The sequence below is a fragment of the Streptomyces sp. NPDC051105 genome (genome assembly GCF_040682795.1).
In the GTDB taxonomy this organism is placed as follows: domain Bacteria; phylum Actinomycetota; class Actinomycetes; order Streptomycetales; family Streptomycetaceae; genus Streptomyces.
Genome location: NZ_JBFBBR010000005.1, coordinates 171,671 through 227,027 on the forward strand (window position 1 = coordinate 171,671; position 55,357 = coordinate 227,027).

At 71.1% G+C, this 55,357-nt stretch carries 51 protein-coding genes, 7 tRNA genes and 1 pseudogene (2 of these 59 cut by a window edge); 19 read left to right on the plus strand and 40 right to left on the minus strand.

What is annotated here, in order from left to right:
* Both AB0N16_RS14370 and pgsA read right to left on the minus strand, forming a co-directional pair.
* Window positions 1–705, minus strand: partial view of a phosphatidylinositol mannoside acyltransferase gene (locus AB0N16_RS14370; protein WP_365796478.1) — the 5' portion only. Its footprint begins 204 nt before the window's first position; only the first 705 of its 909 coding nucleotides appear in the window; its start codon is at window positions 703–705; its stop codon lies beyond the left edge, outside the window.
* Window positions 702–1,379 (minus strand): phosphatidylinositol phosphate synthase, encoded by a 678-nt coding sequence (gene pgsA, locus AB0N16_RS14375; protein WP_365796480.1) that lies wholly within the window; start codon window positions 1,377–1,379, stop codon window positions 702–704. Before pgsA ends, AB0N16_RS14370 begins: the two co-directional genes overlap by 4 nt.
* Before the next feature lie 304 nt (window positions 1,380–1,683).
* On the opposite strand from pgsA, the gene AB0N16_RS14380 reads away from it, so the two are divergent.
* Window positions 1,684–3,882 carry an elongation factor G-like protein EF-G2 gene (locus AB0N16_RS14380; RefSeq protein WP_365796482.1) on the plus strand — a complete coding sequence of 733 codons (2,199 nt, stop codon included), beginning with the start codon at window positions 1,684–1,686 and terminating at the stop codon, window positions 3,880–3,882.
* Window positions 3,883–4,105: 223 nt separating this feature from the next.
* A complete protein-coding gene (locus tag AB0N16_RS14385) occupies window positions 4,106–5,749 on the plus strand; it encodes a hypothetical protein (protein WP_365796484.1) in 1,644 nt (547 codons plus the stop codon).
* Between the two features lie 159 nt (window positions 5,750–5,908).
* Here AB0N16_RS14385 and AB0N16_RS14390 read toward each other — a convergent pair whose 3' ends face one another.
* Window positions 5,909–6,472 carry an HIT domain-containing protein gene (locus AB0N16_RS14390; RefSeq protein WP_365796486.1) on the minus strand — a complete coding sequence of 188 codons (564 nt, stop codon included), beginning with the start codon at window positions 6,470–6,472 and terminating at the stop codon, window positions 5,909–5,911.
* Between the two features lie 67 nt (window positions 6,473–6,539).
* On the opposite strand from AB0N16_RS14390, the gene AB0N16_RS14395 reads away from it, so the two are divergent.
* Window positions 6,540–7,223 (plus strand): ion channel, encoded by a 684-nt coding sequence (locus AB0N16_RS14395; RefSeq protein ID WP_365796488.1) that lies wholly within the window; start codon window positions 6,540–6,542, stop codon window positions 7,221–7,223.
* A gap of 30 nt (window positions 7,224–7,253) precedes the next feature.
* Here AB0N16_RS14395 and thrS read toward each other — a convergent pair whose 3' ends face one another.
* The 3 genes from thrS to AB0N16_RS14410 form a co-directional block, all read right to left on the minus strand.
* Entirely contained in the window at window positions 7,254–9,230 is a 1,977-nt protein-coding gene (thrS, locus tag AB0N16_RS14400; RefSeq protein WP_365796490.1) for a threonine--tRNA ligase, read from the minus strand.
* A gap of 110 nt (window positions 9,231–9,340) precedes the next feature.
* Window positions 9,341–10,567 (minus strand): hypothetical protein, encoded by a 1,227-nt coding sequence (locus AB0N16_RS14405; protein ID WP_365796492.1) that lies wholly within the window; start codon window positions 10,565–10,567, stop codon window positions 9,341–9,343.
* Complete coding sequence (locus AB0N16_RS14410) at window positions 10,564–11,130, minus strand: DUF4365 domain-containing protein (protein WP_365796494.1); 567 nt, start codon at window positions 11,128–11,130, stop codon at window positions 10,564–10,566. Before AB0N16_RS14410 ends, AB0N16_RS14405 begins: the two co-directional genes overlap by 4 nt.
* 169 nt (window positions 11,131–11,299) lie before the next feature.
* Here AB0N16_RS14410 and AB0N16_RS14415 point away from each other — a divergent pair, with 169 nt between their 5' ends.
* Entirely contained in the window at window positions 11,300–12,025 is a 726-nt protein-coding gene (locus tag AB0N16_RS14415) for a 3'-5' exonuclease (protein WP_365796496.1), read from the plus strand.
* Between the two features lie 123 nt (window positions 12,026–12,148).
* On the opposite strand, the gene AB0N16_RS14420 is transcribed toward AB0N16_RS14415, so the two are convergent.
* Together AB0N16_RS14420 and AB0N16_RS14425 are read right to left on the minus strand one after the other, a co-directional pair.
* Window positions 12,149–12,565, minus strand: a complete 417-nt coding sequence (locus AB0N16_RS14420) for an ester cyclase (RefSeq protein ID WP_365796498.1) — start codon at window positions 12,563–12,565, stop codon at window positions 12,149–12,151.
* Window positions 12,566–12,702: 137 nt separating this feature from the next.
* Window positions 12,703–13,092: a MarR family winged helix-turn-helix transcriptional regulator gene (locus tag AB0N16_RS14425; RefSeq protein WP_365796500.1), complete on the minus strand. Its 390-nt coding sequence runs from the start codon at window positions 13,090–13,092 to the stop codon at window positions 12,703–12,705.
* A gap of 208 nt (window positions 13,093–13,300) precedes the next feature.
* Between AB0N16_RS14425 and AB0N16_RS14430 the strand changes: the two genes are divergently transcribed.
* Window positions 13,301–14,836, plus strand: a complete 1,536-nt coding sequence (locus tag AB0N16_RS14430) for a DUF488 family protein (protein WP_365796502.1) — start codon at window positions 13,301–13,303, stop codon at window positions 14,834–14,836.
* Between the two features lie 58 nt (window positions 14,837–14,894).
* Here the strand turns inward: AB0N16_RS14430 and AB0N16_RS14435 are convergent, their stop codons facing one another.
* A complete protein-coding gene (locus AB0N16_RS14435; protein WP_365796504.1) occupies window positions 14,895–16,022 on the minus strand; it encodes a TDT family transporter in 1,128 nt (375 codons plus the stop codon).
* Window positions 16,023–16,309: 287 nt separating this feature from the next.
* Between AB0N16_RS14435 and AB0N16_RS14440 the strand changes: the two genes are divergently transcribed.
* On the plus strand, window positions 16,310–17,344 hold the full coding sequence (locus AB0N16_RS14440) for a GlxA family transcriptional regulator (RefSeq protein WP_365796506.1): 1,035 nt from the start codon (window positions 16,310–16,312) through the stop codon (window positions 17,342–17,344).
* A gap of 20 nt (window positions 17,345–17,364) precedes the next feature.
* On the opposite strand, the gene AB0N16_RS14445 is transcribed toward AB0N16_RS14440, so the two are convergent.
* The 10 genes from AB0N16_RS14445 to AB0N16_RS14490 all read right to left on the minus strand — a co-directional run bounded on the left by AB0N16_RS14445 (window position 17,365) and on the right by AB0N16_RS14490 (window position 26,851).
* Window positions 17,365–17,769, minus strand: a complete 405-nt coding sequence (locus AB0N16_RS14445; protein WP_365796508.1) for a nuclear transport factor 2 family protein — start codon at window positions 17,767–17,769, stop codon at window positions 17,365–17,367.
* 145 nt (window positions 17,770–17,914) lie between these two features.
* Window positions 17,915–17,989, minus strand: a tRNA-Val gene (locus tag AB0N16_RS14450).
* Between the two features lie 39 nt (window positions 17,990–18,028).
* Window positions 18,029–18,475: an SRPBCC family protein gene (locus tag AB0N16_RS14455; protein WP_365796510.1), complete on the minus strand. Its 447-nt coding sequence runs from the start codon at window positions 18,473–18,475 to the stop codon at window positions 18,029–18,031.
* A 121-nt stretch (window positions 18,476–18,596) separates the two neighbouring features.
* Complete coding sequence (locus AB0N16_RS14460) at window positions 18,597–21,335, minus strand: Tat pathway signal sequence domain protein (protein ID WP_365796512.1); 2,739 nt, start codon at window positions 21,333–21,335, stop codon at window positions 18,597–18,599.
* A 93-nt stretch (window positions 21,336–21,428) separates the two neighbouring features.
* The gene (locus tag AB0N16_RS14465; RefSeq protein WP_365796514.1) at window positions 21,429–22,082 is read right to left on the minus strand and encodes a hypothetical protein; all 654 of its coding nucleotides are present in this window, start codon (window positions 22,080–22,082) and stop codon (window positions 21,429–21,431) included.
* A gap of 4 nt (window positions 22,083–22,086) precedes the next feature.
* A complete protein-coding gene (locus AB0N16_RS14470) occupies window positions 22,087–22,971 on the minus strand; it encodes a carbohydrate ABC transporter permease (RefSeq protein ID WP_365796516.1) in 885 nt (294 codons plus the stop codon).
* Window positions 22,941–23,903, minus strand: coding sequence for a sugar ABC transporter permease (locus tag AB0N16_RS14475; RefSeq protein WP_365796518.1), 963 nt, complete (start codon window positions 23,901–23,903; stop codon window positions 22,941–22,943). The genes AB0N16_RS14470 and AB0N16_RS14475 overlap by 31 nt, the downstream gene beginning before the upstream one ends.
* 11 nt (window positions 23,904–23,914) lie before the next feature.
* Window positions 23,915–25,201 (minus strand): extracellular solute-binding protein, encoded by a 1,287-nt coding sequence (locus tag AB0N16_RS14480; RefSeq protein ID WP_365796520.1) that lies wholly within the window; start codon window positions 25,199–25,201, stop codon window positions 23,915–23,917.
* A gap of 1,037 nt (window positions 25,202–26,238) precedes the next feature.
* Window positions 26,239–26,310, minus strand: a tRNA-Val gene (locus AB0N16_RS14485).
* Window positions 26,311–26,386: 76 nt separating this feature from the next.
* Complete coding sequence (locus AB0N16_RS14490) at window positions 26,387–26,851, minus strand: TIGR02611 family protein (protein ID WP_365796522.1); 465 nt, start codon at window positions 26,849–26,851, stop codon at window positions 26,387–26,389.
* A 191-nt stretch (window positions 26,852–27,042) separates the two neighbouring features.
* Between AB0N16_RS14490 and AB0N16_RS14495 the strand changes: the two genes are divergently transcribed.
* Both AB0N16_RS14495 and AB0N16_RS14500 read left to right on the plus strand, forming a co-directional pair.
* Window positions 27,043–27,456: an SsgA family sporulation/cell division regulator gene (locus AB0N16_RS14495; protein ID WP_004002642.1), complete on the plus strand. Its 414-nt coding sequence runs from the start codon at window positions 27,043–27,045 to the stop codon at window positions 27,454–27,456.
* A 271-nt stretch (window positions 27,457–27,727) separates the two neighbouring features.
* The gene (locus AB0N16_RS14500) at window positions 27,728–28,288 is read left to right on the plus strand and encodes a CGNR zinc finger domain-containing protein (RefSeq protein WP_365796524.1); all 561 of its coding nucleotides are present in this window, start codon (window positions 27,728–27,730) and stop codon (window positions 28,286–28,288) included.
* 157 nt (window positions 28,289–28,445) lie between these two features.
* Here AB0N16_RS14500 and AB0N16_RS14505 read toward each other — a convergent pair whose 3' ends face one another.
* On the minus strand, window positions 28,446–28,598 hold the full coding sequence (locus tag AB0N16_RS14505; protein WP_167450005.1) for a hypothetical protein: 153 nt from the start codon (window positions 28,596–28,598) through the stop codon (window positions 28,446–28,448).
* A 242-nt stretch (window positions 28,599–28,840) separates the two neighbouring features.
* Complete coding sequence (locus tag AB0N16_RS14510; RefSeq protein WP_365796526.1) at window positions 28,841–29,287, minus strand: hypothetical protein; 447 nt, start codon at window positions 29,285–29,287, stop codon at window positions 28,841–28,843.
* A 237-nt stretch (window positions 29,288–29,524) separates the two neighbouring features.
* Here AB0N16_RS14510 and AB0N16_RS14515 point away from each other — a divergent pair, with 237 nt between their 5' ends.
* The gene (locus AB0N16_RS14515) at window positions 29,525–30,046 is read left to right on the plus strand and encodes a DsbA family protein (protein WP_365796528.1); all 522 of its coding nucleotides are present in this window, start codon (window positions 29,525–29,527) and stop codon (window positions 30,044–30,046) included.
* A 37-nt stretch (window positions 30,047–30,083) separates the two neighbouring features.
* Here the strand turns inward: AB0N16_RS14515 and AB0N16_RS14520 are convergent, their stop codons facing one another.
* From AB0N16_RS14520 to AB0N16_RS14530, 3 genes are read right to left on the minus strand one after another with little or no spacing between them, the layout of a single operon-like run.
* Window positions 30,084–30,908: a GNAT family N-acetyltransferase gene (locus tag AB0N16_RS14520; RefSeq protein WP_365796530.1), complete on the minus strand. Its 825-nt coding sequence runs from the start codon at window positions 30,906–30,908 to the stop codon at window positions 30,084–30,086.
* 54 nt (window positions 30,909–30,962) lie between these two features.
* Window positions 30,963–31,784 carry an aminodeoxychorismate lyase gene (locus tag AB0N16_RS14525; protein ID WP_365796532.1) on the minus strand — a complete coding sequence of 274 codons (822 nt, stop codon included), beginning with the start codon at window positions 31,782–31,784 and terminating at the stop codon, window positions 30,963–30,965.
* Window positions 31,781–32,824, minus strand: a complete 1,044-nt coding sequence (locus AB0N16_RS14530; RefSeq protein WP_365796534.1) for a chorismate-binding protein — start codon at window positions 32,822–32,824, stop codon at window positions 31,781–31,783. Before AB0N16_RS14530 ends, AB0N16_RS14525 begins: the two co-directional genes overlap by 4 nt.
* A 178-nt stretch (window positions 32,825–33,002) precedes the next feature.
* On the opposite strand from AB0N16_RS14530, the gene AB0N16_RS14535 reads away from it, so the two are divergent.
* From AB0N16_RS14535 to AB0N16_RS14555, 5 genes are all read left to right on the plus strand, one after another.
* Window positions 33,003–33,075: transfer RNA gene (locus AB0N16_RS14535), tRNA-Gly, on the plus strand.
* 38 nt (window positions 33,076–33,113) lie between these two features.
* Window positions 33,114–33,187 (plus strand) — tRNA-Cys (locus tag AB0N16_RS14540).
* A 1-nt stretch (window position 33,188) separates the two neighbouring features.
* Window positions 33,189–33,260, plus strand: a tRNA-Val gene (locus tag AB0N16_RS14545).
* 53 nt (window positions 33,261–33,313) lie between these two features.
* A tRNA-Val gene (locus AB0N16_RS14550) sits at window positions 33,314–33,385 on the plus strand.
* Window positions 33,386–33,419: 34 nt separating this feature from the next.
* Window positions 33,420–33,491 (plus strand) — tRNA-Val (locus AB0N16_RS14555).
* Between the two features lie 94 nt (window positions 33,492–33,585).
* Here the strand turns inward: AB0N16_RS14555 and AB0N16_RS14560 are convergent.
* From AB0N16_RS14560 to AB0N16_RS14575, 4 genes are all read right to left on the minus strand, one after another.
* Window positions 33,586–33,888 (minus strand): zf-TFIIB domain-containing protein, encoded by a 303-nt coding sequence (locus AB0N16_RS14560; RefSeq protein ID WP_365796536.1) that lies wholly within the window; start codon window positions 33,886–33,888, stop codon window positions 33,586–33,588.
* 143 nt (window positions 33,889–34,031) lie between these two features.
* On the minus strand, window positions 34,032–34,955 hold the full coding sequence (locus AB0N16_RS14565; protein ID WP_365796538.1) for an aminoglycoside phosphotransferase family protein: 924 nt from the start codon (window positions 34,953–34,955) through the stop codon (window positions 34,032–34,034).
* A 441-nt stretch (window positions 34,956–35,396) separates the two neighbouring features.
* On the minus strand, window positions 35,397–35,573 hold the full coding sequence (locus AB0N16_RS14570) for a hypothetical protein (protein ID WP_046726640.1): 177 nt from the start codon (window positions 35,571–35,573) through the stop codon (window positions 35,397–35,399).
* Between the two features lie 207 nt (window positions 35,574–35,780).
* Window positions 35,781–36,056, minus strand: a complete 276-nt coding sequence (locus AB0N16_RS14575) for a hypothetical protein (RefSeq protein WP_365796540.1) — start codon at window positions 36,054–36,056, stop codon at window positions 35,781–35,783.
* Between the two features lie 196 nt (window positions 36,057–36,252).
* Between AB0N16_RS14575 and AB0N16_RS14580 the strand changes: the two genes are divergently transcribed.
* Window positions 36,253–37,575, plus strand: coding sequence for a protein kinase (locus tag AB0N16_RS14580; RefSeq protein ID WP_365797115.1), 1,323 nt, complete (start codon window positions 36,253–36,255; stop codon window positions 37,573–37,575).
* A gap of 6 nt (window positions 37,576–37,581) precedes the next feature.
* On the opposite strand, the gene AB0N16_RS14585 is transcribed toward AB0N16_RS14580, so the two are convergent.
* From AB0N16_RS14585 to AB0N16_RS14625, 9 genes and pseudogenes are all read right to left on the minus strand, one after another.
* Window positions 37,582–38,400 (minus strand): RNA methyltransferase, encoded by an 819-nt coding sequence (locus AB0N16_RS14585; protein WP_132889225.1) that lies wholly within the window; start codon window positions 38,398–38,400, stop codon window positions 37,582–37,584.
* A 202-nt stretch (window positions 38,401–38,602) separates the two neighbouring features.
* Window positions 38,603–39,832 (minus strand): annotated as a pseudogene (gene cobA, locus AB0N16_RS14590) (uroporphyrinogen-III C-methyltransferase); the annotation flags it as partial.
* Window positions 39,833–40,418: 586 nt separating this feature from the next.
* Window positions 40,419–44,171: a nicotinate-nucleotide--dimethylbenzimidazole phosphoribosyltransferase gene (cobT, locus tag AB0N16_RS14595; protein ID WP_365796542.1), complete on the minus strand. Its 3,753-nt coding sequence runs from the start codon at window positions 44,169–44,171 to the stop codon at window positions 40,419–40,421.
* Window positions 44,172–44,515: 344 nt separating this feature from the next.
* Window positions 44,516–45,742, minus strand: a complete 1,227-nt coding sequence (gene cbiE, locus AB0N16_RS14600) for a precorrin-6y C5,15-methyltransferase (decarboxylating) subunit CbiE (RefSeq protein ID WP_365796544.1) — start codon at window positions 45,740–45,742, stop codon at window positions 44,516–44,518.
* 113 nt (window positions 45,743–45,855) lie between these two features.
* On the minus strand, window positions 45,856–46,485 hold the full coding sequence (locus AB0N16_RS14605) for a GNAT family N-acetyltransferase (protein ID WP_365796546.1): 630 nt from the start codon (window positions 46,483–46,485) through the stop codon (window positions 45,856–45,858).
* A gap of 164 nt (window positions 46,486–46,649) precedes the next feature.
* Window positions 46,650–47,486 (minus strand): MetQ/NlpA family ABC transporter substrate-binding protein, encoded by an 837-nt coding sequence (locus AB0N16_RS14610; RefSeq protein ID WP_365796548.1) that lies wholly within the window; start codon window positions 47,484–47,486, stop codon window positions 46,650–46,652.
* Window positions 47,487–47,563: 77 nt separating this feature from the next.
* Window positions 47,564–48,274: a methionine ABC transporter permease gene (locus AB0N16_RS14615; RefSeq protein ID WP_365797117.1), complete on the minus strand. Its 711-nt coding sequence runs from the start codon at window positions 48,272–48,274 to the stop codon at window positions 47,564–47,566.
* 20 nt (window positions 48,275–48,294) lie between these two features.
* Window positions 48,295–49,338: an ATP-binding cassette domain-containing protein gene (locus AB0N16_RS14620; protein ID WP_365796550.1), complete on the minus strand. Its 1,044-nt coding sequence runs from the start codon at window positions 49,336–49,338 to the stop codon at window positions 48,295–48,297.
* Between the two features lie 320 nt (window positions 49,339–49,658).
* Window positions 49,659–50,306, minus strand: coding sequence for an HAD family hydrolase (locus tag AB0N16_RS14625; RefSeq protein WP_365796552.1), 648 nt, complete (start codon window positions 50,304–50,306; stop codon window positions 49,659–49,661).
* Window positions 50,307–50,375: 69 nt separating this feature from the next.
* Between AB0N16_RS14625 and AB0N16_RS14630 the strand changes: the two genes are divergently transcribed.
* Both AB0N16_RS14630 and AB0N16_RS14635 read left to right on the plus strand, forming a co-directional pair.
* Complete coding sequence (locus AB0N16_RS14630; protein ID WP_365796554.1) at window positions 50,376–50,735, plus strand: hypothetical protein; 360 nt, start codon at window positions 50,376–50,378, stop codon at window positions 50,733–50,735.
* A gap of 1 nt (window position 50,736) precedes the next feature.
* Window positions 50,737–51,156 carry a hypothetical protein gene (locus tag AB0N16_RS14635; RefSeq protein WP_365796556.1) on the plus strand — a complete coding sequence of 140 codons (420 nt, stop codon included), beginning with the start codon at window positions 50,737–50,739 and terminating at the stop codon, window positions 51,154–51,156.
* Window positions 51,157–51,451: 295 nt separating this feature from the next.
* Here AB0N16_RS14635 and AB0N16_RS14640 read toward each other — a convergent pair whose 3' ends face one another.
* The 3 genes from AB0N16_RS14640 to AB0N16_RS14650 form a co-directional block, all read right to left on the minus strand.
* The gene (locus AB0N16_RS14640) at window positions 51,452–51,949 is read right to left on the minus strand and encodes a GNAT family N-acetyltransferase (RefSeq protein ID WP_365796558.1); all 498 of its coding nucleotides are present in this window, start codon (window positions 51,947–51,949) and stop codon (window positions 51,452–51,454) included.
* Between the two features lie 44 nt (window positions 51,950–51,993).
* Window positions 51,994–52,500, minus strand: a complete 507-nt coding sequence (locus tag AB0N16_RS14645) for a sigma-70 family RNA polymerase sigma factor (RefSeq protein ID WP_365796560.1) — start codon at window positions 52,498–52,500, stop codon at window positions 51,994–51,996.
* 74 nt (window positions 52,501–52,574) lie between these two features.
* Complete coding sequence (locus tag AB0N16_RS14650) at window positions 52,575–53,753, minus strand: glycerophosphodiester phosphodiesterase (protein ID WP_365796562.1); 1,179 nt, start codon at window positions 53,751–53,753, stop codon at window positions 52,575–52,577.
* A 321-nt stretch (window positions 53,754–54,074) separates the two neighbouring features.
* Here AB0N16_RS14650 and AB0N16_RS14655 point away from each other — a divergent pair, with 321 nt between their 5' ends.
* Together AB0N16_RS14655 and AB0N16_RS14660 are read left to right on the plus strand one after the other, a co-directional pair.
* Window positions 54,075–54,746, plus strand: a complete 672-nt coding sequence (locus AB0N16_RS14655) for a lysophospholipid acyltransferase family protein (RefSeq protein WP_089103180.1) — start codon at window positions 54,075–54,077, stop codon at window positions 54,744–54,746.
* 162 nt (window positions 54,747–54,908) lie between these two features.
* Window positions 54,909–55,357 carry the beginning of a multicopper oxidase family protein gene (locus AB0N16_RS14660; RefSeq protein WP_365796564.1) on the plus strand. It continues 1,186 nt past the right edge of the window, so only the first 449 of its 1,635 coding nucleotides appear in the window; the start codon lies at window positions 54,909–54,911; the stop codon falls past the right edge of the window.

Below are 55,357 nucleotides of genomic sequence, written 5' to 3' on the forward strand. Positions count from 1 at the left end.
CCAGAGGGTCACCGGGAGCAGGTACGCGCCGGTCTGCTGGGCCAGCAGGGCCGGTCCGGCGGGCATCCGCGCGGTGTCGCCGAAGAAGTCGACCTCGACACCGGAGGCCGACAGGTCACGGTCGGCGACCAGGCAGATCAGGCCGCCGTCGCGGAGCCTGCGAGCGAGGGTGCCGAAGGCGGAGCCGCCGCTGTGCGGCAGCACCTCCATGCCGAGGCCCTCGCGGTAGGCGACGAAACGGTCGTAGAGCGTCTCCGGCTTGAGGCGCTCGGCGACCGTGGTGAACGGGGTCTTCAGCTCGGTGGTGACCCAGGCGCCGGCCAGGTCCCAGTTGGCCAGGTGCGGCAGGGCGATGATCACGCCCTTGCCGGAGGCGAGGCCGTCGGTGAGGTGGTGGACGTCCTTGGGCGCGAAACCGGCCCGGATCCGGTCCTCGCTCCAGGCCGGCAGCCGGAAGGACTCCATCCAGTAGCGCAGGTACGACCGCATGCCCGCGCGGGACAGCTCGCGCAGCCGCTCCGGGCTCGCGTCGGGCAGCACGCGCGCGTAGTTGGACTCCAGGCGCTCCACGCCCTTGCCGCGCTGCCGCCAGGCGAGGTCCGCGACGGTCCGGCCGAGGCGCACGGCGACCGGCTCGGGGAGTCTCTTGACGGTGCTCCAGCCGAGCCCGTACAGACCATCGGTGAGCCGGTCGGCGGCGGTCACTGCGCCGCCTCGCTCCCGTGGGAGGCCGTCTCCCGCTCGGCCGCGGCCTCCGCCTCGGCGGACTCCCGGCGGACCGTGACGACCCGCTGGACCAGTGTGACGAGACTGCCCACCGCGACCACCCACAGGGCGATCGGGAGCAGGATCTGGATGCCCGGCACACCGAACTTGTGGAAACCGGCGAGACCGGCCGCCACCAGCGAGATCACCAGGCGCTCGGCGCGCTCGACCAGACCGTTGACGGCCACCGGCAGCCCGATCGACTCGCCGCGCGCCTTGGTGTACGACACCACCTGGCCGCTGGCCAGGCAGAAGATGGAGACGGCGCACAGGACGTTGTTGTCGCCGTTGCCCGCGTACCAGAGGGCGAAGCCGCCGAAGATCGCGCCGTCGGCGACCCGGTCCAGGGTGGAGTCCAGAAACGCGCCCCAGCGGCTGGTGCGGCCCAGCTGGCGGGCCATGTTGCCGTCCACCAGGTCCGAGAACACGAACAGCGTGATCACGATCGTGCCCCAGAAGAACTCGCCCCGGGGGAAGAAGACCAGCGCGCCCGCGACCACTCCGGCCGTGCCGAGGAGCGTGACCGTGTCCGGGCTCACGCCCCGGCGGATGAGAAACGCGGCGAACGGTGTGAGGACACGCGTGAAAAATGCACGCGCGTACTTGTTCAGCATGGCCTTCCCGACGGTCGTTGCGCCGTGCGGCCCCTGCTGGCCACCCCGGCTGGCCCATCGTAGCCACGCGCGCGTGTGTGCGACGGCCGGGCACTCGCGGGAGGGACCGGTGGCGGCGCGCGGAGGGGCTCGGCGAGGGGCTCGCGGAGGGGCTCGGGGGCACGATCACGTCCTTCGTATGGACGCACCGTGACGGGAGTGGAAAGCTCGAATAACCGCGGGCGTCATCGGAGCCGCCGCCGCACGCGGCCCGGCATGCTCGCCCGCGCCCACACAGACCTCACCGTGCACGGGAGGCAAGGCCATGGGCGACAAGGTCAAGGAACACCCCGGAGCCGCCGGCAGGGCAACAGCGGCCGACCACCCCGCGTCCGTACGGAATGTGGTATTGGTCGGCCACTCCGGATCGGGCAAGACCACATTGGTGGAGGCTCTCGCGTTGACCGCGGGAGCGGTGAACCGGGCGGGCCGGGTGGAGGACGGCGGCACGGTCTCGGACTACGACGACATCGAGCACCGGCAGCAGCGCTCCGTACAGCTGTCACTGGTACCGGTCGACTGGAACGGAATCAAGATCAATATCCTGGACACCCCGGGATACGCCGACTTCGTCGGTGAGCTGAGGGCCGGTCTGCGCGCGGCGGACGCGGCCCTCTTCGTCGTCTCGGCCTCGGACGGGGTGGACGGCTCGACCCGGATGGTGTGGGAGGAGTGCGCGGCCGTCGGAATGCCCCGGGCGATCGTCATCACGCACCTGGAGGCCGCCCGCGCGGACTTCGAGGAGATGACCCGGGTGTGCGCCGAGGCGTTCGGCGCCGACGACCCCGACGCCGTACTCCCGCTCTACCTGCCGCTGCACGGCCCACAGGGGCCGGACGGGCACGCCCCCGTGACCGGTCTTGTCGGGCTGCTCACGCAGAAGCTGTTCGACTACTCGTCCGGGGAGCGCAAGGAGTCCGAGCCCGGGCCCGACCAGCTGCCGGACATCGACGAGGCCCGCAACCGGCTCATCGAGGGGATCATCTCGGAGAGCGAGGACGAGACGCTCATGGACCGCTATCTGGGCGGCGAGCAGATCGACCTCGAGACGCTGATCGAGGATCTGGAGCGGGCCGTGGCACGCGGGGCGTTCTTCCCCGTGCTGGCCGCCGCCCCGGCCACCGACGGCGCCCGCCAGGGGCTCGGCACGGTGGAACTGCTGGAACTGGTCACGGGCGGGTTCCCGACCCCGTTCGAGCACCCCACGCCCGGGGTCACCACCATCGACGGCGAGCCGCGCGACATCAAGCCGTGCGACACGGGCGGGCCGCTGGTCGCCGAGGTGGTGAAGACCGCCTCCGACCCGTACGTCGGCCGGGTCTCGCTGGTCCGGGTCTTCTCCGGCACCCTGCGCCCCGACGAGACGGTCCATGTCTCCGGGCACGGCCTCGCCGACCGCGGCCACGAGGACCATGACGTCGACGAGAAGATCGGTGCCCTGTCCACGCCGTTCGGCAAGCAGCAGCGCCCGGTCACCCATGTCATCGCCGGTGACCTCGCGTGTGTGGCGAAGCTCGGCCGCGCGGAGACCGGGGACACCCTCTCCGGCAAGGACGACCCGCTGCTCATGGAGCCGTGGGAAATGCCCGACCCGCTGCTGCCGCTGGCCATCCAGGCGCACAGCAAGGCGGACGAGGACAAGCTCTCGCAGGGCCTGTCCCGTCTGGTCGCCGAGGACCCGACCATGCGGCTCGAACAGAACCCGAACACGCACCAGGTCGTCCTGTGGTGCCTCGGCGAGGCGCACGCGGACGTCGCCCTGGAGCGGCTGCGCAGCCGGTACGGCGTCCAGGTCGACGTCGTACCGCACCGGGTGTCCCTGCGCGAGACGTTCGCCGGCCGGTCCGCGGGGCGCGGCCGGCACGTCAAGCAGTCCGGCGGGCACGGGCAGTTCGCCATCTGCGAGATCGAGGTGGAACCCCTGCCCGGCGGCTCCGGCATCGAGTTCGTCGACAAGGTGGTCGGCGGCGCCGTGCCCCGGCAGTTCATCCCCTCCGTCGAGAAGGGCATCAGGGCCCAGGCCGCCAAGGGCGTCGCGGCCGGCTACCCGCTCGTCGACGTGCGGGTCACCCTCCTCGACGGCAAGGCGCACTCGGTGGACTCCTCCGACGCCGCATTCCAGACGGCGGGCGCGCTGGCACTGCGGGAGGCCGCGGCGGATGCCCGGATCCATCTCCTCGAGCCGGTGGCCGAGGTGTCCGTGCTGGTCGGCGACGACTACGTGGGCGCGGTGATGAGCGACCTGTCCGGGCGGCGCGGCCGGGTCCTCGGCACCGAGCAGACCAGCGGCGGGCGCACGCTGATCAAGGCCGAGGTGCCGGAGTTCGAGATCGGCCGGTACGCGGTCGACCTGCGCTCCCTGTCGCACGGCACGGCGCGTTTCAGCCGCTCGTACGCCCGTCACGAGCCGATGCCCCCGCAGATCGCCGAGAAGATTCGCGAACAGGTGAAGGAAGCCTCGTAGTTGGCTTCATAGACGTCATAGTCGTCATAGGCGTCATAGTCGTCGTGGCCGTCGTGGGCGACAAGGTGTCACGGTCGACGACAAAGGTGTTCGGCGGACGGCTTCGGCCGTCCGCCGACGGTTGTCGGTGGCCGGGGATACTCTGAGTACCTGATCAACAGGTGTGCGGAGTACGGAAGTCGGGAAGGCCGCAGAAGCGGGACGGCGGCAAGTGGGGGCGGGAATGAGCTTCGAGGACTTCTTCGGGCCACAGGTGCCCAGGCCGGGCGGCGAGGCGCAGGCCCCGACCTACGCCCTGGCCTCGGCGGCCTACCGGGACACACCGATGGAGGAGATCAAGAAGGCCGACAACGAGTGGCACCAGTCCACGGTCAACGAGGGCCGCAAGTGGGCGAAGATCTTCCGGCCCAACTTCGGTGAGGCGTACTCCCAGGCGGTCATCGACCGCATGCTGGGCGTCGGCCGCAAACCGCTCATCCAGTCCTTCGGCAGCGAACCCCAGGTGGTCGTCGAGCACTGCCTCGCCGCCAACCGCATCCGCAAGGAACGCGACAAGCGCCTGACCGCCGTCATGTTCCTGTGCGGCGTGCTGTTCCTGCCTGGCCTGGTGGTCTGGCTGCTGGTCTTCCAGCTCCGCGCGTCCATGCTGAAGGCCGGCGACAAGCGGGTCTCCGGGCTCGGCAGCGCCCTGCTGGCCGCCGTCGGCGTGCTCGCGGTGATCTTCCTGATCCGGATGCCGCTCACCGGCTTCTGGGGCTGGTACGCGCGCGGCTGCATCGTGCTCCCCGTCGTCGGCTGGTACCTGGCCAAGCGGCTCTGCGAGCGCACCGCGAACGACCTGCGCGGCGCCTGGGGCGGTCTGCTCTCCGGCGGCAGCGTCGGCGCGAAGGTCCCCGAGGCGGTGCCGACCAGTCCCGACCAGGCCGCGGCCGAGCAGCTGCGCCAGTCGCTGGCCCGGCTCAGCGCCGAGCAGCAGTCCAACGCGGTCTTCTACGCCGGCTCCAAGGGCATACTCGGCATGGGCACCCGCTGGGGTTCCTGGGTGCTCGCGGAGGAACTGGTCCCCCTCGACCCGGTCAAGGGCGTCCACGAGTTCCGGGCCTGGACGGTCGTCCGGGAGATCGAGAAGGAGCTGAGCGTGCTGCACCGGCAGCACCTGAAGACCGGCGGCTTCCCGGAGCCCCAGGTCAAGCACTGGATCGTCACCCATGTCGGAGCGGACGCCAAGGCGGTGTCCAGGCCCGAGGGGACCGACTACAAGGTGGGGCCCGCCGACGTGGAGCGGATCTGCAACAGCAACCACTTCGACAAGGGCGAACGCCACTACCTGGGCGTGCAGTGGCCGTATCTGTGGAACGGCGAGCTGATCATCACGATGATGGCGACCGTGACCGTACTGAAGGAGACCCTCCGTATCGAGGTCACCGGACACGCCCTGGGCCCGGTCAACGGCCTGTTCACCGGCAAGCCGGAGGCTCCGACCAAGACGGTCGCCAAGACCGTGCGGTTCTGGGAGACCCGGACCGTCAAGCTGCCGCTGGTCACCGCCGACGAGGTGGTCCGCCTCACCGCCCGTGCCACCATCAGCTGGTACCCGCCGCTGCTGAAGTGGCTCGGCGGTTCCATAGGCCTGCCCGAGCCGTTCGGTCTGCGGCACGCCTGGGCGGACCAGCCCTGGGACCATCGCTTCATGGCCGACGACGCGCTGCGCGCGGCCACGCCGATACTCCGTGCCGTGCACCGGGCCGCGCTCAGTGTCCTCAAGGAGCACGACGTCGACATCGACAAGTTCACCTCGCGGGCGGGAGCGCTCAGCGGATCGGTCCAGGAGGCGTCACCGAAGAAGGCGGACAAGTACGACGCGTAGGCCTCCGGCGGTCCGGCCGAAGGGGCGAGGGCCGGGGGGTGGCGTCCCGGCCCCACCTCTCCGGCCGGTACGGCCTCGGCACCGACCCACGGGGAGTCCGGCTGGACGGGGAGCGCGGGGAGCGGACCGGCCCTCGCCCTCGGTTGCCCGACCGGCTGCTCAGTCCCCCGCCGACCAGGCCTCGGCCAGCATCTTGCGGGTGTCGGCCAGCAGTTGCGGCAGCACCCGCGTGTGGCCCACCACCGGCATGAAGTTCGTGTCGCCGCCCCAGCGCGGGACGATGTGCTGGTGCAGGTGGGCCGCGATGCCCGCGCCGGCCACCGCGCCCTGGTTCATGCCGATGTTGAAGCCCTGGGCACCGGACGCCGTGCGCAGCGCGGTCATCGCCTGCTTGGTCAGCTCGGCCAGTTCGGCCGTCTCCGGGCCCGTCAGGTCCGTGTAGTCGGCGACATGGCGGTACGGGACCGTCATCAGATGGCCGCCGTTGTACGGGTAGAGGTTGAGCACCGCGTAGACGTGCTCGCCGCGCCGGACGACCAGACCGTCCTCGTCGGATTTGGCCGGGATCGAGCAGAAGGGACAGCCGTCGTCGGCCCCCGGGCCGCTCGGCTTGTTCTCGCCCTGGATGTAGGCCATCCGGTGGGGCGTCCACAGGCGCTGGAACGCGTCCTGCGTCCCCACTCCGATCTGCTGCTCCGGCTCACTCGTCATGCTAGGCAGCATATTGCTTCGCCCGTTCGCGGCGTGTCGCCGGGGCCAGGGGAAGCCGGCCGGCGGCGAAGCTGGGCGGATGGACGACGACCGCCGCCTGGACCGCTGGAAGCGGGGGACGGACCTTCCGCTCGGCATCGCGTCCCTGGTCTTCCTGGGCGCGTACGCGGTGCGTGTGCTGGCGCCCGGACTGCCCAGGACCGTACACGACCTGTTCCTGTCGCTGACCTACGGGACGTGGGCGCTGTTCGCCGTCGACTACGCGGTGCGCTGGCGGATCAGCGGTGAGGGCCCGCGCTTCGTACGTCGGCAGTGGCTGGACACGCTCGTCCTGCTGCTGCCCCTGATGCGGCCGGTGCGGATCGTGCGCACCTACGAGGCGATGCAGCGCAGGCACGGGCATCCCCGGCTCGCGCTGCAGGCCCGCGTGATGTCCTACGCGACCCTGTCGATCGCCCTGCTGGGCTTCGCCGGTGCACTCGCCGTCTACCAGGCGGAGCGTGGTGCGCCCAACGCGACGATCCGCACCTTCGGCGACTCCGTGTGGTGGACCTGCTCGACCCTCTCGACCGTGGGCTACGGGGACGTCACCCCGGTGACCACGCTCGGCCGGACCATCGCGGCGGGGCTGATGGCCTGCGGGGTCGCCCTGCTCGGCGCGGTCACCGGCTCGTTCTCCTCGATGCTGCTGCAGCGCTTCGCCCTGGAGGGCGAGGAGGACGCGCTGGCGGGCGGGACGGAGAAGAGGCCCCCGGAGAACTGATCTCCGAGGGCCCCTCGACGCCGGGTGGGATCAGACCTGGGTCCGCTCCTCGACCACCTGTGCGATCTTGGCGATGGCCTCGTCGAACGGGATGCCGTTCTCCTGCGAGCCGTCGCGGTACCGGAAGGAGACCGAGCCGCCCGTCATGTCCTCGTCGCCCGCGATGACCATGAAGGGCACCTTCTGCTTCTGGGCGTTGCGGATCTTCTTCTGCATCCGGTCCGACGACGCGTCGACCTCGACCCGAAGGCCCTTCTTCTTGGCCTCGGCCGCGAACTTCTGCAGGTACTCGACGTGTCCGTCGCCGATCGGGATGCCGACCGCCTGGACCGGCGCCAGCCATGCCGGGAAGGCGCCCGCGTAGTGCTCCAGGAGTACCGCGAAGAACCGCTCGATGGAGCCGAACAGGGCGCGGTGGATCATCACCGGGCGCTGCTTGGAGCCGTCGGCGGCGGTGTACTCCAGGTCGAACCGCTCGGGCAGGTTGAAGTCGAGCTGCACGGTCGACATCTGCCAGGTGCGGCCGATGGCGTCCTTGGTCTGCACGGAGATCTTCGGGCCGTAGAAGGCGGCGCCGCCCGGGTCGGGGACGAGCGGGAGGCCCTGCTTCTCGGCGACCGCGCGGAGCGTCTCCGTGGCCTCCTCCCAGACCTCGTCGGAGCCGACGAACTTCTCCGGGTCCTTGGTGGACAGCTCCAGGTAGAAGTCGGTGAGGCCGTAGTCGCGCAGCAGGTTCAGGACGAAGGTGAGCGTCTTGTCGAGCTCCTCCGCCATCTGCTCCTTGGTGCAGTAGATGTGCGCGTCGTCCTGGGTGAAGCCGCGGGCCCGGGTCAGGCCGTGCACGACGCCCGACTTCTCGTAGCGGTACACGGTCCCGAACTCGAAGAGCCGCAGCGGCAGTTCACGGTAGGAGCGGCCGCGCGCGTCGAAGATCAGGTTGTGCATCGGGCAGTTCATGGGCTTGAGGTAGTAGTCCACGCCCTCGTCGAGCTGCATGGGCGGGTACATGCCGTCGGCGTACCAGTCCAGGTGCCCGGACGTCTCGAAGAGCTTCCCCTTCGTGGCGTGCGGGGTGTAGACGAACTCGTAGCCCTCCTCCTCGTGCCGGCGGCGCGAGTAGTCCTCCATCACCCGGCGGACGACGCCGCCCTTGGGGTGGAAGACGGCGAGCCCGGAGCCGATCTGCTCGGGGATGGAGAACAGGTCCAGTTCGCTGCCCAGCTTGCGGTGGTCGCGCTTCTCGGCCTCGGCGAGGAAGTCGAGGTACTCCTTGAGCTCGTCCTTGGACGGCCAGGCGGTGCCGTAGATGCGCTGGAGCATCGGGTTCTTCTCGCTGCCGCGCCAGTAGGCGGCCGCGTTGCGCATCAGCTTGAACGCCGGGATGAGGCGGGTGGACGGCAGGTGGGGGCCGCGGCAGAGGTCCTTCCAGCACAGCTCGCCGGTCTTGGCGTCCAGGTTGTCGTAGATCGTCAGCTCACCGGCGCCGACCTCGACGTCCGCGCCGTCATCGCTGGACGCCGAGCCCTTGAGGCCGATCAGCTCCAGCTTGTACGGCTCGTTCGCCAGTTCCTCGCGGGCGGCCTCGTCGGTCACCACACGGCGGGAGAACTTCTGCCCGCGCTTCTGGATCTCCTGCATCTTCTTCTCGATGGCCTTGAGGTCATCGGGGTGGAAGGGCTTCTCGACGTCGAAGTCGTAGTAGAAGCCGTCCTTGACCGGCGGGCCGATGCCCAGCTTGGCCTCGGGGAAGAGCTCCTGGACGGCCTGCGCCATGACGTGCGCGGTGGAGTGCCGCAGAATGCCCAGACCGTCCTCCGAGGAGATCTCGACACCCTCGACGGTCTCGCCGTCCTTCACCTCGTACGCGAGGTCCTTGAGCTCACCGCCCACACGCGCGGCGATGATCGAGCGCTCGCCGGCGAAGAGCTCGGCGGCCGTAGTCCCCGTCGTCACCACGCGCTCTTCCCGCTCGGAATCGCGTTGGATGATCACACGGACGTCTGACACCGGTCTCTCCTGCCTGAAGGTGAATGCGGCGCCATACCCGGAGCGCGCGCAATACCGGATCGTACCGACCCGGCCCCACCGACCGCTAAACGGTCACCGACAGTCCGCGGTCAGTCGCAGTCTTCCCCGCTGCACGCCTCCTCGAAGAAGTCGAGGTTCTCCTGGAGCGACTTCACCAGACGGTCCCGCTCGGCCTCGTCCACCTGCACCGGTACGACCCCGGAGGCGCCGGACAGCCGCCGGAACCCGCCCCGGCTCTCCAGCCGCCCGTGCACCCGCACCGGGAGCCCGACGAGGTGGGCCTGCCCGGCGATCCGGTAGTCCTCCTCGTCGAGGGTGACCCGGACGTACGGCACCTCGGCGCCGGCGATGACCCGCAGCCGTACCGCGCCCTCGCCGCGCGGCTCCGAGCGGCGCATCCGGACCACGGTGCCGGTGATCCGGACCGGTACGGAGGGTTCGTCGCGCAGGAAGCGGGCGCCGGCCTCGCGCAGCACGGGCAGGTCGCCGGGTGAGAACTCGACGGGCTCCGCGGTGGCCGCGCAGTCGTCGGGGACCCCGGCGCCCGGTGCCCACCCGACGGAGATCCGGGCACCCTCGGTGCCGCGCACGAGCGTGACCAGGGCGTCGGTGAGTTCGCGGCTCACACCTGCCTCGACTGCTCCGTCGAAGGCGTCCATACCGCCGGTGGCCCGCTGGTAGTCGATGGCCTCGCGGGCGGCGTACAGGGCCTGGTGGAGGCGGACGGCGAGGGGCCGCCCGGTGCCGACGGGCACGAAGGCGGTCAGGCTGCGGCCGCCCTCCGCCGAGCCGACGAGGACGGACTCCAGCAGGGCGGCGGCCGCACGCTTGTGCCGGGCGCCGTAGTAACCGGCACGCGCGCGCGTGGCGAGCGCGCCGGCCAGCAGGGTCCCCCGGGCCGCGGTGCGCAGCTGTTCCTCGACCGTCCAGGGCGTGACGTCCGCGGGCCCGCTCGGCACATCCCGCCACCAGCGGATCTCGTCGCTGGGCACCGCCAGCCCGACCAGCACCTCACGCGCGGCGGGAGTGCCGCTGCGCACGAGAGCCGTGAGCGCTTCCCCGAGCAGGTCGTCACTGTCCGGGAAGGCGCGGCTCTCGGGTACGAGCAGGCTGGTGCCGGTGTTGCCCGGCCCGGGCGGGGTCCAGCGGCCGTAACGTCCCGGGGCTCCGCCGCGCCGCTGCCAGCCGTGCCGGCGCAGCAGGGCGCCGAGCACCGCGGGGTCGACCTCGGTGGGCTCGGGAGGACGGTTCCAGTGGGGGTCCACCGGATGCGGCCGGACTTCCCTCAGCTGCTCCTCGTACGGACGGTGCCTCATGGTCGTCCTCCCGTCCCGACCCGCGTCATGATCTCGCAGAGCGCCCGGTCGTCGAAGACGCGCGAGGTCGGAATCCGCACGGTGGTGCGGTTCCGGCCGGTGATCGGGTGCCCTGCCAGGTTGACCCAGTAGCAGCAGTGGCGCAGATCGAGCCGGTCGTGGCTGGCGCGCAGCCAGTCGTCCTGGGAGCGCGGAACCAGCATCACCACGAGGATCTTGTGCACCGACACCGGTGTGCGGGCGAGCTTGCGCAGGTGGTCGTTGTCCAGCGTGAAGGAGAAGAAACGTCCCGGCGGGTTGGGTGCGATCTGGTACGTGCACTTGAGCTGCACCTTGATGGTCACCTCGTCGTCGACGGTGTGCCCGGGCGAGCCGTGGCTGACGTGCCAGTCGATGCCGTTGTCCGGGAACGGCTGCGAGAGCGAGCAGCCGGCCGCCGCTGCGACGGCGTGCAGATAACCCACCTGCAGAGTCTCCATGCAGGCGGTGGTGGCGAGTGTGCCGCGATGGGGGCCCGTGCGTTCGGGCAGCAGCCCGCCCCGCTCGGGCTGCGCTATCGCCATGACCAATAGCCTTCCCAGCCAAAGAGTTTCCCCGTGGCGGGCCGCTGAACTGCAAAGACCCGCACTCCTGTTGTGTCCTTCCGGCGTACGCCGCAAACGGCCCGGGTATCACCAAACGGGCAGAAGACGGAACGTCAGCTGCCGTGGGTGAACGAGGAGTTGTATTGGCATGACGTGCTGGTACGAGGGGCCCTTGGCGGCCTTCGACACGGAGACCACGGGCGTGGACGTGGAGACCGACCGCATCGTGTCCGCCGCGGTCGTCGTCCAGGACGCCCCGGGCACCCGACCCCGGGTGACCCGCTGGCTGGTGAACCCGGGCATACCGGTGCCGGAAGCGGCGACGGCGGTGCACGGGCTGACGGACGAACACCTGCAGCACAACGGCCGTTGGCCGGCGCCGGTGATGTACGAGATAGCCGAGGAACTGGCCGAGCACGCGGCGATGCACCGCCCGCTGGTGGTGATGAACGCGCCGTTCGATCTGACGCTCCTGGACCGCGAGTTGCGGCGGCACCGGGCGTCCGCACTGGACCGCTGGTTCGAGGCGAGCCCCCTGCTCGTCCTCGATCCGCGGGTCCTGGACAAGCATCTGGACCGCTACCGCAAGGGCCGCCGCACCCTGACCGACCTCTGCGCGCACTACGAGGTCAGCCTGGAGGGCGCGCACGACGCGGCCGCCGACGCACTGGCCTCACTGGATCTGGTACGGGCGCTGGGCCGCCGTTTCGCGGCCCGGCTGGAGCGCCTGAGCCCCGCCGAGCTGCACACGTTGCAGACGACGTGGCACGCGGCGCAGGCGCGCGGGCTTCAGGCCTGGTTCGCGCGCAGCGGCACACCGGAGACGGTGAACACCTACTGGCCACTACGGCCGGAACTGCCGACGGCAGCCTGAGGGGCGGGGCGCCGGCCATCCGGCGCCCCGCCACATCACGGCCTCACGGCTTCACGGCTTCACGGCTTCACGGCTTCACGGCTTCACGGCTTCACGGCTTCACGGCTTCACGGCTTCACGGCTTCATAGCGCGGCGAGGCCGAGTTGCCGCAGCATGCCGAGTTCGTCGCTGCTGCCCCAGCGTTCGACGAGCTTGCCATCACTGTCGAAGCGGCTGATCTGCATGCCTCGGTAGCTGACCTTCTTGCCGGTCGCCGGTCGCCCCATGAGCGGCCCCAGGTGCGTCCCGCTGATGACGTAGGCGAAGGCCAACTCGTCGTCGGTGGCCAGCAGATGCTCCACCTGGACGTTCAAGTCGGGGAAGGCCTCGCGCAACTCGCCGAACATGTCCTTGTACCCCTCGGGCCCCGGCCCCTGTCCGGGGGCGGGATCGTGGTCGATCGAGTGGGGGGCGACGATCTCGTCGAGGGCGTCGAGGTTACCGGAGACGACGGCCTCTCCGAAGGCGGTCTGCGCGGCGATGTTCGCTTGCTGAGCCATGGGCCCTCCCGGGCGTGTCTCGGGCGCCGGCCTGTTCGTCGGCTGAGAGGTCCGCATCCATGCCGTCCCCCGACCGTACCTCCGCCGCTCGCGGCCGGCATGTCCACCCCGCGGGCATCCGGCGACGCCGGTCCGGCTCACCACGGCCCAGGGGCGAGACGGCTGCGCAGCAGCGCCTGAGCGGTCCTTTCGGCGTCGGCGAACCTGGCGTGTCCGGCGTCGGTCAGGGTGACCTCGACCGTCCTGCGGTCTCCGGCACGTCGATCGCGTTCGATGAGTCCGGCCGCCTGCAAACCCTTGAGAAGAGAGGTAATCCGGCTTCCCGACTCCCGGAGGAAGGCCGTCAGCCGGGCAACGGGCACGGGGCCGCCCCCGGCCTCCGCGACGGCACCGAGAATGAGATAACCGTGGAGCGACAGCCCGTGCAGCGACCGCAGCTCGCCGTGCAGGTGCCCCAGGGTCAGCAGGATCGGTGGCAACTGCCGCCGGGTGGTGTCCGACGGATCACTGTCGCTCATGTCGCTCATGTCGCTCCGGGAGGCGGTTCCTCGGGCCGCGAACCCGCGGCCGGACCATCACAACCAGGCGCCGTACGACACCGATCGCGGGCCGAACGGACACGAGGCCCTCGGATCAGGACACCGGCCCGCACACCCCTCACAAAACGTCCGGACATACATGAAATGGACATTCCACTAGAATGCACTTACCGCAAGAGCCGCCGGAGCGTATGCCATGGCCAAACAGATCGTCTGTCGCGGAATCCACGGGCAACCGCCTTCCGAGGGCGGCGGGAGCGCCGAGCGGGTGCTGGTCGACCGCGCCTGGCCGGAGGGCATCGACCGGCGGGACGCGCCTCTCGACCAATGGCTGCGGGATGTCGCGCCGTCCGCCGAACTGCAGCGCTGGTACGGCCAGGACCCCCGCCGGTTCGGTGAGTTCCGTCGCCGGTACCTGGCCGAGCTGGACGATCCTGAGCACCGGAGGGCGGCCGCCCGGCTACGGGACCTGGCCGAGCACACCAGCCTCACTCTGCTGACCGCAGCTCAGGACACGGACCACAGTCATGCCGCGGTACTCGCCGAGTGGCTCACCGACCACGGCGCCCCTGACACCGAACGTCCCGATGCCGACTGTCCTGATGCCGACCCTCCTGACACCGAACGTCCCGGCACCGACCGTCCCGATGCCGGAGACGCCGATCCCGGCAGGCGCCCGCCTGGGCACCGGGCAGCCGCTCTCGCCGCCCTGGCCGACGTCAACGCGGGGGCGCTGGCCTTCGTCATGGGCACCGGCATCGTCTCCACCTGCCTGTACGCCAACGGTGCCGACGCCCTCTCCACAGCACTGCTCTGGGTGGCCCTGGCCGGCTTCGCGGTCCTGGTGCCCGCCTACGGCCTGCGGCTGCTGCGCCACCGGCAGCGGTTCGTCGCGGATCTCCTCGGGCCTCGTACCTTCGCTTTCCTCACGCTCGCCATCTCCGCCAACGTGCTGGCCGCACGCTTCGTCCTGGACGGCCGCACCGCGGTGGCCGGAGCGTTCCTGGCGTTCGGCGCGTTGGTGTGGCTGGTGTTGGACTACGGCATTCCGCTCGCGCTCATCACCACCACGCGGCGCGGTCCGGCGCTCGACCAGGTGAACGGCACCTGGTTCCTGTGGGCGGTGGCCTCGGAGTCGGTGGCCGTCGCGGCGGCCGCGCTGGCACGGGTGACGCCGGGACACGTGCTGCCCGTGCTGGCGGTGGTGTGCTGGGCCGTCGGGCTGATGCAGTACCTGCTGACCGCCGGGATCGTGCTGGCGAGACTGCTGGTCCGGCCGGTGCAGCCGAAGACTCTCATGACGTCGGTCTGGATCTTCATGGGAGCGGCGGCGATCGCCGTGCTCGCCGGCGTGCGGCTGGTCTCGCTTCCGCCGGGCAGCCTGCTGCTGTCGCGTCCGGTCGTCCTGGGGTCGTCCGTGGTCCTGTGGTCGTTCTCCAGTTGGCTGATCCCGCTCCTGCTGGCTCTGGGCGTGTGGCGGCACGCCGTGCGCCGCGTTCCGCTGCGCTACGAACTCGGCTGGTGGAACCTCGTCTTCCCGGTCGGCATGTACGCGGTCACCACCCACGAGCTGGGACGCGCCGCCGGAACCTCCTGGATGTCCACGGCCGGCCGCTGGGAGGTGTGGGTCGCCGCGGGGTTCTGGGCCGTCGTGTTCGCCGCCGTGGCGGCGACCGTGCTCCGGCCGCTCGCCACGGCACCCCCCCGGACGCCGTCTCGCGCGGCGGGTTGACGCCCGCGGGCGGGGAGCGCCCTCCGGTGGACGCACCCGGCACGGCGCCGGGGCGGTGTCACCGGCGGACGGCGTGCCGCAAGGAGTGCCAGGCCACCACCGCCCAGGCGACGACGAGCAGCGCGTACAGGACGACGGCGCTCCACACGAAGAGCTCAGAGCCGGTACGGGCGGCGAGGGCACTGGTGCCGGTGACGCAGGCGCCGAGCGGGAAGATGAAGGACCACCAGGTGGGCGCGAAGGGCAGCCCCCGCCGGACCTCCCGCACGGTCAGCGCCGTGGCGAGCACCAGCCACAGCGTGGCGAAGCCCCATATCCCGATTCCGCCCAGGAGGGCCGCTACCGCACTCCCGCGCGCGTACGGGGCCGGCAGCGTGCTCGGCGCCGCCGTGGCCAGCGCGCCCAGCGCCGTCACCGCCTGGTCCAGCGCCCCCACGCCGATCCACACCGTGGGCACCGTCGCACCGCTGGGCGCGTCGTGGTGCACCAGACGGCTGTACACCATGGCCAGCACCAGCAGGACCGCCACCAGCCCGAGGCCGAGCATCGCGTAGCAGCCCAGCAGCAGGGCCAGCCGCGGCTGCCCGGCCGGCGCCCGCGGGACGAGCAGCGCGCCCGTCGCGGCCGAGACCATCGGCGGCACCACCGGCAGCAGCCAGCCGCCGAACGCCGCGTCCGGCGTGAAACGGTGCCGGGTGACCATCAGGTACGGCACCGCGCAGGCGGTGGCGAGACCGAGCACCGTGCCGGCGGACCACAGCACCCAGTCCACGTCCAGCGCCGCCCGCTCCCCGATCAGCCGCCGGCCGAGCAGCAGCGTCCCGGCCCCGACGGTGAGCAGCGCCATCGGTGGCGCCCCGAAGAACTGCGCCAGCACCGGATCACCGGCGTGCACGCGCAGCATCCGCTGCCCGAGATACCCGGCGCCCAGCACGATCAGCAGCAGCGCGGCCGCCGCCCAGACCACCGTGGCGGCCACCCCGAGCCCGGGAAAGGTCCGCGGCAGGGTGGCAGCCGCGCCGGCCACGATCCCGGTGCCCATGACGGCCGCGAACCAACCGGGACCGAGCCGCCCTCTCCGGGTGCCGTGGGCCCCGCCCGGCCGGCCCCGGGTACGTCCGGAAACTCCCGGAACCGAGCCGTCCTGGGACGGGATCGCTGGGCTGGTACTGGAGTGGGGTGCCACGGCGTGGAGCGCCTTCTCTTCTCGTGTCGGGGTTCGTCACCGCCTCCGACCGGCGGCGGTGACGGGCCGACCGGCCCGTCCACGCCCGGCAGCTCGCGGGTCGCGGCCGAGACCGTCGGCCCGTTGGCGCTTCCGAAGGTAGGGCGCTGCACTGATCCCGCCACAGCGCAGCACGTGCCAGGACGCCCTCACTCCAGGACATCGGGGCACCGCCCGGTCAGGTGAATTGGGTAATCAAACCCACCGGGCCTACTGTGGAGCGAGTCCGTCCGGCTAGGAGGCGCACGATGAAGGACAGAGCGTCAGGCGGGAAACCCCTGCTGGTGACCGTGCTGCTCTTCCCAGGCGTTCGCCTGCTCGACGTCACCGGCCCGATCGAGGTGTTCTCGTCGGCCAACGACTTCGGCGGCCGCTACCGCGTGCGCACGGTGTCCCCGGACGGCGCCGACGTGGCCACCGCGTCCGGCACCGGCCTGAGCGTCGATCTGCCTGCCGCGCAGGCGCAGGATGTCAGCGACGTGCTGGTCATCCCCGGCGGCCCCGAGTGGCCCTCCCTCGTCAAGGACGACGCCCTGCTGGACACCGTGCGGGCGCTCGACGCACGTAGCCGCCGTACGGTGTCCATCTGCACCGGTGCCTTCCTGCTCGCCGCCGCCGGACTGCTCGACGAGCGCACCGCGACCACGCACTGGCGCTTCGCCGACCAGCTCGCCCTGCGGTACCCGCGGGTGACCGTGGCGGCCGACCCGCTGTTCGTGCGCGACGGCCACATCATGACCTCGGCGGGCGTCAGCTCGGGCATCGATCTGTCACTGGCCCTGGTGGAGGAGCACTTCGGCGCCGATGTCGCCCGGGCCGTGGCCAAGGACATGGTCGTGTTCATGCAGCGACCGGGAGGCCAGTCGCAGTTCAGCGTCCGCACCCGGACTCCGCTCGTGCGGCAGGAGATGCTGCGCCGGGTCCTGGACGCGGTCGCCGAGGACCCGTCCGCCGACCACACCCTGTCGGCCATGGCGCGCCGGGCGGGTGTGAGTCCGCGTCACATGACGCGCCTGTTCCGCGACGAGATGTCCACGACCCCGGCCCGCTATGTCGAGCGGATGCGCATGGAAGCCGCCCAGGCGATGCTGGAGGGCGGCGACGACCCCATGGCCACGGTGGCCCGGCGCACCGGCTTCGGCTCACCGGAGTCGCTGCGCCGGGCCTTCACACGCAACCTCGGCATCACGCCGGGGACCTACCGGGCACGCTTCCGCACCACGGACGCCACAGACACCACGGACACTGCGGACACCGCCGGCGACGTTGGGCCGCCCGGCTGACCGATCCGCGAGGCCGGCCGTCAGGCCCTCGTGATGGTCCGCCCCGGCATCGGCTCGGCGAGCGCGGCCCGCCAGGCCGGTGAGCCGAACGGCCCGGCGAAGTACTGCGTCTCGTGCACCACATGCCGGTCGGCGAATTCCATGATGCTCACCGAGTACGAGGGCACGCCGTCGTAGGTGATGACGCACTCACTCACCCACACCCCCGCGTGTCCGGTGATTCGCCGGACCGTGAAGTGCCGGTCGGCGGGGTGTCCGCCGCGTTGCGCGGCGATCGTCTCGCGCCCCCGGAAGCGCTCCCCCGACTGCGGGTAGTCCAGGATCGCGTCGTCGGCGTAGACGGCGTGCTCGGCTTCGACGTCCCCGCGTTCCGATGCCCGCCAATGCTCGTCGATCGCGGCCCTGATCCCGGAATCAGCGTCCATGGCACCACCTTTCCGCAGCGGTGACAGCCTAGGCACACCTGACCGCGGCGCGCCGATGGGCAGGCGGGTGCGGGCCGGCGGGTCCACCATTCGGCCGGGCCCATACAAATAAGGCCGGTCCGCACAGGCGGACCGGCCTTCCCGGTGGTGGGCGATACTGGGTTCGAACCAGTGACCTCTTCGGTGTGAACGAAGCGCTCTCCCACTGAGCTAATCGCCCGGGAACGCAGTGAACGATACAGGGACCGGCGGGCTTCGTTCAAACCGCTTGCAGGTGCCTGCACAGTCCCCGCCGTCCCGACCACATCATCAGCCGGTGGTTGGCGCGGAAGAACGGCCGCCCGGGGACGGCCAGTCGGCGCAGCAGCGGCTTGCCGACGTCGACGACCTGGTCGTAGCGGGCCAGGGTGCCGCTGCCGTCGGCGGTGACCGTCCAGCGGGCCCAGCCCTCGATGTCGCCGTTCATCGCGATCTCCAGCACGCCGGCGGCCGGGTCGCGCCGGATCTCGCGTGCGGTGAACGTCATGTCGTACGGCAGGACCGAGCGGATGGTGATGATGCCGGTGGTGTCGTTCAGCCGTGTGACCGCACGCACCTGCGGCCACCAGAGCGGGTAGTCCTCGACCCGCTCGAGGGCCCGGTAGACGGCGGCGCACTCGGCGGGCAACGGCCACAGGCTGCGGAAGCGGTAGTGGGTCCAGTCCATGGGCGGAGTCTGCCCACCTAATCGATCTGAGTACGCGTACTCATGCCGCAGGGAGTGACCTGGACCACACTCTTGGGTGCGAGCGCCGCCGCCCGTGCGACGGCGCTCCCCCTCTCACCTGCTACGACGGCATCCTGTCGCCCAGCAGGGCGAGGTTCTCGATGGCCGCGAGCCCGTACAGCGCGGTGTCGTTGGAGGACACCCAGCTCGCCTCGCTGCCCGCCACCAGAGTGACCGGCCCGGAGAGCGGTTCGGTCTTCCACGGCGAGGACTCCGTATAGCCGTCGGAGCTGTAGAACTTCGTCCACGCGCGCTTGGCGAGCGTCGCGTCACCCGTCTGCACGGCGGCGTACGCGTCGAGCCGGGAGTGGCCCTGGAAGAGCAGCAGGGTGCCGAAGTTGGCGCCGTAGCGTGCCGCCTGTTCGGCCTTGGTGGCGTTGAAGTAGCGGCAGTAGTCGAAGTACACCTCGTTGAACCTGGGCATGTCGGTCAGGTAGATGAGTTCGGCGCAGAGTTCGTTGAGGCCGAAGACCGCCGAGAGGTGGGACACGGAGACGACCGGGGTGGCGGCGGTGGCGAACTTGCCGGTGTCGAGGTCGTACAGGCCGCTGCCCTGCACGAATCCGTTGGGCTGGGCGGCGATGCCCTCCATGGTCGACAGCACGCGCGCCCTGGCCTTCTCCCACTTGGGGCCCTTGCGCTCCCACTCGGTCAGCCAGGCCGAGACGAGGCCACTCCAGTCGGTGCCGAAGCCGATGGAGAGAGCGTGCCGGTCGGGGGTGTAGGGGTCGGTGCGGATCTTGCGGAGCGGGTCGAGGACGAGGAAGGTCTCGTCGGAGTCGACGTTGGCGGCCATGAGGTCGCCGACGCGTTCGTCGGCGGTGAGGAAGTAGTAGAAGCGCCGGTAGGTGGTGTTGGAGATGCGCTGCTGTTTGGCACTGTCCGCGAAGTGCTGGACGCCGTGCCGGGTGCCGAGGCCGGCCCACTGGCCGAGGTGGTAGACGTCGACCTCACCGGTGTGCCGGGTGAGTGCCTCCGCGAACCGGAAGATGTCCGAGCGGCCGCTCCTGAGGTACGCGTACCAGAGCCACAGGTCGGGCGAGAGCTCGGAGTTGTCCCAGGCGTAGCCGCCGACGTCGTACCGCCATTGGTGGCGCACGGTGTCGTAGGTGTGCATGAAGTCGCCGTAGTCCCAGAAGCCGTACCAACGGCGTTGTTCCACCTGGTCCTTGTAGTAGGCGAAGAGGAAGTCGAGGTGGTCCTCGATCTTCGCCTTGGCGGCGGTGGAGCGGTCGGGCTCGGAGTAGAGGCCGGGGCCGAAGACCTTGGCCTTGATGAGCTGCCGGGGCGGGGCGGTGAGCTGCGGCAACGTCCTTACGGCCTGGACCTGTTCGGCCAGGGCGTCCGGCGAGGGGGTCGACTCGTTGGCCCAGAAGAGGAGTTCGGAGGTGCGGGCGATGCCGTACGGGGTGCCGAACTCCGGCTCGTAGTCCTCGTAGGTGATGTTGAGGCCTTCGAGCTGTTCGGCGTAGGTGTCCTGGCCCATGCCGTCGTGGTAGAAGCGCAGGTCCATCGGCTGGGCCTCGGGCGACCAGAGCCAGAGGGTGACCTCGGCCGTGTCGGTGTGGGCGTCGCGGATGTCGAGCTGCGCCGGGAACTTCTCCCAGAAGTCCCGCAGGCCGAAGGAGAGTCCGCCGCTCGCCCCGCCGACGTAACCGAACCCGGAGGCCCGTCTGCCGCCGCCGGCCGCGATCCAGCCGTACCCCTTCCTGGTGCGCTTGCGCAGGGTGAAGCCGTCGGCGGAGAGCTGGGCGAGGGTGTAGTCGCCCCAGTGCGGGATGTACTGCAACCGTGTGGTCACCCGCTGGTCCCAGGTGGACGGGTCGGCCAGCTTCTCCCCCGCGTACTGGGCCGCCTGCACGGCCGCGCCCGGGTCCCGGCGCAGCCCGGTGATGCCCTGGACGGCCTCCCGCAGCAGGCCGGTTCCCTCGCCGCCGATGCGGATGTGCCGGTCGTACGCCTCGTCGCGCATCGGCACGCTGAAGCGCACGCCGAGCCCGCGGATGAAGTCACCGCTCGCCTTGCCCGGCTCCTGGGTGCCGTCGTAGGTGATCGTGTGGACCATCCGGAAGGAGTCCGCGCCCGCGTAGAAGTAGAGACGGATCGAGAACGGCAGCCAGCTCCGGCTTCCCTTGCGGTGCTTGCCGTCGATGCGGACGACCGCGCGGACCGGACCCTCCTGTTCGACGGTCACGGCGTCGATCGCCCCGTTGAAGCGCTCGGTCTTGACCGTGCCCTGGTCCTCGTCCTCGATCTCGGGCTGGCGGATGAGGACGAGCCGCCCGTTCCTGGCGATCTCCGTCGAGCCGCGGGTGACCGACTTGACGAGCGTCGAGCCGTTCTTGCCGATCTTCACACCGATCACGCCGGTGGACACGTCGATCGTGCCGCCGCTCTTGTCGACGGTGACCTTCTGCGCGGGGGCGGCCGGGTCGCCCGCCACGAGCGTGAGCTTGCCGTTGCCCGAACTCACCGCGTGCGCGGTCCACTTGAGGGAGCCGTCCGGCCAGTAGCCGATCGGCCAGGACTGGACGGGCACGTCCTTGCCGTCCTCGTCCGTCAGCGCGAAGGTCTGGTCCTCCTGGAACGCGCCCATCGGCCAGGGCACCCCGACGGTCGAGCCGGGCGCGGCGCCGAGGCCGCCGTCCTCCAGCCAGTCCAGGGTCACCGGGTCCGCGTCGGCGGCCGCGGCTCCGGGCGCGGCCTGCGCGTCCTTGGCGCCCAGCGCCCAGCTGAACTGGGCGGCGGCACCGGCGACGGCGGCCGCCTTGAGAAGGGACCTGCGGGGGATGGGAGACATGGTCCGCCCTTCCTTTCCGTACGCATGCGGGTTATCAGGTGCATGACAGAGAGAGTTGCGACGCCGGAGGCGGCGCCCCTGGTGCGCGGCCGGTCAGCGGCGGCGCCGGAGGCGCTCCTCCACGGCGACGGCCGCCGCCGCGACGGCGCCCAGCACGGGCACCGCCAGCGGCGCGATCAGCAGGGCGGAACAGGCCACCAGGACCGCTCCCCCGACGAGCAGGAAGGATCCGCCGGGGTCGAGGACGGTACGCCGACCGGCCGCCGCGAGCAGGGCGCGCCAGCGGTCGCCGGGCGCCCATACGGCCGCCGCGCGCAGCCCCGCCACGGCGAGGCCGATCACCGCGAACAGACCGACGGCCCCGACGAGCGGCCCGCCCGGCAGCCCGGCCCGCACGGCCTGGACGTCCACCCAGGCGACGGCGACCGCACCCCACCCGGCGAGCCCGACCAGCCAGCCGCCGCGCAGGGCGATCCGGAAGTCCTCGACGAACTCCCGCCAGCCGCCGCCCACCTGGCCGGTACGGCGGCGCAGGTGCCGGGCGCCGGCGGCGAAGGCGGCCGGGTAGGTGATGACCCCCAGGGACGCGACGGCGATCCACACGCCGGTGAGGAGGCATTCGGCGAAGACGCCGAACCGGTCGGAGAAGGCGGTGGACTTCGCCCGTACGTCGTCGGAGAAGGCGGCGGACTTCCCCCGTACGTCGTCGGAGAAGGCGGCGGACTTCCCCCGTACGTCGTCGGCCACGGCCTCAGCCCTTCAGTCCGGAGGTCGCCATTCCGTCGATCAGATAGCGCTGGAAGGCGAGGAAGAACAGCAGCACGGGCAGCAGCGCGACCAGGGACATGGCGATCATCCCGCCGTAGTTGGCGGCCACGCCGTCGGAGTCGCGGAACATCATCAGGCCCAGCGAGACCGTGTACTTGCCGGGCTCGTTGAGGTAGATCAGCGGACCCATGAAGTCGTTCCAGGCGTTGATGAAGGTGAAGATCGCGCTGGTGATCAGGGCGGGCCGGCACAGCGGCAGCACGATCGACCAGTAGATGCGGAAGTGCCCGCAGCCGTCGAGCCGGGCCGCCTCGTCCAGTTCCCGGGGCAGGTTCCGCATGAACTGCACCATCAGGAAGACGAAGAAGGCCTCGGTGGCGAGGTACTTCCCGATCAGCAGGGGGGTGTAGGTGTTGATCCAGCCCAGCTTCTGGAACACCACGTACTGCGGGATCAGCAGTACGTGGTACGGCAGCAGCAGGGTGCCGATCATCAGGGAGAAGAGCAGATTGCGGCCGGCGAAGCGGATCCGGGCGAAGGCGTAGGCGGTGAGCGAGCAGGAGATCAGCACGCCGACGACGGCACCGAGCGCGTAGAAGAGCGAGTTCTGGAAGAAGGTCCAGATCGAGATGTCCGCGATGCCGTCGGCAAGGCCCTTGAAGTTGGACAGGATCGGGTGGGACGGCAACAGCTGGAGGCTGTTGATGATGTCCTTGCTGGGCTTGAACGAGGCGCCGATCACCCAGACCACCGGGTAGAGGATGACCGCGAGGATCAGCAGGGCGCCGAGGTGCCAGGCGAGCGAGCCGGTGTGCTTCCGGGAGAGAGCGGGGGAACTCATCGGGCGGCCTCCTCGTAGTGCACCCATTTCTTCTGGGACCAGAAGAGGACGGCCGTGACCAGGGCGACCGCGAGCAGCAGCATCCAGGCCATCGCGGCGGCGAAGCCCATCCGGGCGTTCTGGAAGCCCTGCTGGTACAGGTAGCAGGTGTAGACGAGCGTGGCGTCGGCCGGACCGCAGTACGTGTTGGAGACGACATAGGCCGAGCCGAAGATCTGGAAGGAGTGGATGGTCTCCAGGAGCACGTTGAAGAACAGCACCGGGGAGATCATCGGCAGGGTGATGTTCCAGAACTTCCGGAACGGCCCGGCCCCGTCCATCTCGGCCGCCTCGTACAGCTCCTTCGGCACCTGCTTCAGTCCCGCCAGGAAGATGACCATGGGGGCGCCGAACTGCCACACGGTCAGGGCGACCAGGCAGTACAGCACCCAGTCGGCGTTGCCGACCCAGCCGCCGACGTGCCAGCCGAAGAAGGACTGGGTACGGTCCACGATCGCGTCGTCGGAGAACAGCGACCGCCAGACGAAGCCCACCGAGACGCTCGCGCCGATGAGCGAGGGGGCGTAGAAGGCGGCCCGGTAGAAGGCCTGGCCGCGCCGGCTCTGGGCGAGGAGCAGGGCCACCCCCAGGGCGAGGAGCAGCTTCAGCGGGGTGCCGATGACCACGTACTTCGCGGTCACCTCCACCGACTTCTGCCAGCGGGGGTCGTCGAACATCGTGGTGAAGTTGTCGAACCCGACCCACTTCGGGGTGTTGAAGAGGTTGTAGTCGGTGAACGCGAAGTACAGCGAGGCGACCATCGGGCCCGCGGTCAGCAGCAGGAAGCCGGCGATCCACGGGGACATGAAGAGGTAGCCGGCGAGGTTCTCGCGCCTGCGGCCCGGCCGCCGCCCCGTCGTGGCGGAGGCGGCCGGACGCGTCCCGCGCGCTGCGGGCAGGGAGTCCTTGACGAGCGTCACGGCACGCCCCATCAGGCCTGGAAGGCGGCATCGGACTCGGTGAAGAACTGCTTCACCGCGTCCGCGACCTTCGTCTTGCCCTGTCCGAGGTCGCCGCCGATACGCAGGAAGGCGGCCTCGATGGTGTCGGCACCGGAGGGGTGCGGGGTGATCGTGCCGAGGACGCCCGCCTTGGCGGTGTCGTCCTCGTACTGCGCGATCTCCTTGTTCACCGTGTCGGTCGGCTTGAACGCCGCGTACTGCTCGGTGCTCGCGAGGATGCCCCGGTCGTAGCCCATGATCCTGCCGACCTCGGGGTCGTGGACCATGAAGTCGATGAACTGCGCGACCTCCTTGGGGTGCGCGGTACGGGCGGAGGCGCTCAGCATCAGGGAGGCGAGGTACTGCCCCGTGTGCTTGCCGTCCATGGTCGGGATCGGCGCGAGGCCGTAGGTGCTGTCGCCCTCCGACGAGTAGCGCACGGTGAAGTTGTCCCAGGTGAACTCCGAGGCGCCGTGGCCGGCGGAGAGGGAGGACTTGGGCTGGTCCTGTGCGACGACCTTCGGGTCGGTGACGAGACCGGCCTTGACCCGGTTGTAGCCGTCGGTCCACCACTCCGTCAGGTCGGCCTTGTCGAAGCCGAGTCCGTCGCCGGTGTAGAACGCCTTGCCGTTCTGGCGCAGGTAAAGGTCGTAGAGGTACATGATGGCGAAGTAGCCGGTGTCCCCCGCGACCTTGGTCTTGTCGTGGATGGTCTTCAGCGCCTTGAAGTAGTCGTCCCAGGTCCAGCCCGTGTGCGGTTCGACGCCGGCCTTCTCGAAGACCTTCTTGTCGATGACGAGCGCCATGGTGTTGGAGCCGACGGGGATCCCGAGTTGCTTGCCGTCGACCTCGCCGACCTTCGTGACGTCGGCCCGGAAGTGATCCAGGCTCAGATTGCCTGCCTGAACCTGAGACTTGAGGTCGAGGAGAATTCCTCGCTTGTCGTACTTCCGAAGAAAGGTGACGGCATTTTGGAAAACGTCCGGGGGATTTCCGCCGGCGGCCTGGGTCTGGAACTTCTCCCAGAACGATTGATATGTCTGGAAGTCCGTCTTGACCTTGATCTTCGGGTACTTCTTCTCGAAGAGCTTGATGGTCTGGTTGATCTTCGTGGCGCGCTCCTCGGCACCCCACCACGAGTAACGGATCGTCACCGCCCCGTCCCCGGAACCGCTTCCGCCTCCGCACCCTGTCGTCGCGCCGAGCCCGAGCGCGGCCGCCGAGGCCCCGGCCGCCTTCAGGACGGTCCGCCTCTCCACATTCCTGCTCGTTCCCACAGTCGGGCCCCTCCCCGCAGCGTCGCCGACGCCTGCATGAATCGTTTCAAGTAAGCGCTTGCTGGCACAAGTTACGGAGGGGCCGGTGAGGCGTCAATGATTCGGACAGGAATTTCTTGTGCCGAGGGGCGGCGGTGAGGCGGGGCAGGGCGCGGGCACGATGGCCGATGGGCGGGTGACGCCGCAGGTGGGGGGCGTGCAGCCGGTGGGCCGAACGTGAAGTGGCCTGCGGTGGCCGGGGATTACGGGTTGGCTTCGATGCGCGGTCCGGGGCGTTGACCGGGGCGGAGACCAGGCCGGAGACCGGGCCGGGACGAAGATCCGTTGCGTGGGTTCGCGAGGGAGCAGGTGGGCGCCGTGGATCTCCTTCCGAGCGGAGCGCTCGAGGCGGTCGGCATCGAAAGGGGGCACGGTGAGGGGCGGGCGGCTGGTGCGGGTCCATTCGAGGGTGGGACGCGGCGAGGGGCGGGCGGACGGCGCCGGTCCGAGTTGGTCGGCAGGGCCGATTCCTCCGACGACTGCGACCCTCGGGCACGACTTGTCATGCACCCGCCACGGCGGGCCAGCCCTGAAGATCGCCGTCCGCCATGGACGGTTGCTCGCCTGATGCCGTCAGCCGCCGACGGGTTCGGTGAGTGGCCTTGCACCCACCGCGTCCGCCCACGCCGCACAGACAGACGGATCCTCTCCGCATCGCACGGGGAATCACGGAGCGCGACAACGTCGACACCGACCGACACCTCTCACCTGCGCCGCTCCATTGCCGTCAGGCGCACCGGTGCGCGCCGCACGCCAGGCAGGCGCCGCGAAGCCGATCAGGCGCCGCACAGCTCTTCGCGCCGCCGCCTGGGCGCACGATCGCGCAGCGGCCTGCCCGCACGGTGCACGGGACGTCTCGGGAGAACGCCCGGCCGGAGCCGCACCAGCCGGCCGCAGGTATGCCGTACAGGCTGGGCGGCGGCGCCGGTGCTCGCGCCCCGGGGCCCTGAAACAACCGCGGCCCACCTGCTCTCTCGCAGGTGGGCCGTGGTTCCGGGTGGGCGATACTGGGTTCGAACCAGTGACCTCTTCGGTGTGAACGAAGCGCTCTCCCACTGAGCTAATCGCCCGGACGCAGGAAGAACATTACCCCATGTCAGGGGGTGCCCCCGACCAGTCGCCGGGGGTCCGCGGCCGTCGGCCGGGTCACTCCTCGATCTTCCAGGGCATCACCATGCCGAACTTGGCGAGGTAGATCCCGGCCAGACCGGCCACGATCACCAGGCCGATCGCCGTCAGCGTGATGTTGCGGCGGCGCACCTTGGGGTCGAGGGCCTTCTGGGCCGCCTCCGTGACCTTGCGTTTCGTCCAGCGCAGCACCAGCTGGGCCCAGACGAACTCGGTCGCCCAGATCGCCATGCCACCGAAGATGATCACCCAGCCGGGCCCCGGCAACGGCAGCAGGACGACACCCACGCCCACCACCGCCAGGCCGACCGCAAAGACCCCGACCTGCCAGCTCAGGTGCAGCATCCGGCGCGCCTTGATGAACTCGGGCGCCCGCGATCCGAGCCCCCGCTCGTCGCGTGCCCCGTCCGTCTCCGTCCCGTCCACCTCGCTCCCGTCCGAGGCCACGGCGGCCTCGCCCGGTTCGTTACTCCCCGTATTCATACGATCAAACCCTACCTGAGCGATTCCGGTCACCGGAATGGTCGTAACTCTCGCCTGGGTTCTCGGCCGGAAGAGTTACGTAAACACACGCAAAACACTCAGAGGGGTTTACAACGGCACCGTAGGTGGCATGTCGATTTCGCCGACGTGCGAATCCCCGAGCGCACACTGAGCGAAAGGCCCTGGCGCTTATGAACACCACGGTCAGCTGCGAGCTGCACCTGCGCCTCGTTGTGTCGAGCGAGTCTTCCCTGCCTGTCCCCGCAGGCCTGCGGTACGACACGGCCGACCCCTACGCCGTGCACGCCACCTTCCACACCGGAGCCGAGGAGACCGTCGAGTGGGTGTTCGCCCGCGACCTCCTCGCCGAGGGGCTGCACCGCCCCACCGGCACCGGCGACGTCCGCGTCTGGCCGTCCCGCAGCCACGGTCAGGGCGTCGTGTGCATCGCCCTGAGCTCTCCGGAGGGCGAAGCCCTGCTCGAAGCCCCCGCGCGGGCCCTGGAATCCTTCCTGAAGCGAACTGACGCCGCCGTGCCGCCCGGCACGGAGCACCGGCACTTCGATCTCGATCAGGAGCTCTCGCACATTCTGGCGGAGAGCTAGGGCAACGCCCCCTGCAAGCCGCCCGGCGCCGTCCACTCGGGGAGACGGCTCGGGCCTAGACAACCGCATACGGCAGCATCGGCGCCGCCACCGTGATCGGTCACGGGGGCGGCGCCGGTGTGCCCGTGCGCCCTGGGAACCCCCGCCGGCCGGCGCGCGTTCTACAGGGCAGCGACGAGTGGGGCTGAGCACGATGCGCCGGAGCAGTATGTCGCTACGATCGGCCACCATCGGCGGGCGCCCGCCCGACCCTCAGGCCAGGGAGCGAAACGTGCTGATCACCCACGACACCCGGTGTTCCCTCGACGCCGTGGTGGATCTGGTGAACACCGCGCCGGAGGACGACGCGGCGCCGGACGGGCTGCCCGATGTCGCGGCGCTCCAGGTTTTCGTACGAAACCACAACATAAGCGATGTGGGCGTGCTCTCGGAGTTCGACCTGGCGGCGGTGCGCAAGGTCCGCGGCCGGTTCGCGGGCATCTTCGCCGCCCCGGACGCCCGGGTCGCCGCCGGGATGATCAACGAACTGGTCGCGGCCGCGGGCACCACCCCCCAGCTCACGGACCACGACGGCTACGACTGGCATGTGCACTATTTCGCGCCCGGCGCCTCGGTGGCCGACCACCTCGCCGCCGACTGCGGGATGGCGCTCGCGTTCTTCGTCGTCGCCGGGGAGCAGGAGCGGCTGCGGCGCTGCGAGGCCCCGGACTGTCGGCGTGCCTTCGTCGACCTTTCCCGCAACCGCTCGCGCCGCTACTGCGACAGCCGGACCTGCGGAAACCGGCTGCATGTCGCCGCCTACCGGGCACGCCGCAAGGAGGCGGCGGGCTGATCCCCGACAGGCGGACCTCGCCGGGCCGCCGGGCCGGGCCGCCGTCGGGGTTCGCCGTCAGGATTCGCCGTCGGAGTTGGTCGTCGGAGTTGGTCGTCGGAGTTCCTCGATGCCGACGCCTGTCCCGGCGGGTGGCGCCGGGACGGGCGGGTACGGCTCACAGCCACAGCAGGTCGTGCAGCGCAGCCATGAGGAGCAGACACCCGATCACCGCAAGGAAGATCATCAGCGGTGGCTGGGAAAGGGCGAAGAGGCACCCGCGCGGCTCGTCCTTCGGCGGCGCGGCCTCGCTCTGTTTCGTGTCCAGCATCTCGCGGCGATGATGACCTAGTGGGCACCCGCCGCGCGATCAACACGCCCGGAATGGGCGGGAGTTCGCCGAATTCCGTGATGTCCGGTTCACTTCAGCCCGCCCCGTGAACGCTTCCGCGCATGCCGTAGACGCACTGTGTCGTTTCAATGCCTCATGTGACTGTCATATGCATCCGCCGCGGCCCGCCTGAACAGCGTCGGGCCCGCAGGACGGCGCGCCCCCGTCCCGCCGCGGGTGGGTCATATTCCGTGCTTTTTCAGGATGGCCTCGATGTCGCTGAAGTCCTCACCTGACCCGGTGCCGCGGGGTGCCGCCGCGGGCCTGGCCGCCGGGCGGGTGGCGGGACCCAGCGAGGGTGCCGAGGCGGTGGGAGCCACGGCGTCCCGCTTCGCATCCCGGGCGGCCGCCTTGCGCTCGGCGCGGGTGCCACCGCGCCGGCGCTCCACGGCACGCGTGGAGGTGAACAGGGCCCAGGCCGCGCCGAGCACACCGAAGCCCGCCCAGGCGGTGGGGCTGAACGCCGTGTCGGCGAGCCAGCCGACCACTCCCGTCATGACCAGGCCGACGGGCACGAGTGAGTAGGCGGCGATACGGGCCGCCGACAGGTACCGCTTGCGGTAGGCGGTCACCACGGCGATGCCCAGGCCGGCCGCGGACGCGGCGGAGCAGACTGTCTCGGCGATCATCCGGTCCTCCTGGCTGGCTCGGGCGGGGGGGGCGACGGACACGCGCTGCGTCGCGCCCCTTCCATCGTGCACCGCCCGGCCCGTGCGATCCATGCCCGGGCCCGACAATCAGGGGCATCTCGGGGTCCCCTCCGGGTCGTCTCCACCCCAGGTACGAGCGGTGACCACAGCCGGCCACCGGACGCCGCCCACCGTCACGATTGGGTCGATGGAGCCCGGCCTGGAAGACTGGTCGCCATGAACGACTCCCCCGCGCCCACCGACGCCCCGGTCCTCGAGGTCTGGTGCGAACTCCAGTGCCCCGACTGCCGCAGCGCCCTGGACGACCTCCGTGCCCTGCGGGCCCGGTACGGCGACCGGCTGGAGCTGCGGCTGCGGCACTTCCCGCTGGAGAAGCACAAGCACGCCTTCGCCGCCGCGCAGGCCGCCGAGGAGGCGCTGGAGCAGGGCAAAGGCTGGGAGTACGTCGAGGCGGTCCTCGGCCATGTCGAGAAGCTGGATCGCGAAGGCGAGCCGTTCCTGGTCGAGGTGGCCCGTGAACTGGGCCTGGACGCGGAGGAGTTCGACACCGCGCTGGTCGACGGCCGGCACATCCTGATCGTCGACGCCGACCAGGCCGAGGGGCAGGCCATCGGCGTGACGGGCACCCCGACCTATGTCATCGGGGGCGAACGCCTCGACGGCGGCAAGAGCCAGGAGGGCCTGCGCGAGCGGGTGACGGAGATCGCCGACCGGCTGCTGGCCGAGCGGGAGCAGTGATGCGCGCAGAACCTCGCAGCCGGTTTCGGAGCGGCTTTCAGAGCAGGTTCTTGTAGAGGTGGTAGGTGATCGTCTCGTAGCCGAGTGACTCGTAGAGCCGCTCGGCGGGGGTATTGCCCGCGAAGACGTTCAGCATGAGGGCGGGCCAGCCGGCCGCAATGGCCTGCGCCTCCGCCAGGAGCATCAGCGTGCGGCCGTGTCCCCTGCCCCGGTGGCGAGCGTCGGTCTCGACGTTGTAGACGAAGGCCCTGCCCTCCCGGACGCCCGTCCAGAGCATGCCGACCGCGGTCCCTTCGTGCTCCAGGACACTGAAGCCCATTCCCGGCGTGGCCAGACCCTCGGGCAGCGAGGTGGTGGTGTCCCGCAGAGCCTTGGCCCTGGCATCGGCCTCGGGCATCCCGCGCTCGATCCAGCTCTGCGCGTAGCTCTCCTGGTGCTCTTCCCGCCAGGGGCCGAACTCCGTTGGGGTCATGGGCCGCCCCCGGCTCCCCGCGGGCAGTCCGGGCGGGGTGTCGCCGAGCGGCTTCTCCATGTGGCGGTTGCGTACGAGATAGCCGAGGGCGGTCGCCGCCCTCAGTGCCGCCTCCGCCTCCGCGGGCACCGATGCCTCGATCCGCGTACACCCCCACCCGCGCAGCACTTCCTCCGCGGCGAGCGCGGCGACCGTGCCCCGGCCGCGTCGGCGGTCCGGCTCCTCGATGCGCAGGTCCAGAATCAGGCCCACCGAGTCGCCGAAGAGGGGGCTCATGCCGAGGTGTATCGCCCCGACGGGACGGCTGTTCACACACACCTGGTACCGGCGTGAACGCGTCCCGTCGACTTCGTGCTGAAGCGGCTCGGTCGGCCGCAGGGTCGTGGTCATCAGAGGTGTTCTACCCGCCACGGAACCCCACGTCAGCCCATTTAAACGGGGCTCTTACGGATCCAGGTCCGCCCCGGACCGCTCGTCGAAGATCCGCATCGCCTTGGCGGTGACCGGGCCGGGGGCACCGGGGAGTTCGCGGTCGTCGACCCGGTGCACGGCCTGGACGTCGCGCAGGGTGGAGGTGAGGAAGACCTCGTCGGCCCGCTCCAGGACGTCCAGGGGCAGGTCGGTCTCCTTGGCGCCGGTCCATTCGACGGTCAGGACACGGGTGATGCCGGCCAGACAGCCGGACGCGACCGGCGGGGTGTGGATCTCGCCGTCGAGGACGACGAAGACGTTGGAGCCGGTGCCCTCGCAGAGCTGCCCGACGGTGTTGGCGAACAGGGCCTCGGTGGCGCCGTGTTGGTGGGCGCGGGCCAGGGCCACGACGTTCTCGGCGTACGAGGTGGTCTTCAGGCCGGTGAGCGCACCGCGCTCGTTGCGGGTCCAGGGGACCGTGATGACGGCGGTGGAGTCGGCGCGGCGGCCGGTCTCCCCGAGGGCGACCACGAGGGTGGGTCCGCGGTCACCGCGGTCGGAGCCGAGCGGGCCGTGGCCGCCGGTGTAGGTGATGCGCAGCCTGCCCAGCGGCATCGGGTTGGCCGCCAGCACCGCCTCGCACGCCCGGCGCACCTCGTCGTGGTCGGGGTCGGGCAGGCCGAGGCCCCGCGCCGAGCGCGTCAGCCGGTCGAGATGCCGGGTGAGCGCGAAGGGCCTGCCCTCGGTCGCCTTCACCGTCTCGAAGATGCCGTCCCCCACGGTCAGCCCGTGGTCGAACACGGAGACACGCGCGGACTCGACGTCCTGCAGTCCGCCGTCCAGCCAGATCTTCACCCGAGACCCCCTTCGTTCATGTCGTACGTACCCGACGCTACCGCGAGCAGCCGGGCGGCCTTCAGCTCGGTCTCCCGCCATTCACCCTCCGGGTCGGATCCCCAGGTGATCCCGGCCCCGGTACCGAACCGCAGCACGCCCGCTCCCCGGTCGATCCAGAAGGTGCGGATGCCCACGGCCAGCTCACCGACGCCCCGGTCCGCGTCGACCCAGCCGATGCCGCCGCAGTACGGGCCGCGCGGCGCGGTCTCCAACTCCTCGATGATCCGCAGGGCGCTCGACTTCGGCGCGCCGGTGACGGAGCCGGGCGGGAAGGCCGCGGCGAGCAGCTCGGCCCAGCCGGCCCCCACGCGCAGCTCGCCCCGGACCGTGGAGACCAGATGGACGAGCCCGGGATGCTTCTCGACGGCACACAGGTCGGGGACGGTCACCGTGCCGGTGGCGCAGACCCGGCCGATGTCGTTGCGGACCAGGTCCACGATCATCACGTTCTCGGCGTAGTCCTTCTCCAGAAGGTCCGCCTCGGTGCGGCCGGTGCCCTTGATGGGTCCGCTCTCGACGGTCCGCCCCGCCCGGCGCAGGAACAGCTCGGGCGAGGCAGTGGCTATCTCCACGCCGTGCTCCGGCAGCCGAATCGTTCCGGCGTACGGGGCCGGGTTGCCGCGGGCGAGCAGCGCGGTCAGGGCGTCGACGTCGGCGTCCGGGTCGACCGGCGCGGACAGCACGCGGCACAGGTTGGCCTGGTACACCTCGCCGGCCGCGATGTGCGTACGGATCCGCCGTACGGCCCTCGTGTACGCGGCGCGGTCGAGGGACGACGTCCAGTCACCGGCGGCCGGGCCCCGCCACTGCCCCGGCACCGGCGCGGGCACCGGCTCCTCCCGCACGTCGCCGAACCGGGCGCAGGTCAGCCCACCCTCGAAGTCCGCGCAGACCGCCCAGAAACCGGTGGAGTCGAGGGCCGCGGGATCGCTGGTGACATCGAGGAGACCGGTGGCGAGACGGGTGCCGAAGCGGGCGAGAGGAGGGTGATGGAGCACGTCGTCGAGTCTATGGCGGGTGTCCTGGGGGTGACCCGGGCGTGTCGTCAAGGGGGCCCTGACCACGTCGTCTGCCGGGTCAGGCGCAGCACGCTGCGCAAACGCGTTTTTGTGCTGGCCGGGGAATCCGCTAGAGTTCAACACGTCGCCGGGCCGCGAGAGCGGACCGAAACGACAGGCGGACGTAGCTCAGTTGGTAGAGCGCAACCTTGCCAAGGTTGAGGTCGCGAGTTCGAGCCTCGTCGTCCGCTCGAAGGAACTAGGGGTCTTCCCGGTCCCCTACACTCCTGGTGGAGTGGCCGAGAGGCGAGGCAACGGCCTGCAAAGCCGTCTACACGGGTTCAAATCCCGTCTCCACCTCCAAGGACGATTAGCTCAGCGGGAGAGCGCTTCCCTGACACGGAAGAGGTCACTGGTTCAATCCCAGTATCGTCCACTGGATCTTCACCCGCTTCGTCGCTCGCGTCGAAGGACCGAGGATCTGATCCCGCGCGATTAGCTCAGCGGGAGAGCGCTTCCCTGACACGGAAGAGGTCACTGGTTCAATCCCAGTATCGCGCACGCAGTGCCCGTGATCTTCGGATCGCGGTCCCGAGGACGATTAGCTCAGCGGGAGAGCGCTTCCCTGACACGGAAGAGGTCACTGGTTCAATCCCAGTATCGTCCACACCGCAGAGAGCCCCGACCGTTGCGACGGTCGGGGCTTCCTCGTGTTCCAGGGGCTGCGCGTGCGCCCGGCACAGGTGCCGGGCGCGCCGGGCTCAGCTGGAGAAGAGCATGTGGGCCCAGCTCTTGTTGTGCCCGTGGTGACCGCCGTGGTGCCCACCGTGGCCGCCGTAGTGACCGCCGTGGTGCTGCTGCGGGGCGCCCCAGGCCGGCGCGGGCGGTGCCGGGTAGGCCTGCGGGGCCGGCGGGACCGGCTTCGACCACTGGGCCTCCATCTGGGTCAGTGCCTCCAGCTCGCCGTAGTCGAGGAAGATGCCCCGGCAGCCGCTGCACTGCTCGATCTGGACGCCGTTGCGGTTGTAGGTGTGCATCGGCGCATGACACTTCGGACACTGCATGGTCGGCTCAACTCCTCGCCGGTAAAAACTGCTTCACGTTCTCCCAGGACAGACTCCGTCCGGCCCCGGTCGGTTGCACCCTACTTCGGGAAATCGAGGGCCAACCGGGCGGGGACCGGGGGCGTTGAGGGACGGCGCCGGGGTCATTCCGGGGCCATCCGGGCACAAGCGTCGATCAAGGACTGCCCCACCTCGTCCAGGGCACGGTCCGCCGCGAGCGCCTTGGCGAGATAGCGGGCGGCGGTCTGGACGGTGAGGGCGCGGGCCGGCACGTCCAGGGTCGGCCAGGGGTCGCCGTCCTCCGGTACGGCCGGGCCGCCGGCCGCGCGGTAGGCGGTGAGGAAGCGGGTCCAGTCCTCGGCCGGAAGGAGGCCGCAGGCGTACCAGGAGGCGGGGCGGGCCAGGTCCCAGGCCGGGTCGCCGACGCCGAGGTCGTCGACGTCGATGAGCCGCCACGGGCCGTCCGGCGCCGGGTGCCGGACCAGCTGGCCGAGGTGCAGATCGCCGTGGCAGAGGGTGCGGGTGCCCGACATCGGGGCCTCGGCGCGGGCCCAGGCCGGCAGCGCGGACCAGGCGCGGAGGACGGGCGGGGCGGCGGGGTGCAGCGGTGCGGCGGCCAGCGCCCGGCGAAGGCGGACTATCGCCTGGGCGGCCTTGTGGGGGCCGCGCATCGGCGGCGTGGCGGTGAGCGGCGGAGTGCGATGGAGACGGGCGAGGAGGGTGGCGGCGGGTTCCCAGGGGGCGGCGTCCGGGGCGTCGGGGTCCACGGGACGGCCGTACGGCCAGAGGGTGACCGGGCGGGTGCCGAGCACGGTCGCCGGGGTGGCGGCGAGCGGAGCGAGGAAGACGTCAGGGAGGTGGGCGGCGGTGGCCAGGCGGCGGGCCAGAGCGGTGGGGTCGGTGCCGGGGGCGTGGGCCTTGGCGACGGTTTCCGCGTGCCGGAGGACCGTGGTGTCGGGGCGGTGGGCGAGGGTGGTGGTGGCGCCGCAGTGGCAGGGGGCCGCGTCCGGGTGGGCGGCTGCTCTGACCTCGGCGGTCAGCTGGGGTATCACGTCTGCGGTCGGCAAGGGTCCCCCGGGGTGTGCGGATGCATGTTGCGCCGAGCGTACGTGGGTGCACTTGGCCGGGGTTCACGGTGGGACGGGGTGGGGGCTGGGGTGCCGGGGTGTCGCTCGCGCGCGCTTACGGGGTGCCTCCCCCACTCTCGGCTCCGCTCGAGTGGGGGGACCCCCATCGCCCACCCGTGCCGCCTGGGGGCACCTCCCAGGCCCTCAAGGCACTGGGGGAGGCACGATTGCCCGCAGCTGTGTGGCGGGGGCGCGGGGAGCTGCGCGATCAGCCCCCGCCGGGCCGCAGGTGCACATCGGTCGTGCGCATCGCGAAAAAGCAATGCCGGCGCAGCTCCCCAGCTGCGCCGGCATTTTGCCGTCCGCCGCACCCCCGTCCCCACGGGGTTTCATGGGTGGATGTCCCCGCCCGGACCGCTCTTCCGGGCCTGGGGTCGCCGCTCAGCGCCCCAGCATCACTCCCACGGACGACGCCTGTGTGGCCACCGTCTCCCAGCCGTCGAAGACGAGCAGGAGCAGGGCCGCCAGGGGAAGGGCCATCAGCGTCGCCACCAGGGGGTGGCGGCGGCCCTGCCGGCGGGGGCGGGTGGTGTGTGTCCGCTGTGCCGTAAGAGCCATGGTCCCTCTCCTGACCGTTCAGTTGTCGTTGGCAGCGGCGGGTGTCTGACCTCGGGGGACGAGTGCTGCACCCGCCGCTTGACCTCAAATCTAGGCGCGTGGCACTTCGCGGACGTCATGCCCTCGTACCGAATCACGGGCCTCCGAGAGGATGAGCCGTGACCTGCGGTCTACTCCCCTGGGTGGAGACGGGTCCTACACCTCGTCCTAGGCCTCGGGGTCTTCCCGGAGGGGGTGCCCGCTCCTTCCCGGTTTTTCCGAGCTGTCCTCGCGGGGCACGGGCTGCTCGACAAGGGCCAGGACCCGGGTCGCCATGAAACGGGCCGTCCGGACAACACTGCCGTTTCTCGTGACTTCGCTCACTTCCACCACCCCCCGCCGTACCGCCGTCTCCACCCGGCGGCCCGCCCTGCTGGCCACCACCTCGTACGTACGGGTCGTGTCACCGGCGTCCACGACTATCTCCACTCGGTCACCCTTCACAGCCTCAATCCCCCTTCTGTGATGGCTTGTTGGAGCAGACGGGTACTCAAAGACGCCGATACCGGCGCCTTCCTGACCACTCCTCAAGTCTCGCACCCGGCACTGACAATCCGTCGGGCCGAGAGGGCGCGGCCTCTGCGCGCGGGCGGCCGTGGAAACGTAAGCTGTGCCACGTCACACGGACCGGGCAGCGGGGATGAACATGGCGATGATGCGCCTGAGGCGCGAGGACCCGCGCGTCGTCGGCTCGTTCAGGCTTCACAGAAGGCTCGGCGCCGGCGGGATGGGCGTGGTCTACCTGGGCTCCGACAAGAAGGGGCAGCGGGTCGCGCTGAAGGTGATCCGGCCCGATCTGGCGGAGGACCAGGAGTTCCGGTCGCGTTTCGCCCGTGAGGTCTCGGCGGCCCGGCGGATCCGGGGCGGTTGCACGGCACGGCTGGTCGCCGCGGATCTGGAGGCCGAGCGGCCGTGGTTCGCCACCCAGTATGTGCCCGGCCCCTCGCTGCACGACAAGGTCGCCGACGACGGCCCGCTGGGCGCGGCGGACGCGGCGGCGGTCGGCGCCGCGCTGTCCGAGGGCCTGGTCGCCGTGCACGAGGCCGGGGTCGTCCACCGGGACCTGAAGCCGTCCAACATCCTGCTGTCCCCGAAGGGGCCGCGGATCATCGACTTCGGTATCGCCTGGGCCACCGGGGCCTCCACGCTCACGCACGTCGGTACGGCGGTGGGCTCCCCCGGGTTCCTGGCGCCCGAGCAGGTGCGCGGCGCGGCCGTCACCCCGGCCACCGACGTGTTCTCGCTCGGCGCGACCCTGGCGTACGCGTCGACCGGTGACTCGCCCTTCGGGCACGGCAGTTCCGAGGTGATGCTCTACCGCGTGGTCCACGAGGAGCCGCAGCTGTACGGGGTGCCGGACGCGCTGGCCCCGCTGGTGCGGGCCTGCCTGGCGAAGGACCCGGAGGACCGGCCGAGCACGCTGCAGCTGTCGCTCCGGCTGAAGGAGATCGCCGCGCGTGAGGCGCAGGGGCTGCCCGACGTACGGCCGCCGGCACCGCGAGCCGCGGAGGCGGACCGGCCCACCGGTCGGCTCGCCGAGACCTACCCGGAGCCGCAGCGCGCTCAGCGGCGGCCGCCGCAGTCCTCGCCGGGCACGCCGGTGCGGGGGAACGCGCCCTCGCGCGGCGGCAGCGGTCCACGGGCGAACGGCGGGATGCCGTCCCGGCCCGGTGGCGTGCGCCCCATGCCCGCTCCGCGCGGCAACGGCACCCGGCCGGGGAACACCAACGGGAACCGGCCCGGGCCGCGCAGTGGTACGGGACGCCCGGCGCCGCGCCCCACGGGCACCGGACGGCGCCCGGCCAACCCCCGTCTGCTGCGCCAGCGGCTCTTCGTGTTCGTGGTGGTGACCCTGCTGGTGGCGCTGGGGATCGCGCTGGCCCAGGGCTGTTCCGGTCCGGCGCACGGGATGGGCGTGCCCGGTGGGGCCGTACCCGCGAAGTCGGCAGCCCTCAGGGAGTGACAGGTCCTACGCCTGCGGGCGGCCCGTGGTCACCGCGTAGAAGGCGACCGCGGCTGCCGCGCCGACGTTGAGGGAGTCGACGCCGTGGGACATCGGGATGCGAACCCATTCGTCGGCGGCGACCAGGGCCTGCGTGGAGAGGCCGTCGCCCTCCGCGCCGAGCATCAGGGCCACCCTGTCCATCCGGTGCGGGGCGGCCTCGTCCAGGCTGCGGGCCTTCTCGTCCGGGGTGAGGGCGAGCAGCGTGAACCCGGCCTCGCGGACCGAGTCCAGCCCCTTGGGCCAGGTGTCGAGGCGGGCGTACGGCACGGAGAAGACCGCGCCCATCGAGACCTTCACGCTGCGGCGGTAGAGGGGGTCGGCGCAGTCGGGGGACAACAGCACCGCGTCCATGCCGAGGGCCGCCGCCGAGCGGAAGATCGCGCCGATGTTGGTGTGGTCGTTGACCGACTCCATGACGACGACCCGGCGGGTGGTGCGCAGCAGTTCGGTCGCCGTCGGCAGCGGCTTGCGCTGCATGGAGGCGAGCGCGCCGCGGTGCACGTGGTAGCCGGTGACCTTCTCGGCGAGCTCGGGGCTGACCGCGTAGACGGGGGCCGGGAGTTCGTCGATGACATCGCGCATGACGTCGACCCACTTGGCGGACAGCAGCATCGAACGCATCTCGTAGCCCGCGTCCTTCGCCCTGCGGATGACCTTCTCGCCCTCGGCGATGAACAGGCCCTCGGCCGGTTCACGCTTGCGGCGCAACTCGACGTCGGTCAGGCCCGTGTAGTCGCGCAGGCGCGGGTCGTCGGGGTCCTCAACGGTGATGAGATCGGCCACAGGGTGATACTGCCTTGTCCTGGGTGTGGTGCCAACGGGCTGGAACGGGTTGTGTTACCCGGGGTTACGCCGGGTGCTCTCCGGCGGACGGAGCCGGGGGCTCTCCGGCGGACGAGTGCGGTGCCTGTCCGGCGGACGGAGCCGGGGGCTCTCCGGCGGACGGGTGCGGTGCCTGTCCGGCGGACGGAGCCGGTGACTCTCCGGCGGACGGGTGCGGGCCGACGTTCACGACCTCGCCGACGACGATGACCGCCGGAGGCTTCACGTCCTCCGCGCGGACGACCTCCGCCACCGTCGCGAGGGTGGCGTCGACGCGGCGCTGGGCGGCCGTCGTGCCCTCCTGCACCAGGGCGACCGGGGTGTCCGGGGACTTGCCGTGGGCCACCAGGGTCTCGGCGATCTGCCCGATCTTGTCGACGCCCATCAGGATCACCAGGGTCCCGGTGAGCTTCGCGAGGGACGGCCAGTCGGCGAGCGAGCGCTCGTCGTCCGGCGCGACATGGCCGCTGACCACGGTGAACTCATGTGCGACGCCTCGGTGCGTGACCGGGATACCGGCCGCACTCGGCACCGAGATCGAACTGGAGATGCCGGGCACGACCGTGCAGGGGATGCCGGCCTCGGCGAGCGCCTGGACCTCCTCCATGCCCCGGCCGAAGACATAGGGGTCGCCGCCCTTGAGTCGTACGACCGACTTGCCCTGCTTGGCATGCTCGATCAGGGCGTTGTTGATGGCCTCCTGGGCCATGTAGCGGCCGTACGGGATCTTCGCCGCGTCGATCACCTCGACGTGCGGCGGGAGTTCGGCGAGCAGGTCGCGGGGGCCGAGGCGGTCGGCGATCACCACGTCGGCCTCGGCGAGCAGGCGGCGGCCGCGCACCGTGATCAGGTCGGGGTCGCCGGGGCCGCCGCCGACCAGGGCGACGCCCGCGTGGCGGGTGCGGTGGTGCGGGGCGACGAGGGTGCCGTCGCGCAGGCCCTCGACGACCGCGTCCCGGATGGCGGCGGTGTGGCGGGGGTCGCGGCCCCGGGCGTCGGTGGTGAGCACGGCGACCGTGACACCCTCGCTGTGGCCGGTGGCCGGAGTCCAGGCGGTGGCCTGGTCGGCGTCGTCGGAGCGGACGCACCAGACGCGGTGGCGCTCGGCCTCGGCGGAGGCCGCGGTGTTGGCGTCGGGGTCGCTGGTGGCGATGAGGGCGTACCAGGCCTCGGTGAGGTCGCCGTCCCGGTAGGGGCGCTTCACCCAGGTGATCTCGCCGGCGTCCGCCATGGCCTCGACGGAGGGGGTGGCCTCGGGGGACACGAGGGTGACGGCGGCGCCGGCCGCGATGAGCGCGGGGAGGCGGCGCTGGGCGACCTGGCCGGCGCCGAGGACGACCACCTTGCGGCCGGCGAGGCGGAGGCCTACGGGGTAGGCGGGGTGTTCGGCCATGAGGGTGCGACTCCCTGGTGTGGCGGCGGTGCGATGCCCTGACGTGCAGATTTTACGGGGCGCAGGATTTCGGCGGATCAGGTGCCCGGGTGCTGGGCAGGATGCCCGGGTGCGGGTGCGTGGTCCGTGCCCACCCGTTCCGCCCTGCGGAACGCCTGCCCACGGACCACCATGCGGCTTGCGCCCCCGCGCGACGAACCGCCCGGACGACCATGTGGCTTGCGCCCCGCAGACGAACCGCCCGTACCACCATGCGGCTTGCGCCCCGCAGAACGAATCGCCCTGACCACGAAGCAGTTTGCGCCCCCGCGCGACGAACCGCCCAGAGCACCGTTCGGCCAACGCCCCCCGCAGGACAGAGCGCCCCGGCCACCAAACGGCCAACCCACCCGCGCAAAACCAACCGCCCACACCACGAGCCTGTTGGTACCCCCCGCAGGGCGGGCCGTCCGGGCCGCGGGGCCCGCTGCCGGTGGGGAAGGAACCGTGCAGGTTGTGGCCGGGCGCCCGGGGCAGGGACGGCTCCCTGCCCGCGCGGCGTCATACAGGCCGCCGTTCGCTTCTGGTCGGCGCAGGACCGCCCCCGCTACTTCTCGGTCACGCCCGCCGAGTCGAACGTGGCCACCTCGTGCATCGCCCTTGCCGTGCTCTGGACCAGCGGGAGGGCCAGCAGGGCGCCAGTGCCCTCGCCCAGGCGGAGGTCCAGGTCGACCAGGGGGCGCAGGCCCAGCTTGTTGAGGGCGGCGACGTGGCCGGGCTCCGCGCTGCGGTGGCCCGCGATGCACGCGGCCAGGACCTCGGGGGCGATCGCGCGGGCCACCAGGGCCGCGGCGCCTGCGCTCACGCCGTCCAGGATCACCGGCGTGCGCAGCGACGCGCCGCCGAGCAACAGGCCCACCATCGCCGCGTGTTCGAAGCCGCCGACCGCGGCGAGGACGCCGATGGGGTCGGCCGGGTCCGGCTGGTGGAGGTCCAGGGCGCGGCGGACGACCTCGGTCTTGCGGGCGAGGGTCTCGTCGTTGATGCCGGTGCCGCGGCCGGTGACCTCGGCGGGGTCGGCCCCGGTGTAGACGGAGATGAGCGCGGCGGACGCCGTGGTGTTGGCGATGCCCATCTCACCCGTGAGCAGGGCCTTGTTGCCGGCGGCCACCAGATCGCGGGCGGTCTCGATGCCCACCTCGATGGCCTGCTTGGCCTCCTCGCGGGTCATGGCCGGGCCGGTCGTCATGTCGGACGTGCCCGCGCGGACCTTGCGGGGCAGCAGCCCGGGCGTCGCCGGGAGTTCGGAGGCGACGCCGACGTCCACCACGCACACCTCGGCGCCCACCTGGGACGCGAACGCGTTGCAGACCGCTCCCCCGCCGAGGAAGTTGGCCACCATCTGGGCGGTGACCTCCTGCGGCCAGGGGGTGACGCCCTGGGCGTGCACCCCGTGGTCACCGGCGAAGATCGCGACGGCCGCGGGCTCCGGGATCGGCGGCGGGCACTGCCGGGACAGGCCGGACAGCTGGGCGGAGATGATCTCCAGCATGCCGAGCGCACCGGCCGGCTTGGTCATCCGCTTCTGCCGCTCCCAGGCCTCGCCGAGCGCCTTGGCGTCCAGCGGGCGGATCCCGGCGACGGTCTCGGCGAGCAGGTCGTGCGGGTCCTCGCCGGGCAGGGCACGGCGGCCGTACGTCTCCTCGTGCACCACCCAGGACAGCGGGCGCCGCTTGGACCAGCCGGCCTGCATCAGCTCGGGCTCGTCCGGGAACTCGTCGACGTATCCGACGCAGAGGTAGGCGATGACCTCCAGGTGCTCGGGCAGGCCGAGCGCGCGGACCATCTCTCGCTCGTCGAAGAAGCTGACCCAGCCGACGCCGAGGCCTTCGGCGCGGGCGGCGAGCCAGAGGTTCTCGACGGCGAGGGCCGCGGAGTACGGCGCCATCTGCGGCTGGGTGTGCCGGCCGAGGGTGTGGCGGCCGCCCCGGGTCGGGTCGGCGGTGACGACGATGTTCACCGGAGTGTCGAGGATGGCCTCGATCTTCAGTTCCTTGAACTGCTTCGCGCGGCCCTTGGGGAGGGACTTGGCGTAGGCGTCGCGCTGGCGCATGGCCAGTTCGTGCATGCTGCGCCGGGTGTCCGCGGACCGGATGACGACGAAGTCCCAGGGCTGGGAGTGGCCGACGGAGGGCGCGGTGTGGGCGGCCTCCAGGACACGCAGCAGCACCTCGTGCGGGATGGGGTCGCCGCGGAAGCCGTTGCGGATGTCACGGCGTTCGCGCATGACCTTGAGGACGGCCTCGCGCTCGGCGTCGTCGTAGGCGGGCGCGGCCGGGCCGGTGGACTGACGTGCCTCTGCCACGGGGGCCGTGCTCTCTTCCTGCTCGGCGGCCCTGGTCTCCAGGTCCTCCGCGTGCTGTACGACATCGGGGTGGTGCTCCGCCACCGGACCGGGCTCGGCCTCGCGGGGCGCGGGGACGGTGGCGGCCTGCTCCGGTACGGTCTCGCCCTGGTCCTGGGCGGGGAGTACCAGCGGGTGCGGCGGGGTCGGGGCGAGGTGCGGGGTGGTCGGCACCAGGCCGTCGACGGCGACGAACTCGCCGAGCGGCTGGTCGGGCGCGGGCTCCGCCGGAACGGCCGCGTCCAGGGGGTCCTGGGGCGCCGGGGTTTCCTCCGGCTGGGCCGCGGGGGTGGGCGGGGTGCCCAGGGTCTGGGGGCCGGCGAGGGGCTGGGCGGGCAGCGGCTCAGGGTCGGCAGCGGTCTCCGCCGGCGGTACGGCAGCCGCCACGGGGAACTCGGCGGGGGCCTCGGGGGCCGCGGCGTCCGGCGTGGGCTGCTCGGTCACGGCGGCGGTGAAGGGCTCCGGCGGCTGCGGGGCCTCGACGGCGGCCGCGGAGGCTGCCGGGGCGGGCGCCTCGACGACGGCCTCCTCGGGCTGCACCGGCACGGGCGGCGCGAGCGGCGCGGTGGCCACCGGCTGACCGGGCTCCGCCAGGACGGCTTCCGGAGTGGGAACGGGCTCGTGCGCGACCGCCTCCGGCGCCGGAACGGACTCGGGCGCGACGGTCTCCGCGGCCTGCTCGGGTAGGGCCGGTGCCAAGCCCTGGGGCTCCGGCGCGACCTGCGGCTGCACGGGCACCGGCTGCACCGGCGCGGCCGCCGTCGCCTGGGCGGCCGGCTCCGGAACCACCGGCTCCATGAGCTGACCGGCGGCCTCCGCCACGGGCACGGCCTCGGACTCGGCCACCGCGCCAGGAGCCACCCCGGCACCTGGCGCCGGAACCGCGTCCTGCCCCCTCGGAACCTCGGCGACCTCGGGAGCCTCAGGGGCCACCTGGGCCACCTGGGCCACCTGGGCCACCGGAGCCTCCGGGGCCTCCGGGGCCTGCGGCATCCCAGGAGCCTGCGCGGCCTCCGGAACCTCCGCGACCACGGCAGCGGCCTCCGGCGCCGCAATCGGCACCCCACCCGGCACAGGCCCCTGGGCACCTTCCAGCGCCTCGGCGACCTGCGGCACCACCGGCTCGGCCACCGGCACCGGAACGGTCCCGTCGGCCGGCTGGGCCGCGCCCTGCGGGCCGTACGCGTGCTCGGGCCACACCCCGGGGGCCGCCGGCGCCTGCTGCTCCGCCGGCACACCCGCGACGTCCACCGCCACGGACTCCTGCGCGAAGGCCGCGGGATCCGCGACGGTCACGGGAGCGACGGGAGCAACCGTCTCCGGTGCCGGAACAACCGTTTCCGCAGCCGGGGCCTGTGCGGCCACCTGTGCCACCGGAGTGGCCTGCGCGACAGTCCCCGGCACCGCGGTCCCGGGCACCGCCGTCTGCGGCGCGCCCCAGGGCGCGGCGGACTGCGGCGCGGCATCACCCAACGGCTGGGCGTCGAGGTACTCGGGCCCGGCCGTCGGCGCGCCCGGCTGGCGGGCCGGCGTGCCGGCCGGGCCGCGGTCGGCGAGGGAGCGGACCGGGCTGGCGGAGGTGTCGGGGATCGGCGGACCGAGGTGCAGCGGACGGCGCGGGGCCGGGGCGGCCGCCGGGTCGTGGGGCACGGAGAGGATCGGGGACGCCGGTACCGAGTTGGGCAGCCGGACGGCGGTGAGGTCGACCGAGCCGCTGTCCCGGCCGTCCATCTCGTGCGGGCCGGGCTCGTGGACGGTCTCGACGACCGGTTCCGGGGCCGGCGGCGGCACTTCGTTGCCCCAGGCGCCCTGAGCGCCGGGCAGCAGCAGGTCTTCGTCCTCGGCGGGCGACTCGGAGAGGTAGGTGTACGCGCCGTGCGCGGGAACGCCCGGCTGTTCCACCATGCCTGCGCTCTCCGGCAGTCCCTCGCCCGGGACCTGGCCGGTGTCCGTCATGCGTACCCCTCGCCCATCGGTTAGTGCCTTCTACGACCAGCTCACTCGGGGCGGCGCACCGACCGCCCCGCAGTGAAGAACGAGCGTGCGTGCCCAGCGGCACGAACGACCCGCCGGAAAAGGCGACAAAGCCATTCAGTGGCATTGTCCCGGCCGTTCGACTGTCGCGACAGCGTGATCCGCGACAGCCCGCTGTGGACTGCGCCACGTTGCGCGTCCCCGGTTCTGCCGTACCACACCCGCCCCAAAAGGGGCGCGTTTTCCGGATATTGACGAACGAATGTCCGGGCCACCGGTGCGGTGCAGCGATCGGCCAGCCTACCGCGCGCAGTATGACAACAGGATCACGGGGCGCGCTCGGGTAGCACGCCACTGAGCAGGAACGCGACGTTCCGCTCGGTCTCCGTCCAGGCCCTGGTGTCGAGTTCGACGGACTGCAGCAGGGCGCACTCGACCTGATATCCGTGCTCGGTCAGATCGCGTCCGATGAGTTCGGCCGCGTCGCGGGTGGCGGCGTGGGTGACGATGCGCTGCGGGCGCCGGTCGGCGACCGCGTTGACCACGGCCGCTCCCCCGCCGCCGACCCGGACGACGTCGGGTTCGGGCAGGTTCTCCAGCACATGGGGCGCGCCGCCGTGCACGATCTGGAGCTGGACCCCGAACCTGCGGGCGGCGGTCTCGCTGCGGACGCAGGCCGCGAGGTCCCGGTCGACGGCGATGACGGCTGCTCCGGCGCGCGCGGCCTCGGTGGCGAACGCGCCACTGCCGCAGCCGATGTCCCAGACGAGGTCTCCCACCCGGGGGCCCAGCCGGGCGAGTTGGGCGGCCCTCAGCAGATCCGTTTCCCCTTCGCCGAGCGCGACTCCCTCGCCGTACTCCGCGTCGGGCTGCACCCAGCCGCGCGGGCCGGCCGAGGGGTCCCGGCCGGCGATCCAGCCACCGCCCTCGCCCGCGGGCACCGGCCCGGAGGGCCCGCCGATGACGATGACGACGTTGGGGTCGCGCCAGGTGTGGTCGGCGGCCTTGTCGGAGGTGACGACGCTGACCTGCTCGCGGTCGGTGCCGAGTTCCTCGCAGATGACGAAGGTGCGGTGGACGCCCTCCATCAGCAGACCGAGTTCGGCGGGTCCGGCGCCGGGTGAGGTGAGGACGGCGACCTTGGTGTGGGCACGGCACACGTTCACCGCGCGTCGCAGGGTACGCCGGTGTGCGACGACCACCTGTGCGTCGTCCCAGGGCATGCCGGCGCGGGCGAAGGCGGCGGCCACCGAGGAGACGGCGGGAACGACCTCGACCTCCAGCCCGAACTCGGGCGCGCGCAGGGTCCGTACGACACCGAAGAAGCCGGGGTCGCCGTCGGCGAGCACCACGGCGGTGCCGCGGTGGCCGGCGATGCGGCGGGCGGCGAGGGCGACGCTGCCGAGGCGGATGCGCTCGGCGGTCGGTGGCACCTCGGGGAGGGCCAGATGGTGGGCCGCGCCCGCGACGAGCGTGGCGGCGCCGAGCGCGCCTCGTCCCGCGGCCGTCAGCGGCGAGCCGTCCCAGCCGATCACCGTGACCCGGTCGGCCATCGTCGTCAGTCTCCAGGGTTTTCGCAGGTCGTCAGGGTCCGGGCCCGTGGGCGGGCTCCGTGAGAGTACCTGGTGGAGCTGTCCGGCGCGCGACGGGGCGAATCCCGTCGGCGTCAGTTCCAGGAGGTGAAGCCACCGCTCTCGGCGAGTTCCTCGCCCGCGCCTTCCAGGTCCTCCGGGAGCAGGCTCCACACGATGAAGTCGGTGCGCACGTCCGCCCAGGTGCCGTCCTCGGTGCGGACGTGGACTATGCAGGCGTTGCGCAGCACGCCCTCGCTGATACCGCCGATCTTCTGGGCCACCTGCTGGGAGGCGGTGTTGTCGGCGGCGGTGCGGATCTCGACGCGTTCGAGCTTCTGGTCGCCGAAGAGCCACTGGGCCGTGGCGAGCGCGGCCTCGGAGGCGTAACCCTCGCCGCGGGCCCAGGGGGCGATGATGTACGACAACTCGGTCGACCGGATGTGCCAGTTGGTCTTGGTGAGCTGGATGACGCCGACCAGTCGCTGGGTGAGGAACTCGGTGACCGCGAGATCGAGGCCCCGGCCGTCGGTGCGTTCGGCGGGGGCGTACTGGGTGATCCAGTGCCGCGCCGCGTCCTCGGTGAACGGCTGAGGCACGTCGGTCCAGGCGGCGACCTGCTCGTCGTTCATCATCTCGGCCAGGGCGGGCACGTCGTCCTCGTCGAGGGGACGCAGCACCAACCGCTCCGTGCTGATGGAGATGTTGGGGAAGGTGCTAGTCATGCGCCACTCCGTAACCTTCGGAAATCCTTCAGGGCGTGCGAACTGCCCAGCATGCAGCATGAAACCACTGAACCGCACGACGGGGCCCACCCGCGGTGAGCGAGTGGACCCCGTGCGTGGCGAAACGCCGTATACGTGCCGCCGGAAGACGACGGGAACGGCGATCAGAAGGACGGGATGACCGAGCCCTGGTACTTGTCCTCGATGAACTTCTTGACCTCGGGCGACGTGAGGAGCTTGGCGAGCTTCTTCACCCGCGGGTCCTTCTCGTTGCCCTTCTTCACGGCGAGGAAGTTGCCGTACGGGCTGTTCTTCGCGGACTCGAGGACGAGGGCGTCCTTGGCGGGCTTGATGCCGGCCGAGATGGCGTAGTTGCCGTTGATCACCGCGGCGTCCACGTCGTCCAGGGAGCGCGCGGTCTGGGCCGCCTCGACCTCCTTGAACTGAAGGTTCTTCGGGTTCTTGGCGATGTCCTGCGGGGTCGCCTCGCTGCCGGCGCCGTCCTTGAGGGTGATGAGCCCGTTGGCGGCCAGCAGTTTGAGGGCACGTGCCTCGTTCACCGCGTCGTTCGGGACGGCGACGGTCGCACCGCTCTTCAGCGCGTCGGCGCTCTTGACCTTGTGGGAGTAGAGGCCGAGCGGCTCCAGGTGCACCGTGACGACGGGCACGATGTGGGTGCCGCGCTTCTTGTTGAAGTCGTCGAGGTACGGCTGGTTCTGGAAGTAGTTCGCGTCCACCGAGCCGTCCTCGGTCGCCGTGTTCGGCACGATGTAGTCCTGGAACTCCTTGACCTGCAGGTCGAGTCCGGCCTTCTTCGCCAGGTTGTCCTTGACGTAGTTCAGGATCTCGGCGTGCGGGGTCGGGCTCGCGGCGACGACCAGCGGGCCGCTGTAGTCGGCGGAGCCGGAGGCGGAGTCCTTGTCCGAGCCGCAGGCGGTGAGCCCGAAGGTGAGGGCTCCGGCGGCGAGGACGGCGGTGGTGATTTTGGCGGTGTTACGCACGAAAAGTGCCTTTCCTTAAGGGTGGAGCAACCCCGCGATGGGTGGTGCGGGGAAATCCGAAGGGGTGCCGAAGGGGCTCAGACGGTCTTGCCGGTGGCCGTGGAGGCCTTCAGCAGCCGTAGCTTCGGCACCGGGCCGGACTGGCCGCCGCGGCGGTGCAGGGAGCGGGCCGTGTAGTCACCGGCGAACTGGATGAGCGAGATGACGACGGCGAGGATCGCCACGGTGATCCACATCAGCTCGGTCTCGAAGCGCTGGTAGCCGTAGCGGATCGCGATGTCGCCGAGCCCACCGGCGCCGACCGTGCCGGCCATGGCCGAGTAACCGATGAGCGCGACGATCGTGGTCGTGGTGGAGGAGATGAGCGAGGGCAGCGACTCCGGTACGAGGACCTTGCGTACGACGGTCCACGTGTTGCCGCCCATCGACTGCACGGCCTCGACCAGCCCGCCGTCCACTTCGCGGACAGCCGTCTCGACAAGACGCGCGAAGAAGGGGATCGCGCCGATGGCGAGCGGCACGATGGCCGCCTCGCGGCCGATGGTCGTCCCGGTGATCGAGCGCGTGAAGTTCATCAGCGCGACCATGAGGATGATGAACGGCATCGAGCGGGCGACGTTCACGATCTGCCCGATGACCTTGTTGGCCAGCACGGTCTGGAGCAGTCCGCCGCGGTCGGTGAGCACGAGCAGGACGCCGAGCGGGAGTCCGCCGACGACGGCGATCAGTGTGGACCAGCCGACCATGTAGAGGGTGTCCCAACACGCCTGGGACAGCAGCGGCTGCATCGCAGACCAATCAGTCCAGCTCACTTGGCACCTTCCTTCACCAGCGTGGGCTCCTGGCCCACCACGTCGATCTGCAGGCCCTGTTCGCGCAGGAAGCCGATGGGCACCACGTTGTCCTCGTAGCGGCCGGGCAGTTCGATGCGCATCCGGCCGATCTGGAGGCCGCCGACGGTGTCGATGGCGGCGCCGAGGATCGATATGTCGATGTTGTAGGTGCGGGAGAGCTGGGAGATGACCGGCTGGGTGGCGGCCTCGCCGTGGAAGGTGACGTCGAGGACGGTGCGGTCGTCGCCGGAGGCCTCGCCGCCGACCGGGAACAGCGCGGCGGCCAGCTCGGAACCGGGCGTGCCGAGCAGCTCGCTGACGGTCCCGGACTCGACGATGCGTCCCTTCTCCATGAGGGCGGCCGAGTCGCAGATCGACTTCACCACGTCCATCTCGTGTGTGATGAGCAGGACGGTCAGGCCCAGCTGCCGGTTCAGGTCGCGCAGCAACTGGAGGATGGAGCGGGTGGTCTCCGGGTCGAGGGCGCTGGTGGCCTCGTCGGAGAGGAGCACCTTGGGGTCGCCGGCGAGTGCGCGGGCGATGCCGACGCGCTGCTTCTGGCCGCCGGAGAGCTGGGCCGGGTAGGCCTTCGCCTTGTCGTCGAGCCCGACCAGGTCGAGCAGCTCCAGCGCCTTGCGGGAACGTTCCTTCCCTGAGATGCCGAGGATTTCGAGCGGCAGCTCGACGTTGTCCTGGACGGTCCGGGAGGAGAGCAGGTTGAAGTGCTGGAAGACCATGCCGATACGGCTGCGTGCCTGCCGCAGCTCCCGGCCGGCCCGGGGGCCGCGTCCGGCGAGGGCGGTGAGGTCCTGGCCGTCGACCGTCACCGTGCCGGCGGTGGGACGCTCCAGGAGGTTGACGCAGCGGATGAGCGAGGACTTGCCGGCGCCGGACTGGCCGATCACGCCGTACACCTCGCCCTCACGGACGTGCAGATCGACGCCGTCGAGGGCGGTGACCTCGCGGCCGCGGGAGCGGTGGGACCGGTAGATCTTCGTCAGGCCCGTTGTGGTGATCACTGGGATTCCATCACTGTTGAGTACGCGGGCGTGGGTGTGCCCAGGTACGGGAGGGAAAATGTGCGCGGGGCAGCCGGGTCACATACGGCTCACGGCGTACGGACAGGCCACGGCGGCGGCTCGCTTCGGGGCGCGAGGCTCTCGGGTGGTGCGGGGGCCCTCTAGAAGGCGCACATTCGACACATACAACGAGCACCGGGCGTCATGGTCGCCTCGGTCGCAGGGGTGCGGTCGCTCGTCGTGGTCATGCGATCAGTAAACCAGACGGACGGTCCTGACAGGTCGTCGCTGTCCGCATGCTGGACAGTGGCGGACGCCCGTCAGCGGTGCGTCGAGATCTCGACGACGTGGTCGGTGACCAGCGCCGACAGGGCCGAGAGGTCCTGCACCACGAGGTCCGCGTCCAGCTCGTGTGCCGGGTGGGTTGTGGCCAACGCCACGGTGGTCATCCCGGCGGCGCGGCCCGCCTGGAGTCCGGCCGGGGCGTCCTCGAAGACCACGCAGCGGGCCGGGTCGACGCCCAGCCGGCGGGCGGCGAGGAGGTAGGGCTCGGGGTCGGGCTTGCCGCGGGTGATGTCGTCGGCGGCGATCAGCGTCTTGGGCCGTATCCCGACCGCGTCCAGGCGGGCCTCGGCGAGCCGGCGGGTGGCGGAGGTGACGACGGCCCAGCGGTCGGCGGGCAGGGAGTCGAGGAGGGCCGTGGTGCCGGGAAGCAGCCGGACGCCGCCGTTGGGGACGTCCTCCACCTCCAGCCGCTCGACCCGCGCGACGGCCTCCGGGACGAGGTGGGCGGGGAGCAGGTCGGCGACGATCTCCGCGGCGGTCCGGCCGTGCAGTTCGACTCGGGCGAACTCCTCGGTGACGCCGTACTCCGCCGCCCAGCGGGTCCAGCAGCGCTCCACGGAGTCGAGGGAGGAGACCAGGGTGCCGTCGTTGTCGAAGAGCAGGGCTTGTGCGTGGATCGTCATGGTCTAGACCCTACGGCGTACGGCAGGGGTGACGGCGTGCGGCCGTTTCCGCCGTAATAAGGTCACCGCATGCTCAATGCCCTGTTGCTGGTGACCGGAGTCGCCGCACTGCTGCTCGCCGCGTGGTGCGGCTGGGCCGCGTACCGGGACCAGCCGACGAAGGACTGGCACTTCATCGGGATGGCCGTGGTGTCAGTGCTGGCGGTGATCCAGCTGGTGGCCGGGATCGTGCTGCTGGCCCGGGGCGACAAGCCGGCGCAGGGTACGACGATCTTCGTGGCGTATCTGCTGGGCGCCTTCGCGTGCGTCCCGGCGGCGGGGTTCATGTCGCTGGCCGAGCGGACCCGGTGGGGCTCCGTGACGGTCGCCGCGGGCGGTGTGGTGCTGGCCGTGCTGGAGGTGCGGCTCTATGACATCTGGGGAGGGTGAGATGACGACCGTGGAGCAGAGGCCGAAGCGGCTCACCAGTGGGCCGGGCACGCTTCTCGTGTGGTTCTACGGCGTGATGGTCGTCGGGGCGGTGTCGCGATCCGTGTACCAGATCGCGACCGAGTTCGACCGGGCGCCGCTCGCGTACTCGCTGTCGGCGGTCGCCGGGGTGGTGTACGGGTTCATCACGTACACGCTGGTGAGGGGCGGCGAGACGGCGCGCCGAGTCGCCGTGGTGTGTTGCGCGGCGGAGTTGGTGGGGGTGCTGACCGTCGGCACATGGACGTTGGCCGATCCGTCGGCGTTCCCCGATGCGACCGTGTGGTCGGACTTCGGCATGGGGTACGTGTTCATCCCCGTGCTGTTGCCGATCTCCGCGCTGTACTGGTTGCGGAAGGGCGCCCAGGGGGCGGCGGCCTGAGCCTGCTTCTTCGCGGGCGGGAGCTGAAAAGGCCCTGTCGCCGATGTCCATTGATGTACGACGCGCGTGTCACCGTCTGTGTCCGGGACCACGACCCCTCTCCGAAGGCCGGTCCTGGATCCCACAGCCCGGGAGCGAGCGGTGGGGCGATGAGGTGACCGCGACGGGTGCCGGCCAGGCCGGCACCACCGCCGTCACGCTGTCCCGCCCCGGACAACCCCGACGAGCAGCGGAGCCACCGACGGGACCGTGGCAACCGGCGCCCACCCGACCACTCGGCGCGGGGCGTTGAAACTCAAGCCGTCGTCGCGTAAGTGCTCGCCGGCTTCTCCAGGACGATCATCGGGACGCCGTCCGCGCCCTTCGACGTGCCTACCGTTTCGTAGCCGACCCGGCGGTACAGGCGGAGGTTGCCCTCGCTGCGGTGGCCGGTGAAGAGGCGGAACCTCTTGGCGCCGCGCTCCTCCTCCAACGCGCCCTCCGCCGCGCGCAGCAGCCGCGCGCCGATGCCGTGGCCCTGGAGGCGGGGGTGGACGCAGAGTTTGCCGATGGCGGCGGCGCCGTCCTCGGTGACCGAGCCGCGGACCGATCCGACGACCTCCTCGCCGAGTCGGGCGACGAAGACGCAGTCGGTGGCGAGCTCCTGGCGGACCGAGTCGAGGCTCTGGACGAGCGGGTCGATGCGGTAGTTGCCGTACAGCGCCGCCTCGCTCTGGAAGCACAGATACTGGAGCCTGAAGATCTGCTCTGCGTCCTGCTCGGTCGCCACCGAGATGGTCACGCTCATGCCCATGTGCGCACGCCTCCCGCTCACCTGATCGCCTGTCGTCCTCACTCCTATCCCCGTGCTTCGCGGGACGCAACCTCCGGCGTCAACAATCGGCGCAGACATCCCAGACATCTGGAACGTTCCGGCCCCAGACTGCCTTGTGAGATACCCAACTCCCCCGCGATTTCCCGGTATGTCAGGTCCTTCGGGGAGAGCAGGGCCTGGAGGAGCCGGGGGCAGCGGCCGGGGAGGCGGTCGACCGCCTCACGCACGGCACGGCGGTGGGCGGTGGCGAGGACGCGCTGTTCGGGCGTGGGAGCGGTGGGGTCGGCGGGTTCGGTGCCGTAGGGGCGTTCGCGGCGTGCCGTACGGCGGGTGCGGCGGGACTCGGCGCGGACGGCTCTGCGCAGCCAGTCCTCGGGGGCCCGCGGCGGGCCGTGGGTCTCCAGCCGCTCCAGGAGGCGGAGCCAGACGGTCTGTTCCAGGTCGCCGGGGTCGCTTCCGCAGGCATACGCCTCGGCCGAGGCCTCGGCGGTGAGCAGGGGGCCCAGGGCGGCAACCAGGTCGTGCGTCATGTGCGGAACGACGCGGCCGCCCCGGGGCAGGTTGCCGGGGCGGCCGGGAGACACCCCGAACGGGGCGCGGGGTCTCAGCCGTTGACGAAGGCGTCGCGGGCCAGGATCGCGGTGTCGGCGTTGTCCGAGAAGACACCGTCGATGCCGGTCTCGAAGTAGGTCTGGAAGACGGGGAAGACGTTGCCGTACGCGTCCGCGTCACTGCCCTTGCGGTAGGCCGGGGGCAGGAACGGGTTCTCGTTGCGCATGGTGTAGGGGTGGAGGATCAGGCCCACCTTGTGCGCGTCCGCGACCAGCGTGCTCGGCTTGGTGAAGTCGCCGTTGGCGTCCTTCGGGATGACCAGGTCGAGGGTGGGGCCGATGCCCTGCGCGTAGCCGGCGATCTCCCGCAGGCCCTGCGGCGTGATCAGGTCGGCGACGGTGCGCGGGTCGCCGGTCGCCACGAAGTCGTAGGGCTGGGTGTTCGCCCCGGAGAGCAGGACCACCAGCGGGTTGTCGACCAGCGTGTTCAGGCGCTGGATGCTGGTCGGCTCGAAGGACTGCAGGATGACCGGCGAGTTCCGCTTGTCCTTGCCGTACTTGCGCAGCAGCTTCGCGACCCGCTCCTCGAGACCGAGGCCCAGCTTGCGGAAGTAGGTGGGGTGCTTGGTCTCGGGGTAGATCCAGACCTGCTTGCCGCGCTTGCGGGTCTGCTCGTCCTGCCACTCGAGGACTTCCTCGAAGGTGGGGATCTCCCAGCGGCCGTTGTAGAGCGTGTTGTGCGGGCGGTTGGCCGGTATGCGCTCGATCGCGCGCAGCGTCTTCAGCTCGGCGAGCGTGAAGTCCTCGGTGAACCAGCCGGTGGTGGGGATGCCGTCCAGGACCTTGGTGGTCTTGCGGTCGGCGAACTCCTTGTGGTCGGCGACGTCCGTGGTGCCGCCGATCTCCGGCTCGTGGCGGCAGACCAGGTGGCCGTCCTTGGTGGGGCACAGGTCACCGGCCTCGACGATGTCGGCGCCGAGGTCGAGGGCCAGGTTGTAGGAGCCGAAGGTGTGCTCCGGGCGGTAGCCGCTGGCACCGCGGTGGCCGATGATCGTCGGCTTCGGCAGGCTCTTCAGACCGCCGTGGCCGGACCGCTTCGCCTCGGCCGCTCTGGCGGCGCCGGGCAGTCCGAGGACCGCACCGCCGGCGCCGAGCACCGCCGCTCCGAGCAGCGCCCGCCGTCCGGTCGCGCCGTTCACCTGCGTCCGCTCGTTCGAGTCGTTCGTGTTCATGAGCGCCCTTCCTGACCTTCGCCCTTGGATGCCGGCTGATCGTAGGGCTGCCGACATGACCGACGGGAGACCGCCGACCCAACGGCCGGGTGACGCCGTATGGCTGATGGACGGCGCGTCATGACGGCCCGTCGGCGACTTCCGTCACATCGCCAAGGCCTCGCCGCACGCTGTCTTTCGGGCGGCACCGCAGGTAAACCAGCGTCAACAGTGCGTAAGACCTCGGTGAACCGGCCGTACTCGATGTGCGCTCCCCATGGGGCCGCGAGTAATGTCCTCACCTGCACAGACTCATACCGCCCCTCGACATCGGAGGACCCGTTGTCCCGCTTCGCGCTCATCAAGGCAGTGCTCGGACCGATCATGCGCCTGATGTTCCGCCCCCAGGTGGAGGGCGTGGAGCACATCCCGGGAGACGGTCCGGTCATCCTCGCCGGGAACCACCTCACGTTCATCGACTCGATGATCCTGCCGCTGGTCAGCAAGCGGCAGGTGTTCTTCATCGGCAAGGACGAGTACGTCACCGGGAAGGGCTTCAAGGGCCGGCTGATGGCCTGGTTCTTCACCGGCGTCGGCATGATCCCGGTGGACCGGGACGGCGCGAGCGGCGGTGTCGCCGCACTGATGACCGGCAAGCGGGTCCTGGACGAGGGCCGGATCTTCGGGATCTACCCGGAGGGCACCCGCTCCCCCGACGGCCGGCTGTACCGGGGCCGGACGGGGATCGCACGGCTGACGCTGATGACCGGCGCGCCGGTGGTGCCGTTCGCGATGATCGGCACGGACAAGCTGCAGCCGGGCGGCGCGGGCATCCCGCGGCCGGGCAAGGTCACCGTCCGGTTCGGGGAGGCCATGGAGTTCTCCCGGTACGAGGGGATGGACCGGGACCGCTATGTGCTGCGGGCCGTCACCGACTCGGTGATGGCCGAGGTCATGCGGCTGTCCGGGCAGGAGTACGTGGACATGTACGCCACGAAGGCGAAGGCCGCCTGACACTCTTTCGGTGGAAGGGCACGGACCGGGTGTCCGTGCTCTTCTGTCTGCCATCCGCCTGACATCCGCCCACGTCCGCCTGGCGGTGGAATCTGGCCCGACACTTCGGTCATTCCTTCGCATTTACCGGCCATATGAGCACACAGCATGTCTTATTCAGACATGCAGAAACCTTCTCGGCGTACCCTGCTCAGTGCTCCGTTCGCTGCCGTCGGCGCGGGGCTCCTGGCCGCTTGTTCCGACTCGGACTCCCCCTCGCACTCCGGCCCGCAGCACACGGCCGGGACCGCGGCGTTCGTCCCGCAGGGGCCCAAGGGGTTTGTCAACCCGTCGGATCCGGAGGTACTCGCGGCCGAGCGGAAGCGCGGCTCCGGGCCCGTCCGCATGGTCACGTTCACGGCCGCCGAGAGCATGCTGGACCTGGGCGGCCGGTCGGTGCACAGCTGGGCCTACAACGAGTCGGTTCCGGGTCCGCTGGTGCGTGTCACCGCCGGTGACGTCCTGAGCCTGACCGTCAGCAACCGGCTGACCGAGAAGACCACGCTGCACGCGCACGGGGTGCGGCTGCGCTGCGACATGGACGGCGCTCCCGATCTGACCCAGCCGCCCAT

Coding starts and splice junctions, on each gene's coding strand:
- AB0N16_RS14445 (WP_365796508.1), bottom strand. CDS start 17,769: ATGGACGCTGATTCCGGGATCAGGGCCGCGATCGACGAGCATTGGCGG.
- AB0N16_RS14490 (WP_365796522.1), bottom strand. CDS start 26,851: ATGAATACGGGGAGTAACGAACCGGGCGAGGCCGCCGTGGCCTCGGAC.
- AB0N16_RS14640 (WP_365796558.1), bottom strand. CDS start 51,949: ATGGGCATGAGCGTGACCATCTCGGTGGCGACCGAGCAGGACGCAGAG.
- AB0N16_RS14385 (WP_365796484.1), top strand. CDS start 4,106: ATGAGCTTCGAGGACTTCTTCGGGCCACAGGTGCCCAGGCCGGGCGGC.
- AB0N16_RS14395 (WP_365796488.1), top strand. CDS start 6,540: ATGGACGACGACCGCCGCCTGGACCGCTGGAAGCGGGGGACGGACCTT.
- AB0N16_RS14380 (WP_365796482.1), top strand. CDS start 1,684: ATGGGCGACAAGGTCAAGGAACACCCCGGAGCCGCCGGCAGGGCAACA.
- AB0N16_RS14495 (WP_004002642.1), top strand. CDS start 27,043: ATGAACACCACGGTCAGCTGCGAGCTGCACCTGCGCCTCGTTGTGTCG.
- AB0N16_RS14580 (WP_365797115.1), top strand. CDS start 36,253: ATGAACATGGCGATGATGCGCCTGAGGCGCGAGGACCCGCGCGTCGTC.
- AB0N16_RS14420 (WP_365796498.1), bottom strand. CDS start 12,565: ATGGCTCAGCAAGCGAACATCGCCGCGCAGACCGCCTTCGGAGAGGCC.
- AB0N16_RS14460 (WP_365796512.1), bottom strand. CDS start 21,335: ATGTCTCCCATCCCCCGCAGGTCCCTTCTCAAGGCGGCCGCCGTCGCC.
- AB0N16_RS14645 (WP_365796560.1), bottom strand. CDS start 52,500: ATGACGCACGACCTGGTTGCCGCCCTGGGCCCCCTGCTCACCGCCGAG.
- AB0N16_RS14650 (WP_365796562.1), bottom strand. CDS start 53,753: ATGAACACGAACGACTCGAACGAGCGGACGCAGGTGAACGGCGCGACC.
- AB0N16_RS14570 (WP_046726640.1), bottom strand. CDS start 35,573: ATGGCTCTTACGGCACAGCGGACACACACCACCCGCCCCCGCCGGCAG.
- AB0N16_RS14515 (WP_365796528.1), top strand. CDS start 29,525: ATGAACGACTCCCCCGCGCCCACCGACGCCCCGGTCCTCGAGGTCTGG.
- AB0N16_RS14470 (WP_365796516.1), bottom strand. CDS start 22,971: ATGGGTGCACTACGAGGAGGCCGCCCGATGAGTTCCCCCGCTCTCTCC.
- AB0N16_RS14430 (WP_365796502.1), top strand. CDS start 13,301: ATGGCCAAACAGATCGTCTGTCGCGGAATCCACGGGCAACCGCCTTCC.
- AB0N16_RS14625 (WP_365796552.1), bottom strand. CDS start 50,306: ATGACGATCCACGCACAAGCCCTGCTCTTCGACAACGACGGCACCCTG.
- AB0N16_RS14615 (WP_365797117.1), bottom strand. CDS start 48,274: ATGCAGCCGCTGCTGTCCCAGGCGTGTTGGGACACCCTCTACATGGTC.
- AB0N16_RS14505 (WP_167450005.1), bottom strand. CDS start 28,598: ATGCTGGACACGAAACAGAGCGAGGCCGCGCCGCCGAAGGACGAGCCG.
- AB0N16_RS14510 (WP_365796526.1), bottom strand. CDS start 29,287: ATGATCGCCGAGACAGTCTGCTCCGCCGCGTCCGCGGCCGGCCTGGGC.
- AB0N16_RS14560 (WP_365796536.1), bottom strand. CDS start 33,888: ATGCAGTGTCCGAAGTGTCATGCGCCGATGCACACCTACAACCGCAAC.
- AB0N16_RS14520 (WP_365796530.1), bottom strand. CDS start 30,908: ATGACCACGACCCTGCGGCCGACCGAGCCGCTTCAGCACGAAGTCGAC.
- cobT (WP_365796542.1), bottom strand. CDS start 44,171: ATGACGGACACCGGCCAGGTCCCGGGCGAGGGACTGCCGGAGAGCGCA.
- AB0N16_RS14415 (WP_365796496.1), top strand. CDS start 11,300: ATGACGTGCTGGTACGAGGGGCCCTTGGCGGCCTTCGACACGGAGACC.
- AB0N16_RS14390 (WP_365796486.1), bottom strand. CDS start 6,472: ATGCTGCCTAGCATGACGAGTGAGCCGGAGCAGCAGATCGGAGTGGGG.
- AB0N16_RS14630 (WP_365796554.1), top strand. CDS start 50,376: ATGCTCAATGCCCTGTTGCTGGTGACCGGAGTCGCCGCACTGCTGCTC.
- AB0N16_RS14405 (WP_365796492.1), bottom strand. CDS start 10,567: ATGAGGCACCGTCCGTACGAGGAGCAGCTGAGGGAAGTCCGGCCGCAT.
- AB0N16_RS14605 (WP_365796546.1), bottom strand. CDS start 46,485: ATGACTAGCACCTTCCCCAACATCTCCATCAGCACGGAGCGGTTGGTG.
- cbiE (WP_365796544.1), bottom strand. CDS start 45,742: ATGGCCGACCGGGTCACGGTGATCGGCTGGGACGGCTCGCCGCTGACG.
- pgsA (WP_365796480.1), bottom strand. CDS start 1,379: ATGCTGAACAAGTACGCGCGTGCATTTTTCACGCGTGTCCTCACACCG.
- AB0N16_RS14410 (WP_365796494.1), bottom strand. CDS start 11,130: ATGGCGATAGCGCAGCCCGAGCGGGGCGGGCTGCTGCCCGAACGCACG.
- AB0N16_RS14440 (WP_365796506.1), top strand. CDS start 16,310: ATGAAGGACAGAGCGTCAGGCGGGAAACCCCTGCTGGTGACCGTGCTG.
- AB0N16_RS14425 (WP_365796500.1), bottom strand. CDS start 13,092: ATGAGCGACATGAGCGACAGTGATCCGTCGGACACCACCCGGCGGCAG.
- AB0N16_RS14635 (WP_365796556.1), top strand. CDS start 50,737: ATGACGACCGTGGAGCAGAGGCCGAAGCGGCTCACCAGTGGGCCGGGC.
- AB0N16_RS14455 (WP_365796510.1), bottom strand. CDS start 18,475: ATGGACTGGACCCACTACCGCTTCCGCAGCCTGTGGCCGTTGCCCGCC.